Source organism: Micromonospora inyonensis, assembly GCF_900091415.1.
Lineage (GTDB): Bacteria > Actinomycetota > Actinomycetes > Mycobacteriales > Micromonosporaceae > Micromonospora > Micromonospora inyonensis.
This window is the reverse complement of sequence record NZ_FMHU01000001.1, coordinates 3,079,251-3,134,450: the sequence shown is the minus strand read 5'-3', so window position 1 is coordinate 3,134,450 and position 55,200 is coordinate 3,079,251. Positions and strand designations below refer to the sequence as shown.

The 55,200-nt window shown below is 72.0% G+C and carries 54 protein-coding genes and 2 pseudogenes (2 of these 56 running past the window's edge); 20 read left to right on the top strand and 36 right to left on the bottom strand.

Translation table 11 applies throughout. The annotated features are described in order from the left end of the window. A protein-coding gene (locus GA0074694_RS14225; RefSeq protein WP_091458161.1) for a metallophosphoesterase crosses the window boundary here: on the top strand, positions 1-1,530 show its 3' portion. 3 nt of this gene lie to the left of the window's left edge; the window shows 1,530 of its 1,533 coding nt (coding positions 4-1,533); the start codon falls outside the window, past its left edge; its stop codon occupies positions 1,528-1,530. A gap of 259 nt (positions 1,531-1,789) precedes the next feature. On the opposite strand, the gene gatB is transcribed toward GA0074694_RS14225, so the two are convergent. After that, positions 1,790-3,286, bottom strand: coding sequence for an Asp-tRNA(Asn)/Glu-tRNA(Gln) amidotransferase subunit GatB (gene gatB / locus GA0074694_RS14220; RefSeq protein ID WP_091458159.1), 1,497 nt, complete (start codon positions 3,284-3,286; stop codon positions 1,790-1,792). A gap of 155 nt (positions 3,287-3,441) precedes the next feature. On the opposite strand from gatB, the gene GA0074694_RS14215 reads away from it, so the two are divergent. Further along, positions 3,442-4,647: an RNA-guided endonuclease InsQ/TnpB family protein gene (locus GA0074694_RS14215; protein WP_091458157.1), complete on the top strand. Its 1,206-nt coding sequence runs from the start codon at positions 3,442-3,444 to the stop codon at positions 4,645-4,647. 32 nt (positions 4,648-4,679) lie between these two features. Here GA0074694_RS14215 and gatA read toward each other — a convergent pair whose 3' ends face one another. The 4 genes from gatA to ligA form a co-directional block, all read right to left on the bottom strand. Further along, a complete protein-coding gene (gene gatA, locus GA0074694_RS14210; RefSeq protein WP_091458155.1) occupies positions 4,680-6,155 on the bottom strand; it encodes an Asp-tRNA(Asn)/Glu-tRNA(Gln) amidotransferase subunit GatA in 1,476 nt (491 codons plus the stop codon). 76 nt (positions 6,156-6,231) lie between these two features. Further along, positions 6,232-6,537 carry an Asp-tRNA(Asn)/Glu-tRNA(Gln) amidotransferase subunit GatC gene (gene gatC, locus GA0074694_RS14205; RefSeq protein ID WP_088980289.1) on the bottom strand — a complete coding sequence of 102 codons (306 nt, stop codon included), beginning with the start codon at positions 6,535-6,537 and terminating at the stop codon, positions 6,232-6,234. A 159-nt stretch (positions 6,538-6,696) separates the two neighbouring features. Further along, positions 6,697-9,090 carry a putative bifunctional diguanylate cyclase/phosphodiesterase gene (locus GA0074694_RS14200; protein ID WP_091458153.1) on the bottom strand — a complete coding sequence of 798 codons (2,394 nt, stop codon included), beginning with the start codon at positions 9,088-9,090 and terminating at the stop codon, positions 6,697-6,699. A gap of 187 nt (positions 9,091-9,277) precedes the next feature. Then, entirely contained in the window at positions 9,278-11,413 is a 2,136-nt protein-coding gene (gene ligA, locus GA0074694_RS14195; protein ID WP_091458152.1) for an NAD-dependent DNA ligase LigA, read from the bottom strand. Positions 11,414-11,551: 138 nt separating this feature from the next. Here ligA and GA0074694_RS14190 point away from each other — a divergent pair, with 138 nt between their 5' ends. Further along, positions 11,552-12,040: a type II toxin-antitoxin system PemK/MazF family toxin gene (locus GA0074694_RS14190; RefSeq protein WP_091458150.1), complete on the top strand. Its 489-nt coding sequence runs from the start codon at positions 11,552-11,554 to the stop codon at positions 12,038-12,040. 236 nt (positions 12,041-12,276) lie between these two features. Here GA0074694_RS14190 and GA0074694_RS14185 read toward each other — a convergent pair whose 3' ends face one another. From GA0074694_RS14185 to GA0074694_RS14155, 7 genes are all read right to left on the bottom strand, one after another. Continuing rightward, a complete protein-coding gene (locus tag GA0074694_RS14185) occupies positions 12,277-13,278 on the bottom strand; it encodes an ADP-ribosylglycohydrolase family protein (RefSeq protein ID WP_091458149.1) in 1,002 nt (333 codons plus the stop codon). A gap of 154 nt (positions 13,279-13,432) precedes the next feature. Then, positions 13,433-13,798: a VOC family protein gene (locus GA0074694_RS14180; protein ID WP_091458146.1), complete on the bottom strand. Its 366-nt coding sequence runs from the start codon at positions 13,796-13,798 to the stop codon at positions 13,433-13,435. Between the two features lie 143 nt (positions 13,799-13,941). After that, a complete protein-coding gene (locus tag GA0074694_RS14175; RefSeq protein WP_091458144.1) occupies positions 13,942-14,946 on the bottom strand; it encodes a uroporphyrinogen decarboxylase/cobalamine-independent methonine synthase family protein in 1,005 nt (334 codons plus the stop codon). Between the two features lie 153 nt (positions 14,947-15,099). Beyond that, positions 15,100-16,173, bottom strand: coding sequence for a tRNA 2-thiouridine(34) synthase MnmA (gene mnmA, locus GA0074694_RS14170; RefSeq protein ID WP_218105686.1), 1,074 nt, complete (start codon positions 16,171-16,173; stop codon positions 15,100-15,102). A gap of 61 nt (positions 16,174-16,234) precedes the next feature. Further along, positions 16,235-17,407, bottom strand: a complete 1,173-nt coding sequence (locus tag GA0074694_RS14165; protein ID WP_091458140.1) for a cysteine desulfurase family protein — start codon at positions 17,405-17,407, stop codon at positions 16,235-16,237. Between the two features lie 347 nt (positions 17,408-17,754). Then, the gene (locus GA0074694_RS14160; RefSeq protein ID WP_091458138.1) at positions 17,755-18,714 is read right to left on the bottom strand and encodes an electron transfer flavoprotein subunit alpha/FixB family protein; all 960 of its coding nucleotides are present in this window, start codon (positions 18,712-18,714) and stop codon (positions 17,755-17,757) included. A 9-nt stretch (positions 18,715-18,723) separates the two neighbouring features. Further along, a complete protein-coding gene (locus tag GA0074694_RS14155; protein WP_091458136.1) occupies positions 18,724-19,503 on the bottom strand; it encodes an electron transfer flavoprotein subunit beta/FixA family protein in 780 nt (259 codons plus the stop codon). A 239-nt stretch (positions 19,504-19,742) separates the two neighbouring features. Between GA0074694_RS14155 and GA0074694_RS31635 the strand changes: the two genes are divergently transcribed. Next, positions 19,743-19,913 (top strand): hypothetical protein, encoded by a 171-nt coding sequence (locus GA0074694_RS31635; protein WP_176737902.1) that lies wholly within the window; start codon positions 19,743-19,745, stop codon positions 19,911-19,913. 37 nt (positions 19,914-19,950) lie between these two features. On the opposite strand, the gene GA0074694_RS14150 is transcribed toward GA0074694_RS31635, so the two are convergent. Then, on the bottom strand, positions 19,951-20,364 hold the full coding sequence (locus GA0074694_RS14150; RefSeq protein ID WP_091458132.1) for a hypothetical protein: 414 nt from the start codon (positions 20,362-20,364) through the stop codon (positions 19,951-19,953). Continuing rightward, positions 20,361-21,158, bottom strand: coding sequence for a GNAT family N-acetyltransferase (locus tag GA0074694_RS14145; protein WP_091458129.1), 798 nt, complete (start codon positions 21,156-21,158; stop codon positions 20,361-20,363). Before GA0074694_RS14145 ends, GA0074694_RS14150 begins: the two co-directional genes overlap by 4 nt. Before the next feature lie 79 nt (positions 21,159-21,237). Here GA0074694_RS14145 and GA0074694_RS14140 point away from each other — a divergent pair, with 79 nt between their 5' ends. The 3 genes and pseudogenes from GA0074694_RS14140 to GA0074694_RS14130 form a co-directional block, all read left to right on the top strand. After that, positions 21,238-21,591, top strand: coding sequence for a YidH family protein (locus GA0074694_RS14140; RefSeq protein ID WP_425413617.1), 354 nt, complete (start codon positions 21,238-21,240; stop codon positions 21,589-21,591). Continuing rightward, on the top strand, positions 21,588-21,887 hold the full coding sequence (locus GA0074694_RS14135) for a DUF202 domain-containing protein (protein WP_091458125.1): 300 nt from the start codon (positions 21,588-21,590) through the stop codon (positions 21,885-21,887). The genes GA0074694_RS14140 and GA0074694_RS14135 overlap by 4 nt, the downstream gene beginning before the upstream one ends. Before the next feature lie 28 nt (positions 21,888-21,915). Beyond that, positions 21,916-22,263 (top strand): annotated as a pseudogene (locus GA0074694_RS14130) (PLDc N-terminal domain-containing protein); the annotation flags it as partial. A 230-nt stretch (positions 22,264-22,493) separates the two neighbouring features. On the opposite strand, the gene GA0074694_RS14125 reads toward GA0074694_RS14130, so the two are convergent. The 4 genes from GA0074694_RS14125 to GA0074694_RS14110 form a co-directional block, all read right to left on the bottom strand. Continuing rightward, on the bottom strand, positions 22,494-23,294 hold the full coding sequence (locus GA0074694_RS14125) for an ABC transporter permease (RefSeq protein ID WP_091458121.1): 801 nt from the start codon (positions 23,292-23,294) through the stop codon (positions 22,494-22,496). Next, positions 23,291-24,265 carry an ATP-binding cassette domain-containing protein gene (locus GA0074694_RS14120; protein ID WP_091458119.1) on the bottom strand — a complete coding sequence of 325 codons (975 nt, stop codon included), beginning with the start codon at positions 24,263-24,265 and terminating at the stop codon, positions 23,291-23,293. The genes GA0074694_RS14125 and GA0074694_RS14120 overlap by 4 nt, the downstream gene beginning before the upstream one ends. 124 nt (positions 24,266-24,389) lie before the next feature. Then, complete coding sequence (locus GA0074694_RS14115) at positions 24,390-26,012, bottom strand: acetolactate synthase (RefSeq protein ID WP_091458117.1); 1,623 nt, start codon at positions 26,010-26,012, stop codon at positions 24,390-24,392. Between the two features lie 78 nt (positions 26,013-26,090). Beyond that, entirely contained in the window at positions 26,091-26,864 is a 774-nt protein-coding gene (locus GA0074694_RS14110; RefSeq protein WP_091458116.1) for an enoyl-CoA hydratase/isomerase family protein, read from the bottom strand. A 97-nt stretch (positions 26,865-26,961) separates the two neighbouring features. Here GA0074694_RS14110 and GA0074694_RS14105 point away from each other — a divergent pair, with 97 nt between their 5' ends. From GA0074694_RS14105 to GA0074694_RS14095, 3 genes are all read left to right on the top strand, one after another. After that, positions 26,962-27,432 carry a DUF6232 family protein gene (locus tag GA0074694_RS14105; protein ID WP_091458115.1) on the top strand — a complete coding sequence of 157 codons (471 nt, stop codon included), beginning with the start codon at positions 26,962-26,964 and terminating at the stop codon, positions 27,430-27,432. 70 nt (positions 27,433-27,502) lie between these two features. Continuing rightward, the gene (locus tag GA0074694_RS14100; protein ID WP_091458113.1) at positions 27,503-27,982 is read left to right on the top strand and encodes a DUF6232 family protein; all 480 of its coding nucleotides are present in this window, start codon (positions 27,503-27,505) and stop codon (positions 27,980-27,982) included. Between the two features lie 141 nt (positions 27,983-28,123). Then, on the top strand, positions 28,124-28,885 hold the full coding sequence (locus GA0074694_RS14095) for a hypothetical protein (protein WP_091458111.1): 762 nt from the start codon (positions 28,124-28,126) through the stop codon (positions 28,883-28,885). Positions 28,886-29,149: 264 nt separating this feature from the next. Here GA0074694_RS14095 and GA0074694_RS14090 read toward each other — a convergent pair whose 3' ends face one another. The 3 genes from GA0074694_RS14090 to GA0074694_RS14080 all read right to left on the bottom strand — a co-directional run bounded on the left by GA0074694_RS14090 (position 29,150) and on the right by GA0074694_RS14080 (position 32,211). Continuing rightward, a complete protein-coding gene (locus tag GA0074694_RS14090; RefSeq protein ID WP_091458109.1) occupies positions 29,150-30,043 on the bottom strand; it encodes a ribokinase in 894 nt (297 codons plus the stop codon). A 16-nt stretch (positions 30,044-30,059) separates the two neighbouring features. Next, complete coding sequence (locus GA0074694_RS14085) at positions 30,060-30,902, bottom strand: ABC transporter ATP-binding protein (RefSeq protein ID WP_091458107.1); 843 nt, start codon at positions 30,900-30,902, stop codon at positions 30,060-30,062. A gap of 130 nt (positions 30,903-31,032) precedes the next feature. Further along, positions 31,033-32,211: an ROK family transcriptional regulator gene (locus GA0074694_RS14080; RefSeq protein ID WP_091458105.1), complete on the bottom strand. Its 1,179-nt coding sequence runs from the start codon at positions 32,209-32,211 to the stop codon at positions 31,033-31,035. 159 nt (positions 32,212-32,370) lie between these two features. Between GA0074694_RS14080 and GA0074694_RS14075 the strand changes: the two genes are divergently transcribed. Next, complete coding sequence (locus GA0074694_RS14075; RefSeq protein ID WP_091458103.1) at positions 32,371-33,822, top strand: glycoside hydrolase family 3 protein; 1,452 nt, start codon at positions 32,371-32,373, stop codon at positions 33,820-33,822. Positions 33,823-33,858: 36 nt separating this feature from the next. On the opposite strand, the gene GA0074694_RS14070 is transcribed toward GA0074694_RS14075, so the two are convergent. Both GA0074694_RS14070 and GA0074694_RS14065 read right to left on the bottom strand, forming a co-directional pair. After that, complete coding sequence (locus GA0074694_RS14070) at positions 33,859-34,209, bottom strand: STAS domain-containing protein (RefSeq protein ID WP_091458100.1); 351 nt, start codon at positions 34,207-34,209, stop codon at positions 33,859-33,861. Between the two features lie 378 nt (positions 34,210-34,587). Further along, positions 34,588-35,253: a GNAT family N-acetyltransferase gene (locus GA0074694_RS14065; protein WP_091459161.1), complete on the bottom strand. Its 666-nt coding sequence runs from the start codon at positions 35,251-35,253 to the stop codon at positions 34,588-34,590. 236 nt (positions 35,254-35,489) lie between these two features. On the opposite strand from GA0074694_RS14065, the gene GA0074694_RS14060 reads away from it, so the two are divergent. From GA0074694_RS14060 to GA0074694_RS14035, 6 genes and pseudogenes are all read left to right on the top strand, one after another. Continuing rightward, the gene (locus GA0074694_RS14060; RefSeq protein ID WP_091458097.1) at positions 35,490-35,684 is read left to right on the top strand and encodes a hypothetical protein; all 195 of its coding nucleotides are present in this window, start codon (positions 35,490-35,492) and stop codon (positions 35,682-35,684) included. A gap of 161 nt (positions 35,685-35,845) precedes the next feature. Further along, entirely contained in the window at positions 35,846-36,364 is a 519-nt protein-coding gene (locus GA0074694_RS14055; RefSeq protein ID WP_091458095.1) for a hypothetical protein, read from the top strand. A gap of 43 nt (positions 36,365-36,407) precedes the next feature. Next, positions 36,408-36,917 (top strand): NUDIX domain-containing protein, encoded by a 510-nt coding sequence (locus tag GA0074694_RS14050; protein ID WP_091459160.1) that lies wholly within the window; start codon positions 36,408-36,410, stop codon positions 36,915-36,917. Positions 36,918-37,046: 129 nt separating this feature from the next. Further along, complete coding sequence (locus tag GA0074694_RS14045) at positions 37,047-38,027, top strand: dipeptide epimerase (RefSeq protein WP_091458092.1); 981 nt, start codon at positions 37,047-37,049, stop codon at positions 38,025-38,027. 64 nt (positions 38,028-38,091) lie between these two features. After that, positions 38,092-38,649 (top strand): annotated as a pseudogene (locus tag GA0074694_RS14040) (NADAR family protein); the annotation flags it as partial. A gap of 347 nt (positions 38,650-38,996) precedes the next feature. Next, positions 38,997-39,839 (top strand): DUF72 domain-containing protein, encoded by an 843-nt coding sequence (locus tag GA0074694_RS14035; protein WP_218105685.1) that lies wholly within the window; start codon positions 38,997-38,999, stop codon positions 39,837-39,839. A gap of 42 nt (positions 39,840-39,881) precedes the next feature. Here GA0074694_RS14035 and GA0074694_RS14030 read toward each other — a convergent pair whose 3' ends face one another. Continuing rightward, positions 39,882-40,538, bottom strand: a complete 657-nt coding sequence (locus GA0074694_RS14030; protein WP_091459157.1) for an SDR family NAD(P)-dependent oxidoreductase — start codon at positions 40,536-40,538, stop codon at positions 39,882-39,884. Here GA0074694_RS14030 and GA0074694_RS32900 point away from each other — a divergent pair. Beyond that, on the top strand, positions 40,461-41,015 hold the full coding sequence (locus tag GA0074694_RS32900; protein ID WP_342670923.1) for a DUF6879 family protein: 555 nt from the start codon (positions 40,461-40,463) through the stop codon (positions 41,013-41,015). The genes GA0074694_RS14030 and GA0074694_RS32900 overlap by 78 nt on opposite strands. Positions 41,016-41,103: 88 nt before the next feature. Here the strand turns inward: GA0074694_RS32900 and GA0074694_RS14020 are convergent, their stop codons facing one another. The 4 genes from GA0074694_RS14020 to GA0074694_RS14005 form a co-directional block, all read right to left on the bottom strand. Then, positions 41,104-42,588, bottom strand: coding sequence for a ferredoxin reductase domain-containing protein (locus GA0074694_RS14020; protein WP_218105684.1), 1,485 nt, complete (start codon positions 42,586-42,588; stop codon positions 41,104-41,106). A 449-nt stretch (positions 42,589-43,037) separates the two neighbouring features. Continuing rightward, positions 43,038-43,859: an endo alpha-1,4 polygalactosaminidase gene (locus GA0074694_RS14015; RefSeq protein ID WP_281190008.1), complete on the bottom strand. Its 822-nt coding sequence runs from the start codon at positions 43,857-43,859 to the stop codon at positions 43,038-43,040. A 184-nt stretch (positions 43,860-44,043) separates the two neighbouring features. Then, positions 44,044-44,760 (bottom strand): hypothetical protein, encoded by a 717-nt coding sequence (locus GA0074694_RS14010; protein WP_141714108.1) that lies wholly within the window; start codon positions 44,758-44,760, stop codon positions 44,044-44,046. Positions 44,761-45,052: 292 nt separating this feature from the next. Next, positions 45,053-45,835 carry a hypothetical protein gene (locus GA0074694_RS14005; RefSeq protein WP_141714106.1) on the bottom strand — a complete coding sequence of 261 codons (783 nt, stop codon included), beginning with the start codon at positions 45,833-45,835 and terminating at the stop codon, positions 45,053-45,055. An 80-nt stretch (positions 45,836-45,915) separates the two neighbouring features. Here GA0074694_RS14005 and GA0074694_RS14000 point away from each other — a divergent pair, with 80 nt between their 5' ends. Next, a complete protein-coding gene (locus tag GA0074694_RS14000; RefSeq protein ID WP_245714688.1) occupies positions 45,916-47,565 on the top strand; it encodes an HsdM family class I SAM-dependent methyltransferase in 1,650 nt (549 codons plus the stop codon). Positions 47,566-48,232: 667 nt separating this feature from the next. On the opposite strand, the gene GA0074694_RS13995 is transcribed toward GA0074694_RS14000, so the two are convergent. The 4 genes from GA0074694_RS13995 to GA0074694_RS13980 form a co-directional block, all read right to left on the bottom strand. Continuing rightward, positions 48,233-48,547 (bottom strand): helix-turn-helix domain-containing protein, encoded by a 315-nt coding sequence (locus tag GA0074694_RS13995; RefSeq protein ID WP_141714102.1) that lies wholly within the window; start codon positions 48,545-48,547, stop codon positions 48,233-48,235. Continuing rightward, positions 48,547-48,882 (bottom strand): type II toxin-antitoxin system RelE/ParE family toxin, encoded by a 336-nt coding sequence (locus GA0074694_RS34200; RefSeq protein WP_091458079.1) that lies wholly within the window; start codon positions 48,880-48,882, stop codon positions 48,547-48,549. Before GA0074694_RS34200 ends, GA0074694_RS13995 begins: the two co-directional genes overlap by 1 nt. A 98-nt stretch (positions 48,883-48,980) precedes the next feature. Beyond that, positions 48,981-49,166, bottom strand: coding sequence for a DUF397 domain-containing protein (locus GA0074694_RS13985; protein ID WP_091458076.1), 186 nt, complete (start codon positions 49,164-49,166; stop codon positions 48,981-48,983). After that, positions 49,156-50,004 (bottom strand): helix-turn-helix domain-containing protein, encoded by an 849-nt coding sequence (locus GA0074694_RS13980; protein ID WP_091458074.1) that lies wholly within the window; start codon positions 50,002-50,004, stop codon positions 49,156-49,158. Before GA0074694_RS13980 ends, GA0074694_RS13985 begins: the two co-directional genes overlap by 11 nt. Before the next feature lie 876 nt (positions 50,005-50,880). Here GA0074694_RS13980 and GA0074694_RS13975 point away from each other — a divergent pair. Further along, entirely contained in the window at positions 50,881-51,219 is a 339-nt protein-coding gene (locus tag GA0074694_RS13975) for a hypothetical protein (protein WP_091458071.1), read from the top strand. A 190-nt stretch (positions 51,220-51,409) separates the two neighbouring features. Here GA0074694_RS13975 and GA0074694_RS13970 read toward each other — a convergent pair whose 3' ends face one another. From GA0074694_RS13970 to GA0074694_RS13955, 4 genes are all read right to left on the bottom strand, one after another. Next, entirely contained in the window at positions 51,410-53,497 is a 2,088-nt protein-coding gene (locus tag GA0074694_RS13970) for a PQQ-dependent sugar dehydrogenase (protein ID WP_245714687.1), read from the bottom strand. Between the two features lie 37 nt (positions 53,498-53,534). Beyond that, positions 53,535-53,696 (bottom strand): hypothetical protein, encoded by a 162-nt coding sequence (locus GA0074694_RS31630; protein ID WP_176737900.1) that lies wholly within the window; start codon positions 53,694-53,696, stop codon positions 53,535-53,537. 104 nt (positions 53,697-53,800) lie between these two features. Continuing rightward, a complete protein-coding gene (locus GA0074694_RS13965; RefSeq protein WP_218105683.1) occupies positions 53,801-54,091 on the bottom strand; it encodes an ATP-binding cassette domain-containing protein in 291 nt (96 codons plus the stop codon). A gap of 497 nt (positions 54,092-54,588) precedes the next feature. Then, positions 54,589-55,200, bottom strand: partial view of a hypothetical protein gene (locus GA0074694_RS13955; protein ID WP_176737726.1) — the end only. 873 nt of this gene lie beyond the right edge of the window; 612 of the gene's 1,485 nt are visible here — the last part of the coding sequence; its start codon lies beyond the right edge, outside the window — the gene reads right to left on this strand; the stop codon is at positions 54,589-54,591.

The window sequence follows — 55,200 nt, the reverse complement described above, 5'->3', positions numbered from 1 at the left end:
GACGGGCAGGACGAGAACACGCGGCAGCGCCCCGGGGACGATCGTCCCCCGCGGCGAAGGTGGGTCGGCACGCTGCGTCGGCTCGGAGTGGGGCTGGCGGTCCTGGCGATCAGCCTGACCGGTGCGCTGCTCGGCGTCCTCGCCGGCGGCCAGGTCGACACCGACATCGGGCCGTTCCGGGCCCGGATGGCGCTCACCCCGAACCTCGACGGGGGCACCACGATCGACATCCCGCCGCTGGGCGCCCTCCTGCTGGACAGCCACGACGGACCAGCCCACCTCGACGTCGAGCTCGGGGCGCTCGACCAGGGGCGGGTCGAGGCGCTGATCGACGACCCGGCGAGCATCAACCGGGCCAGCCAGTCCGCCGTGGCCGACGTCCGGCACGGTGTGCTCCGCCTCGGCCTGCGTACCGTCGGTGCCGCCGTCGCCGTCACGCTGATCCTGGCCGGACTGGCCTTCCGGGACACCCGCCGCACGGCCTGGGCCGGTGGGCTGGCACTGGTGGTCACCGCGGGCAGCCTCGGCATCGCCGCGTCCACCCTCCGCCCGCAGTCGATCGAGGAGCCCCGGTACGAGGGGCTGCTCGTCAACGCCCCCGCCATCGTCGGTGACGCCCGACGGATCGCCGACGACTACACCAAGTACGCCGAGCAGCTCCAGCGGCTGGTCGGCAACGTCAGCCAGCTCTACACCACCGTCTCGGCGCTTCCGGTGTACGAGCCGGCCCCGAACACCACGCGGGTGCTGCACGTCTCCGACATGCACCTGAACCCGACCGGTTGGCAGCTCATCCGGACCGTGGTGGAGCAGTTCGACATCGACGTGGTGATCGACACCGGCGACATCACCGACTGGGGCAGCGAGCCGGAGGCGAACTACGTCGGCTCGATCGGGCTGCTCAAGAAGCCGTACGTCTACATCCGGGGCAACCACGACTCGGGCCGGACCGCCGCCGCCGTGGCCCGCCAGCCCAACGCGATCGTGCTGGACAACGCGACGACGACGGTCGCCGGGCTGACCATCGCCGGCATCGGCGACCCGCGCTTCACCCCGGACAAGAGCACCGCCCCCGCCGCTGGCGGCCTCGACCAGCCCACCGCCGACCAGGTGATCACCGTGGGCGAGAAGCTGGCCACGACCGTGCGGGAATCACCGACGCCGGTGAACATCGCCCTGGTGCACGACCCGGCCTCGGCCGGGCCGCTCTCCGGCACGTGCCCGCTGGTGCTCTCCGGGCACACCCACGACCGGCAGGTCTCCAAGCTCCCCCCGCAGGTGGGGAAGACGCCCACCCAGCTCATGGTGCAGGGCTCCACCGGCGGGGCCGGGCTGCGCGGGCTGGAGGGCGAGGAGCCGACGCCACTGTCGATGAGCGTGCTCTACTTCGACGAGAACAAGCTGCTCCAGGCGTACGACGACATCACCGTCGGCGGCACCGGCCAGGCGCAGGTCAATCTGGAACGGCGGGTGGTCCGGGACCCGAAGGTCGGCGCGGACGCGCCGGTCACCCCCACCCCGACCCGCTGACCCGGGCCTGACCCGTGTCGCTCAGCGCAGGGAGAGGGCGGCCAGGGCGGCGTTGACGATGCTGCCGGGCAGCAGGTCGTGCAGCTCGTGGACGGTGCCGGACTGGCCGAACTCGTCCACCCCGAGCGGGTGGACGTTCACCGTTGAACTCCTACCGAGGGGGTGGTGGTGGGGGTGCGTGTAAGCAGGGGCCCCCTGTTACCGCTTTTTGTCGAACAAGGGGCCCCTGCAGGCACGGAACGAGGGCGACCAGCGCCGGCTAGGAGACGCCGAGGCGGGCCAGGACCAGTTCGCGGACGGTCTTGGCGTCGGCCTGGCCGCGGGTGGTCTTCATGACCGCGCCGACCAGCGCGCCCGCCGCGGCGACCTTGCCGCTGCGGACCTTCTCCGCGATGTCCGGGTTGGCGGCGATGGCCTCGTCGACGGCCGTGGTGAGCGCGCCGGTGTCGGAGACGACCTCCAGGTTGCGGTTGGTCATGATCTCGGTCGGGGTGCCCTCGCCGGCCACCACGCCCTCCAGGACCACCCGGGCCAGCTTGTCGTTGAGCTTGCCCGCGTCCACCAGCCCCTGGAGTTCGGCGACCTGGGCCGGGGTGACCCCGACGTCGGCCAGTTCCCCACCGGACTCGTTGGCCCGCCGGGACAGCTCGCCCAGCCACCACTTCCGTGCGGCGGCCGGGCTGGCCCCGGCAGCCACCGTGGCCTCGATCAGCTCGACCGCGCCCGCGTTGAGCACCGACTGCATGTCGTGGTCGGAGATCCCCCACTCCTGCTGGAGCCGGCGGCGGTGCAGCCGGGGCAGCTCCGGCAGGGCGGCCTTCAACTCGGCGACCCAGGCCGGGTCCGGCGCGAGCGGCACCAGGTCCGGCTCGGGGAAGTAGCGGTAGTCGGTCGCGGTCTCCTTCGACCGGCCCGGGGTGGTGTCCCCGGTGTCCTCGTGGAAGTGCCGGGTCTCCTGGACGATCCGGCCACCCGAGTCGAGCACCATCGCCTGACGCAGCATCTCGGAGCGGACCGCCCGCTCCACCGCGCGCAGCGAGTTGACGTTCTTGGTCTCGGTGCGGGTGCCCCACTCGGTCGAGCCGGCCGGATGCAGCGAGGTGTTGACGTCGCAGCGCAGCGAGCCCTCCTCCATCCGGACGTCGGAGACGCCGAGGGAGCGGATCACGTCGCGCAGCTCGGTGACGTACGCACGGGCCACCTCCGGGGCGAGCGCCCCGGTGCCGTCGACCGGCTTGGTGACGATCTCGACCAGCGGGATGCCGGCCCGGTTGTAGTCGACCAGCGACTCGGTGGCGCCGTGGATCCGGCCGGAGCCGCCGACGTGCAGCGTCTTGCCGGTGTCCTCCTCGAGGTGCACCCGCTCGATGCCGATCCGGACCAGTTCGCCGTTCACCTCGACGTCCAGGTAACCGTCGACGCAGAGCGGCTCGTCGTACTGGCTGATCTGGAAGTTCTTCGGCATGTCCGGGTAGAAGTAGTTCTTCCGGGCGAACCGGCACCAGGAGGCGATGGAGCAGTTCAGCGCCAGGCCGATCCGGATGGTCGCTTCGATCGCGGCGGAGTTGGCCACCGGCAGCGAGCCGGGCAGGCCCAGGCAGACCGGGCAGACCCGGGTGTTCGGCTCACCGCCGAAGTCGGTCGGGCAGGCGCAGAACATCTTGGTGTTCGTGCCCAGCTCGACGTGGGTCTCCAGGCCGATCACCGGTTCGTAACGCGCGACGACGTCGTCGTACGCGGGCAGGGTCGTGGTCATCGCAAACCTCCGTGGAAACCCCCGGCTTTAGCCGTGGGGAGGAAACGGAACTCCGGCGGAGCCGGGCGGGGAAAGCCGGCCCGTCGCCAAGGCGGGTCGGTGTCCGTCCCCATGCCATCGGAATGCTTACCAGCTAGCTTGTTAGGCTGTGAGCCGTGACCAGGGCCGTGAAGCGGGCATTCAAATTCCGCTTCTACCCGACCGACGCGCAGGCCGCCGAGCTTGCCCGTACGTTCGGCTGTGTCCGGCTGGTCTACAACATGGCGTTGGCCGCCCGCACCGAGGCGTGGACGCTGCGCCAGGAACGGGTCAACTACAACGCCACCTCGGCGATGCTGACCACGTGGAAGAAGACCGACGACCTGGCGTTCCTCAACGAGGTGTCGTCGGTGCCGTTGCAGCAGACCCTGCGGCACCTGCAAGTCGCGTTCACCAACTTCTTCGCCAAGCGTGCCCGGTACCCCAGCTTCAAGAGCAAGAAGAAGTCGCGCCGGTCGGCGGAGTACACCACCAGCGGGTTCCGGTACCGAGACGGCCAGCTCACCCTGGCGAAGATGGCCGAACCGCTGGACATCGTGTGGTCCCGGCCGCTTCCCGAGGGCGCGAGGCCGTCCACGGTCACCGTGTCGCAGGACGCGGCCGGACGCTGGTTCGTGTCCCTGCTCTGCGACGACGTGATCGAGCAGGCTCCGGCTTCGGGCATGGTCGGCGTTGACGCCGGCCTCGACAGCCTGCTGACCCTCTCCACCGGAGAGAAGATCGTCAACCCGAGGTATGAGCGCCGCGACCGGGCCGCGCTCGCCAGGGCGCAGCGGGAACTGGCCCGCAAAGCCAAGGGGTCCCACAACCGGGCCAAGGCCCGGCTCAAGGTCGCCCGCGTGCACGCCCGGATCACCGACCGCAGGCGGGACCACCTGCACAAGCTGACCACTCGGCTCGTTCGTGAGAACCAAACGATCGTGATCGAGGATCTGACCGTGCGCAACATGGTCACGAGTCACAGCCTGGCCCGCGCCATCAGCGACGCGGCCTGGCGGCAGTTCCGCACCCTGCTGGAATACAAGGCCGACTGGCACGGCCGCGACCTGGTGGTCGTGGACCGCTGGTTCCCGTCGTCCAAGCTGTGCTCGGCGTGTGGTGCGCTCGCTGAGCGGATGCCACTGAACGTGCGGTCGTGGACATGCCGATGCGGGCAGACCCACGACCGTGACGTCAACGCGGCCCGCAACATCCTCGCGGAGGGGCTCTCCGTGATTGCCTGTGGAGGCGGTGTAAGACCCCAACGGACGGACGTCCGGACGGGGCGGTCGTCGACGAAGCAGGAAACCCAGCGGGCGACCGCTGGAATCCCCCGCCTTTAGGCGCGGGGAGAAAGTCAACTGACGCTCCTGACTCACAGTGCCGGTGGGGTGAACGTGCCGACGGTCGACTCCAGCGCGGCGGCGACCCGGTACATCCGGTCGTCGGCCATGGTCGGGGCCATCACCTGGAGCCCCACCGGCAGCCCCTCGGAGAGCCCGCAGGGCACCGAGATGCCCGGACCGCCGTAGAGGTTGGACGGGATGGTGAACAGGTCCGCCAGGTACATCTGGTACGGGTCCGAGGTGCGCGAGCCCATCGGGAACGCCACGAACGGCGTGGTCGGCGAGATCAGCGCGTCGACCTGCTCGAAGGCGGCGGTGAAGTCCCGGGTGATCAGCGTCCGGACCTTCTGCGCCTGCCCGTAGTAGGCGTCGTAGTAGCCGGACGAGAGAGCGTACGTGCCGAGCATGATCCGGCGCTTGACCTCGGGACCGAAGCCGGCGTCCCGGGTCAGCGACATGACCTCCTCCAGCGACCGGTTGCCGTCGTCGCCGACCCGCAGGCCGAACCGGACCCCGTCGAAGCGGGCCAGGTTGGACGAGCACTCACTCGGCGCGATCAGGTAGTACGCCGGCAGCGCGTACTGGAAGTGCGGGCAGGAGACCTCGACGATCTCCGCGCCGAGCTTGGTCAGCGCCTCGACCGAGTCGCGGAACGCGGCCACCACGCCCGGCTCGGCCCCGTCGCCGGAGAACTCGGTGACCACGCCCAGCTTCACGCCGGTCAGGTCGCCGGTCGCGCCGCGCTTCGCGGCGGCCACCACGTCCGGCACCGGCTGCGGGATGGAGGTGGAGTCGCGCGGGTCGTGCCCGCCGATCACCGCGTGCAGCAGGGCCGCGTCGAGCACCGTACGGGCACACGGGCCGGGGGTGTCCAGCGAGGAGGAGAAGGCGACCAGGCCGTACCGGGAGGTGCCGCCGTAGGTGGGCTTCGCGCCGACGGTGCCGGTGACCGCACCCGGCTGGCGGATCGAGCCGCCGGTGTCCGAGCCGATGGACAGCGGGGCCTCGTACGCGGCGAGCGCGGCGGCGCTGCCGCCACCGGAGCCGCCCGGGATCCGCTCCAGATCCCACGGGTTGCGGGTCGGACCGTACGCGGAGTATTCGGTGGAGGAGCCCATGGCGAACTCGTCCATGTTGGTCTTGCCGAGCATCACCGTCCCGGCGGCGCGGAGCCGCTCGACGATGGTCGAGTCGTACGGCGGACGCCAGCCCTCGAGGATCTTCGAGCCGACGGTGGTCGGCACACCCTTCGTGGTGAGCACGTCCTTGACCGCGACCGGCACGCCGGCCAGCGGGCCGAGTTCCTCGCCGGCGGCGCGACGCTCGTCGACGACGCGGGCGGCGGCCAGCGCGCCCTCGGTGTCGACGTGCAGGAAGGCGTGGACCCGGTCGTCGACGGCGGCGATCCGGTCCAGGTGCGCCCGGGTCACCTCGACGGCGGAGGTCTCCCCCGAGGCCACCAGCGCGGCCAGCTCGGCGGCGGTGAGCCTGGTCAAGTCACTCATGCCGCCGCCCCGCTCCGCTCGCCGGCGCCCTGAGCGCCCCGCACACCAGTGCTGCTGATTCGCTCGCTGTGCTCGCTCATGAAGCCACATCCTCGTCCAGGATCCGCGGAACGCGGAACCGCTGTTCCTCGGCGTCGGGCGCACCCGACAGCGCCTCGTCGGGGGTCAGGCCGGGCCGGACGACATCCTCGCGCAGGACGTTCGTCAGTGGCACCGAGTGGGAGGTCGGCGGGATGTCCGCGGCGGCGACCTCGCCGACCTGGGCGACGGCCTGGAGGATCACGTCGAGCTGGCCGGCGAAGGTGTCCAGCTCCTCCTCCGTGACGGCGAGCCGCGACAGGCGCGCGAGGTGCGCGACCTCCTCGCGGGAGATGGCGGCCATCGGTGCCCCCTTCGTGATGGTGCTGCTGATTCGGGCGGTACGCCGACCGCGGGGTCGACTGCCCGCGCGGTGACCGGAGCGAGTCTATTGGCTGGCACGTCAGCCGCGCCCCCGACTCCCCCGCGCGCCGGTCGGCGGCACCGACGGCGGTGGGGCCGGTCAGTCGGTCGGGCGGGAGCGAGCGCCGGCGACCCCGGCCGGTCGGACCGGTCGGTACCGGGCCAGCCACGCGGTCAACTCGTCGGCCGGCATCGGGCGGGCGAAGAACCAGCCCTGCGCCAGGTCGCAGCCGGCCGCGTGGAGCAACCGCCAGGTCCGCTCGTCCTCCACGCCCTCCGCGACCACCCGCAGGTTGAGCGCCCCGGCCAGTTCGATCATCGAGCGGACGATCGCGGCGTCGTCGGGGTCGTCGGCCATGCCGAGGACGAACGAGCGGTCCACCTTCACCTCGGACAGCGGCAGCCGCCGCAGGTGCTGGAGGGAGGAGTAGCCGGTGCCGAAGTCGTCCAGTGCGATGGCCACCCCGATCCGGTGCAGCCGGGAGACCGTGTCGAGCACCCGCCGGGGGTCGGCCATCAACGCGCCCTCGGTGATCTCCAGTTGCAGCCGGTCCGGGCGGATCGCGTGGCGGGCGAGCAGGTCACCGATCTGGTCGGCGATCTCTCCGGTGTGCAGGTCCCGGACACTGACGTTGAGCGCGGCCCGCAGGGTGCTGCCCGCCGCCGACCAGCGGGCCAACTGTCCCACCACGTCGTCGACGACCCGGCGGGTCAGCAGCCGCATCACCGCGCTCTGCTCGGCGACCCGGATCAGCTCCCCCGGGTCGACCATGCCCCGCACGGGGTGGCGCCAGCGCAGCAGCGCCTCCACGCCGACCACCTCGCCGGTGGCGATACGGACCTGGGGCTGGTAGTACATCGTGATCCCGGCCGGTTCGTCCACCTCGACCCGGGGCTCGGCGCCGGCCGCGCCCGCCCCGACCAGTTCGGCAGTGACCCCGGGCAGGCCCGCCGACGGCGCGCTCGTCGCGGCCGCGGTCCACCCGGCACGGCGCCGGACCGGGTCGGCGCCGGTGATGATCTGGTTGATCAGTTCGTCGGGGTGCGCGGTGGTCCGGTCGCGCCGCCGGCCACCCCACCGCCGGGAGCCCTGGCGGACGTGCGTGCCGTCGTCCCCGGTGGGCAGGGCGGCCCCGTCGCCGCCCCGGGCAGCGGCCTCCGGCGCGGTGGACGCCGCCGGATCGGTCGGCCCGGACTCCAGCACCCGGCGCAGGTCGGCCAGGAGTCCGAGCCGCTCGGCGGAGTTGTGGTCCGATTCGGCGGCGTACACGGCGACGGTGTCGTTGCGGTGCTTGGCGTCGTACATCGCCACGTCGGCGTGGCGCATCAGGGTGGCGAAGTCCTCGCCGTGTTCGGGGAAGAGCGCGATGCCGATCGAACCTCCGACGTCCAGCGGCAGCCCGTCCAGCGGAACCGGCTCGGCGAGGGCGCGGACCACCCGGTCGGCGACCCGGCGGGCGTCGTCCACCCCGGTCAGCCCGCCCGTGACGACGGCGAACTCGTCGCCGCCGAGCCGGGCCACCATGTCCCGGGAGCCGAGGGCCGAGGTGAGCCGGTCGCTCACCGCCACCAGCAGCCGGTCGCCGACCGCGTGGCCGAGCGCGTCGTTGACGCCCCGGAAGCGGTCCAGGTCGATCAGGAGCAGCGCGAGGTGCGCGTCGGGCATCCCCTGGGCACCCCGTTCGGCGTGCCGGCGGATCTGCTCGGCGACCTCGGTGAGCAGCGCCTTGCGGTTGGGCAGCCCGGTCAGCGGGTCGAGCGCGGCGAGATGTTCCTGGTCGGCGGAGAGGCGGGCCATCCGGTAGACGGCGAAGAGCGGCACCAGCACCAGCGGGATCAGTGCCGCGCTGGCCCGGGCCGCGGCCACCAGCACCGGGGCGAGCAGCAGCAACGAACCGGTGGCGAGCAGCTCGAAGCCGAGCCCACGGCGGACGGTCGGCCACCACGGGTCGCCGAAGCGCAGCCGTACCGCCGTGCTGACCAGGCCGTAGCTCACCACGAACCAGGCCACCGCCGCTCCGGCCAGCGCCACCGCCCCGGTCCAGTGCAGGCGGTCGTCGGCGAAGGCCGCGCCGGGGCCGAGCCGGATCACCTCGTCCGCGGCGGCCAGCGCGCAGGCGTACTGGGCGGCGTTGAACACGGTCCGCCAGGCGACGTGCCGCAACCGCCAGCCGGAGACGACCACGGCGGCGGTCTGCACCGCCACCGCCGCGCCCGGTCCCCAGGCGACCAGGATCGCGAAGGTGAAGCAGATCGACGGGAAGACCGCCGAGGTGTGCCGCTGGCCGGGCGGTACGAAGGGCCGGGCGTCGCAGAGGACGGCGAGCGCTGCCATGATCCAGAAGGCGCCGGGCAGCGTGGCGAGGTCGGCGGGAAGCGCGACCAGCGGCCCTGCGGTGAGCCCGAGGGCCAGCACGGCGGTCGCGCCGACGAACCCGAAGAACGGCCCCACCCGGGCAGGCGGTACGGCGTTCCGCAGGTCGGCGGCTTCCATCGCACCTCCCGAGGTGTGCGGTCCGGATCGCACGGCGTGACCTTGTGCCACACCGTGCTCCCCATCAAACGCCCCCGGCGGGAAATTTGACGGTAGGACAGCCGCGAATCGGTCGTAGTCGTAACTAAGTTGGTATACGCGGCCAGTTGCCCGTAAGCCACATCGCCCGATCCGCCCTCCGGACGGCTCACTCCTCGCGGCGCGCGACCTCCCGCGCGGCGTCCGGGCCGGACTCGAGCAGCACGCGGAAGCCCTCCTCGTCGAGGATCGGCAGCTTGAGTGCGGTGGCCTTCTCCGCCTTGGAGCCGGGGTTCTCCCCCACCACCACGAAGCCGGTCTTCTTGGAGACCGATCCGCTGACCTTGCCACCCCGGGACTGGATCGCCTCGGCGGCCTGGTCCCGGGAGAACCCGGCGAGGGTGCCGGTGACCACGACGGTGAGCCCCTCCAGCGGGCGCGGCCCCTCGTCGACGGCCTCCTCCGCCATGCGGACCCCGGCGGCGGCCCACTTGTCGACCACGGCGCGGTGCCAGTCGACGGTGAACCACTCGGTCAGGCTCGCCGCGATGGTCGGCCCCACCCCCTCCACCGAGGACAGTTCCTCCTCGGTGGCCGCTTGGATCTTCTCCACCGAGCCGAAGTGGCGGGCCAGGGCCTGGGCCGCGGTCGGGCCGACGTGCCGGATCGACAGCGCCACCAGCATCCGCCAGAGCGGACGCTGTCGCGCCTCGTCCAGGCTGGTCAGGAAGCGGGTCGCGTTGCTGCCCAGGCTGCCGTCCTTGTTGACGAAGAACGGCACCCCGGTCAGCCGGTCCGGGTCGAGGGAGAACAGGTCGCCCTCGTCGGTCAGCGCGCCCGAGTCGAGCAGCGCCGCCGCCGCCTTCTCGCCGAGCACCTCGATGTCGAGCGCGCCCCGGCCGGCGAGGTGGGTCAGCCGTTCCCGCAGCTGCGCGGGGCAGGTGCGGGAGTTGGGGCAGCGGATGTCGACGTCGCTCTCCTTGGCGGGAGCGAGCGGGGAGCCGCAGGCCGGGCAGTGGGTGGGCATCACGAAGGCGTGGGCGTCCGGCGGCCGGAGGTCGACCACCGGGCCGAGCACCTCGGGGATCACGTCCCCGGCCTTGCGCAGCACCACCGTGTCACCGATCAGCACCCCCTTGCGCTCCACCTCGCGGGCGTTGTGCAGGGTGGCCAGCGCCACCGTCGAGCCGGCCACCCGGACCGGTTCGAGCACCGCGAACGGGGTGACCCGGCCGGTCCGCCCGACGTTGACCTGGATGTCGAGGAGCTTGGTGTTGACCTCCTCCGGCGGGTACTTGAAGGCGATCGCCCAGCGGGGCGCCCGGCTGGTCGATCCCAGGCGGCCCTGGATCGACACCGGGTCGACCTTCACGACCACACCGTCGATCTCGTGCTCGACGTCGTGCCGGTGGGCGGCGTAGTGGGCGACGTACCCGGCGACACCGGCCAGGTCGGGCACCACCCGCCAGCGGTCGCTGGTCGGCAGCCCCCACGCCTTCAGCGCCGCGTACGCCTCGGACTGGGCGGTGGGCCGGAAGCCGCGCCGGGCGCCGATGCCGTGCACCACCAGCCGCAACGGCCGGGACGCGGTGATCCGCGGATCCTTCTGCCGCAGGCTGCCGGCGGCGGCGTTGCGCGGGTTGGCGAAGGGCGGCTTGCCCTGCTCGACCAGGCCGGCGTTCAGGTCGGCGAAGGCGGCGACCGGGAAGTAGACCTCGCCCCGCACCTCCAGCAGCTCCGGCGCCGGGCCGAACTCCGCGGAGCTGGTCAACTCGGCCGGCACGCCCCGGATGCTGCGGACGTTGGCGGTGACGTCCTCACCGGTGCGGCCGTCGCCCCGGGTGGCGGCCCGGACCAGCCGGCCGCGCTCGTAGGTGAGGTTGATCGCCAGCCCGTCGACCTTCAGCTCGCAGAGGTACGGCACCTCGCCGCCCGCGTCGCGGACCACCCGTTCGGCCCAGGCGGCGAGTTCCTCGTCGGCGAAGGCGTTGTCCAGCGAGAGCATCCGCTCGGCGTGGGTCACCGGGGCGAAGTCGGTGGAGAACGTGCCGCCGACCCGCTGGGTGGGCGAGTCCGGGGTGCGCAGCGCCGGGTACTCCGCCTCCAGCGCCTCCAGCTCGCGCAGCAGGGTGTCGAACTCGGCGTCGCTGATGACCGGGGCGTCCAGCACGTAGTAGCGGTACTGGTGGTCGGTCAGCTCCTGACTCAGGGTGGCGTGCCGGTCCTTGACCCCGGCCGGCGGCTCCGCCCCGGCTGCCGCTGCCTGTGCCGGGCTGACCTGCTGGGGGATGGCTTCCTCGGACACGTGCGACCCTCCACGCCCTGAGGCCCCGGACACCCCGCGACCTCGCTGATCACGCTACCTGAGGCACCGTATCGGGCGGGTGGGACAATCGGCTGTTCGCCCGGCACGGGTCCGGGCCGACAGAGAAGCGGGGTACGCATGCCGGAGTGGCTGCCCTGGACGGTGGCGGTCCTGCTGGCGGTCGCCGCCGGCTGGGCGTGGAGCAGTTGGCGGCACCGGCCCGCCCCACCGTCGCGCCCGGCGGGCCGGACCCGGCCGCCGCGCCGTACCGGCCGGTCGACCGCGCCGCCGCGTCCGCGCGACCGGCGGACCACCACGCGTACGCCCCGACCCGGCGAGATCTGGTGGGCGGACGTGCCGTACGCCGACGGCACCGGCTCGAAGGTACGGCCCTGCCTGGTGCTGCGCGCCGACCGCCGGGGCGCGGACGTGCTCAAGATCACCAGCCAGGACAAGAGCGACCGCGACGACCACGTACGCATCCCCACCCGCAGCTGGGACGCCGACGCCGACCACGACAGCTTCCTCGACCTCGGTACGACGCTCCGGGTCGACGCCGGCGCCTTCCGCGACCGCGCCGGCACCTGCGACCCCGCGCTCTGGCGCCGCCTCCAACCCCACCTCTGAGGCGTCCCGGCCAGTCCCCCGCTTCCCTGGGCCACCCGGGACACTCTCCCCGGTTCCACCACCCGGACGGCCGCCGCGCCAAGATCAAGCGTAGGGACTTCCCCCGCAGCGCGTGATCCCACCCCGCCCTCCCGTGTGGGCGTCCTGCGCGCCGGCGCTGAGGCGGACCTCTCGTTCAACGCGCTGGGCGGACCGTGGGATGAGGGCTGGGCGGACCGTGGGATGAGGTGGCAGGGTCAGTCGAGCGGGGCGGAGAGGGTGCGGAGCTGGTCGGCGTACTCGATGCGGGCGGCCCAGTCGGCGGGCCAGGCGGCCATGCCGTGGGCGGCACCGACGAACGCGCCGGCCAGCGCGGCGATCGAGTCCGAGTCACCGGCGGTGGTCGCGCCCCGGGCCAACGCGCCGACCGGGTCGTCGGCGTGCCGGACGGCGCAGAGCAGGGCGGTGGCCAGCGCCTCCTCGGCCACCCAACCCTCCCCGGTCGCCCGGCACGGGTCGCCGCCGTCGTCGGGCCGGGCGAGCGCCGCGGTCAGCCGCGCGAGCACGGCCAGGCACTCGTCCCAGCCCCGGGCGATGAAGTCGACCGGGTCGCCGACGCCGGGCTGCTGCCAGAGGTCGCCCAGCCACCCGTGCCGGTAGACCCGGCGTTGCCGCCGGGCGTGCCCGACGAGCATGCCGGGTAGTTCGGGCAGGGTCACCCCGTCGCGCAGCACCCGGACGGCGTACGCGGTCAGCTCGCTGGAGGCCAGGCCGGTCGGGTGGCCGTGGGTCAGGCCGGCCTGGAGCTGGGCCAGTCCGGCGAGGGTGTCCAGGTCGACGTCGAGCAGACCGACCGGGGTGACCCGCATGTTCGCCCCGCACCCCTTCGAGCCGGCCTGGGTCGCCTCCTGCCAGCGCACCCCCCGCGCCAGCTCCCCACAGGCGCGCAGGCAGGTCATGCCGGGAGCGCGGTTGTTCTCCGGGCTCACCGACCAGGCGACGAAGCGCTGCCGCAGCAGCGGCTCGACCGCCTCCGGCGTCAGCGCCGGGGCCTCCCGCAGCGCCCAGGCGACCGCCAGGGCCATCTGGGTGTCGTCGGTGACCAGGGCGGGGTCACCGACGAGTTCCCGGGGACCGCCTGGGCCGTACCGGCGGACGATCTCGTCGACGGTCAGGAACTCGGTCGGTGCGCCCAGGGCGTCCCCGTACGCGAGGCCGAAGAACGAACCGGAGGAACGCCGTACCGAAGACTGGATCATGGCTCCCATCCTGCCCGCCTCCCGCAACCACGCCCAGCCGCCCGACCCGACACCCGCCCGACACCCGCCCGCCGTCTGGGTGGTCGCGCCTTGGTGTTTGCAGGGGTCCCCTGCTACTCAAAAAGCGGTAACAGGGGACCCCTGCTACCACGCATCACTCGAAGACGAGACAGAACGGGTGGCCGGCCGGATCGGCGTAGACCCGGAAACCGTCGCCCTCCCCGGGCAGCCGTCGCGCCCCGAGTGCGAGCACCCGCTGCTCGGCCGCGTCCACGTCGTCCACCTGCACGTCCAGATGGAACTGCTGGGGGCGCTCCGGGTCGGGCCAGGCCGGCGGACGCAGGTCGGGGGCCATCTGGAAGGCGATCCGAGGATGCTGCCCGGGTGGGCCGCCGAGCACCACCCAGTCGTCGTCGGTCTCCTCCTCGGCGATCGACAGGCCCAGTAGTTCGCCGTAGAAGGCCGCCAGGGCACGCGGGTCGGGGCAGTCGATCACCACGGAACGTAGCTGTCCAATCATGGCGTCATGCTGCCCACCGGGTACGACGGGAAACCTGTCATCCGGCGATCCGCCGCCCGGAACCGCGCCCCGGAGACCGGCACCTGCTCCGTCCACGAGCCGGCACCGGTCACCTGCCCGTCCGCGACTCCGGCGACCGGCGCTCACTCCTCGGCGAGTCGCCGGCCGGCGTCGCGGCAGGCGGTGAGCACCTCCCGCACGTACCGGGGAGTTGCCCCGGCCAGGCCGCAGGCCGGGGTGACCACCACCTGCTCGGGCAGCCGGGCACGGGGGAAGCCGAGCCGGTCCCAGAGCTGGCGTACCTGGTCGGCAACCTGGGCGGAGGTCGGCGCGCGACCGGCCGGCGGCGGCAGCGCCGGGGCGGCCCCGGCCAGCAGCCCCAACCCGGCGTCGATCGCCTCGCCCAGCGGGTCGAGGTCGGTGACCTGGGCGAGATCCAACGCCACGGCCACCGCGCCGGCGTCGCGGAGCAGTTCCAGCGGCACGTCCGGTGCGCAGCAGTGCACGATGGTGGGCACCCCGGCCGCTTCGACCACGGTACGCAGCGCGGTCCGCGCGACCTCGGTCTCCATGGCGCGGTACGCGCCGAGCCCGCTCTCGGTGGGGACCCGACCGGCCAGTACGGCTGGCAGCGACGGCTCGTCGACCTGGAGCAGCACCGTCGCCCGGGGCACCCGGCGGGCGACCGCCTCGACGTGCCCGCGCAGCCCTTCGGCGAGCGAGCCGGTGAGATCCCGGACCGCGCCCGGGTCACGCAGCATGCGACCGCCGATCGGCAGTTCCAGCCCGGCGGCCAGGGTGAGCGGGCCGGCCACCTGCACCTTGACCGGGCCGGTGTACTCCTCGGCCTGCTCGGCAAGCTGGTCGAGATCGCGTTCCATCAGGTCGCGGGCGCGACGCACGTCCCGACCGGGGCGTGGGGCGATCCGCCAGCGGGCCGCGTACAGCTCGACCGGCAGTTCGACCAGGAGTCCGGCGCTACGGCCGATCAGGTCGGCGCCGGGGCCACGGGCGGGCAGCTCGGGCAGGTGGGGCAGGGCCGGCAGCTCGCCGAGCACGATGCGCTGTGCCTCGGCCACGTCCGTTCCCGGTAGGGAACCGACACCGGTCGCCGCGCCACGGGGCCAGGGCCACACCTGATCAGTCACGGTCGACAGGTTAACCGGCCGGCACGCCGGCTGCCCCGCTGACGGGTGGGAAGCGGCGCGGCAGTGGTTGCAGGGGGCCCTTGCTCGACAAAAAGCGGTAACAGGGGACCCCTGCTACCACCTCACCCAGAGGCGGCAACAGCGCTACCGGGCTCAGCTGGTGATGGTCGCGGAGCCGAGCACCACGTCGCCGGCCGGGTCGGGCCGGTACGCCACGATCGCCTGACCGGCGGCTACCCCGCGTACCGGGCGGCGCAGCGCGGCACGCAGGCCGTGGGCGTCGACCGTGACGGTGGCCGGCACCACGTCACCGTGGGCGCGCAGCTGCACCTCGCACTCGACCGGGTGCCCGGGGCGGGGTCCACCGGTCCAGACCGGACGATCGGCGCGGACGTCGGTGACCTCCAGTGCCTCGCCCGGCCCGACGGTGACGGTGTTGGTCTTCGGGGTGATGGAGAGCACGTACCGGGGGCGGCCGTCCGGGGCGGGGCGGTCCAGGTGCAGCCCCCGCCGCTGCCCCACCGTGTACGCGTAGGCGCCGGTGTGGCTGCCGACGACCGCGCCGGTGAGCGCGTCGACCACGTCGCCGGGGGTCTCGCCCAGCCGCTCGGCCAGGAACCCCCGGGTGTCACCGTCGGCGATGAAGCAGATGTCGTGCGAGTCCGGCTTGTCGGCCACGGCCAGCCCGCGTCGGGCGGCCTCCGCCCGCACCTGCGCCTTGGTCGAGTCGCCGAGCGGGAACATCGACCGGTCGAGCTGCTCGCGGGTGAGCACGGCCAGCACGTACGACTGGTCCTTGGCGACGTCGACGCTGCGGCGCAGCAGGCCGTCCGGGCCGAGCCGGGCGTGGTGGCCGGTGACCACGGCCTCGAAGCCGAGGGCGACGGCCCGGTCCAGCACCGCGGCGAACTTGATTTTCTCGTTGCAGCGCAGGCACGGATTCGGGGTACGCCCCGCCGCGTACTCGGCGACGAAGTCGTCGACGACGTCGGCGTGGAACCGGTCGGCCATGTCCCAGACGTAGAACGGGATGCCGAGCACGTCGGCGGCACGCCGGGCGTCACGGGAGTCCTCCAGGGTGCAGCAGCCACGCGCCCCGGTCCGATAGGTCTGCGGGTTGCGGGCCAGCGCCAGGTGCACGCCGGTGACGTCGTGTCCCGCCTCCACCGCCCGCGCGGCGGCGACCGCCGAGTCGACCCCGCCGGACATCGCTGCCAAGACCCTCACCGGCACACTCCCTTCATCCCGTCGAGGGTAGCCCCCGCCCGGGGTCGACCCGCACCGCGATTCAGGAGCGGGCGGAGCGGATCGCCCCAGCCCGGCGGGCCCGTTCCACGGCGGCGGGGAGCGCGGCGATCAGGGCGTCCACGTCGGCACCGGTGGAGGTGTGGCCGAGCGAGAAACGCAACGAGGAGCGGGCCCGGTCGTTGTCGGCGCCCATGGCCAGCAGCACGTGCGAGGGCTGGGCCACCCCCGCCGAGCACGCCGACCCGGTCGAGCAGGCGATGCCCTGGGCGTCCAGGAGCAGCAGCAGCGCGTCCCCCTCGCAGCCGGGGAAGGAGAAGTGCGCGTTGCCCGGGAGACGGTCGGTCGGGTCGCCGTTGTAGACCACCTCGGGCACCGCGTGGCGGACCCGCTCGACCAGGTCGTCGCGGAGCGTGGCGACCCGCACGGCGTACGCCTGCTGGTTCTTCACCGCGCTCTCGACCGCGACGGCGAAGGCGGCGATCCCGGCGGTGTCCAGGGTGCCGGAGCGCACGTCGCGCTCCTGGCCGCCGCCGTGCAGCAGCGGGGTGGCCACGACGTCCCGGCCGAGCAGCAGCGCGCCCACCCCGGTCGGGCCGCCGAGCTTGTGCCCGGTGACGGTCAGCGCGGCGACGCCGCTGGCGGCGAAGTCGACCGGGACCTGCCCGACGGCCTGGACGGCGTCGGTGTGGAACGGCACCCCGTGCTCGGCGGCGACCGCGGCCAGTTCGGCGATCGGCTGGACGGTGCCCACCTCGTTGTTGGCCCACATCGCCGTCACCAGGGCCACCCGGTCGCCGTACGCGGCCAGTTCGGCGCGGAGGCCGTCCGGGCTGAGGCGACCGGCCTCGTCCACCGCCAGCCAGCCGACCCCGGCGCCCTCGTGTGCGCAGAGCCAGTCCACCGCGTCGAGCACGGCGTGGTGCTCGACCGCGCTGGAGACGACCCGGTCCCGCCCGGCGCCGCGCCGGGACCAGAAGATCCCCTTGACCGCGAGGTTGTCGCTCTCGGTGCCCCCACCGGTGAAGATCACTTCGGACGGACGGGCGCCCAGGGCGGCGGCCACCCGCTCCCGGGACTCCTCCACCCGGCGGCGGGCACGTCGCCCGGCCGCGTGCAGTGACGACGCGTTGCCGACGTCGCGAGCGGTCGCGACGTACGCCTCCAGTGCCTCGTCGAGCATGGGGGTCGTCGCCGCGTGATCCAGGTATGTCATCGCGGTTCAGCCTATCCGCCGCCCCGCCCCCACCCCGGCGCGGAGGGATGTCACCGGCTCCGGCCGGTGATCCAGGAATCCTGGGGCCCTCCCGGTCGGCGTGCTCGGCGAGGGCACGGACGCACTGCTACCGTTGCCCCGGGCCCCGACCTCGGCCGCTTCCGTGGTCGACGTCTCCGCCGAGCGGTACGACGACAACACCGCCCACTCCGGCGACAGCCTGTCGAGGGGCGCCTTGACGAGCTGATCGGCGGGCCGGCTCAGCTCCCCGGCCCGCCGATCAGCTCCCGTACGACACCGGCCGCGGAACCTGACAGGTTCCGCGGCCGGGGTGCGCGACGGTCGGGTCACCTGCGTTTGCGGATCTCCTCGGCGGCCTGCGGGACGATCGTGAACAGGTCGCCCACCACGCCGAAGTCGGCCAGCTCGAAGATCGGCGCCTCGGCGTCCTTGTTCACCGCGACGATGGTCTTCGAGGTCTGCATGCCGGCCCGGTGCTGGATCGCGCCGGAGATGCCGAGCGCGACGTAGAGCTGCGGGGAGACGGTCTTGCCGGTCTGCCCGACCTGGAACTGGTGCGGGTAGTAGCCGGAGTCGACCGCTGCCCGGGACGCGCCCACCGCCCCGCCCAGCAGGTCGGCCAGCTCCTCGACCAGCATGAAGTTGTCGGCGTTGCCGACCCCGCGGCCACCGGAGACGACGACCGACGCCTCGGTCAGCTCGGGACGGGAGCCCTTCTGCTCGGCGACCCGGTCGACCACCCTCGCCAGCCGGTCCGTGTCGGCCACCGTGACGGTGAGCTGCTCGACCGTCGGGGTCGCCGGGGCCGGGACGGGGTTGACCGAGTTCGGCCGGAGCGTGACCAGCGGCAGGCCCCGGGTGACCTTCGACGTGACGATGGTGGAACCGGCGAAGGCGACCTGGGTGGCAGTGCCGTCGGCGGCGAGGCCCACCACGTCGGTCAGGATGCCGTTGTCCAGCTTGACCGCGAGGCGGGCAGCGATCTCCTTGCCCTCCTGAGCCGAGGCGAGCAGCACCGCCGCGGGCTGGACCCGCCGCACCAGGTCGGCCAGGACGGTGGCCTTCGGAGCCACCAGGTAGCCGTCGATCTCCTCGCTCTCGGCGGCGTAGATCTTCTCCGCGCCGTACTCACCCAGCTTGGCGGCGAGCGCCCCGGCCGCGCCGGGACCACCGAGCACCACCGCGGCGGGGGTACCCAACTCGCGGGCGAGGGTGAGCATCTCGAGGGTTACCTTCTTGACGCCGAACTCACGGGTGGCTTCGACGACGACGAGAACCTCAGACATCCTGACCCCTCACACGAACTTCTCGGTGGCGAGGAACTCGACCAGCCGCACGCCGCCGGAGCCCTCGTCGATGACCTTCTCACCGCCGGAACGCGGCGGACGCTTGCGGTGCTCCAGCACGGCGCTGGTCGCGCCGTCGAAACCGACCTCGCCGGGCGTGACACCCAGGTCGGCCAGGGAGAGCGTCCGCACGGGCTTCTTCTTCGCCGCCATGATGCCCTTGAACGACGGGTAACGCGGCTCGTTGATGGTGTCCCACACGGAGACCACCGCCGGGGTCGAGGCGGTGACCACCTCGTAGCCCTCCTCCGTCTGCCGCTCGACGGTCAGCGTCTGGCCGTCGACGGTCAGCTTCCGCGCGCCGGTCAGCGCGGCGACACCGAGCCGCTCGGCGAGCATGTGCGGCAGCACCTGGACCCGCCCGTCGGTCGACTCCGCCCCGCACAGCACCACATCGGCGTCGAGCGTGCCGAGGGCGGCGGCGAGGACCTTAGAGGTGGCCACCGCGCAGGAACCGTGCAACGCGTCGTCCACCACGTGAACGGCCCTGTCCGGGCCCATCGAGAGCGCCTTACGGATCGACTCGGAAGCCCGGTCCGGACCCATGGTCAGGATGGTCACCTCACCACCGTGCGCCTCCTTGATCTTCAGCGCCTCCTCGATGGCGTACTCGTCCATCTCATTGATCACATTGTTCGCCGAACCACGGTCGACGGTGTTGTCGTCACTACGCAGGTTGCGGTCCGCGCCCGAATCGGGCACCTGCTTGACGAGTACGACGATGTTCATCGCGCTTCGACGACCCTCCTGTGTGATGGCTTTGCTCGCCCTGTCCCGGGCGCAGCCTCGCGCTTTTCGTTGGCGCCGGTCAACCGCGGGCTGCTGTGCAGTTACCCACGCCGGCAATGTTACCTGTCAGTAGCATCACGCTATGGCGGACTCAGCGTGACACAGCTCACCGAAAGCCGACCAACCCGCTAGAGTCGTGAATCGGGAGGTATCACGACATGTCAGGGCAGGAGGATACGGTGTCTCCGCAGGTCAGCCTGGTCGATCCGGGCACGCCACCCGACCTGCCGTGCCGCCGGGTTCCGCCGACGTCCTACCGGTGCGCCTGCGGTCGCCTGCGGGAACGCTGCGTACGGCTCGCCGTCCGGGCGCTCTGGGCGCCGATCCGGATCGCTCCCACCCGCGCCTGACCGGTCCCGACCGGTCCCGACCGGTCCCGTCAACCGTTCAGCCCGCCTCGTCCAGCACCGCCCTGATCCGACCGATCGCCACCTGCTCGGCCGGGTCGACCCCCCGGTGTGCCCGGGCGGCCCGGTCCGCGGCGGTCAGCACCACCGAGCGGTACGCGGCCACCTCGCCCGGCACCTTCTCCCGCAGGATCGTCATCGCCCGCCCCAGGGCTGCCAGCGCGGCCTGCTCCACCTGCCCGGGTGACCCCTCGGGCAGCCTCGGCAGCGGGCCGGAGGTGAGGGCGTCCCGCACCGTCCCGCTGGCACCGGCGATCACCCCGGACGCGGCGAAGCTCTCCCGGACCAGGGCGAGCAACCCCGGGTCGGCGTTCGACACCAGGAGGACGGCGCCGAACGCGCCGGTCTTCAGCGTCAGTTTCTCCTCGGCCGTCAGCGACTGGTCCATGATCACGGAGTGTAGACGTACGGGGTCGTCGTGGTGACCGGGACGAAGCCGAGCCGCTCCAGGATCGGCCGGCTCTCCGGCGAGGCGTCCACCTGGAGCAGCGTGCGGTCGCGCTGGGCCGCCAGCCGGGCCCGATGGGTCACCAGCGCCCGGTAGACGCCGCGCCGACGCCACGCCGGCAGGGTCGAGCCGCCCCAGAGGGTGGCGAACCCGGTGCCCGCGACGTAGCGGACCCAGCCGGCACTGACCACCGTCCCCTCCGCCTCGGCCACCACCACGGTGATCGACTGCGGGTCGGTGGCGATCTCCCGGGCCAGCCCGTCGACCAGGTGGCCACGGTCGTCACCCCAGACCTGTTCCTCCATCGCGGCGATCCGCTCCAGGTCGGCCCGGTCGGTGACCTCGCGCAGGCGGACGTCCCCGGGAAGCACCGGGACCGCCGCCGCGAGCGGCGCGACCGGGCCGACCACCACGGTCTCCGGCTCCTCCGGGACGAACCCGGCCGCGCGCAGCCGGTCGGCCAGGTCCGCCGGCTCGTCGTGGCCGTACAGCTTCCACTCGACCGCCTCACCCCGCTGGCGGAACAGCTCCCGCTGCCGGACGATCAGCGCGTCCAGGTCCGCCCCGGTCAGCCCGCCCAGGTCCCGGTACGTCAGGAAGCCCCGGTGATCCAGGCCGAGGATCCGCACGAGCGGACCGTCCCGCTCCACGGTCACCCCGTCCGGCACCGGGTCCGGGACGTCCGGCCGCAACTGCCGGTCGTACGCCGTCCGCAGGATCGTCGCGTCAAGATCGCTCATCGGTCCAGGCTACGTGCGGGGTCGAACCGATAATGGCGATGTGTGGCAGGCGATCAGGCGGTGGTTCGACCCGCAGGAGATGCGGACGGTCGGCACCCGCCCGGACTACCGCTTCTCCCTGGCCAACGAACGCACCTTCCTGGCCTGGCTGCGGACCGGGCTGGCGCTGATCGCCGGTGGTCTCGCCGCCGCCCAGTTCCTGCCCCCGCTGCCCCTCGCCCACCTGCGCGAGGTGATCGCGATCGCGCTGCTGCTGCTCGGCGGCGCGGTGGCCGTCCGGGCGGTCGACCACTGGGCGCGTACCGAACGGGCGATCCGACTCGGCGAGGACCTGCCCGCCTCCCGGTTCCCGGCCGTGCTCGCCCTGGTGGTCGGGCTCGGCGCGGCCCTGCTGGTGGTGGCCGTCCTGGCTCGGGCGGTCGGCAACGGATGACGGTCGACCCGGGGCTGCAACCCGAGCGGACCCGTCTCGCCTGGCGGCGGACCGCGCTGGCGGTCACCGTGGTCACCGTGCTCGCCGTCCGGCTGGCCGTGGACGGCGGCGTGGCCGGCACGCTGGCCGCCGCGCTCGCACTGCTCACCTGGGGCGCCGCGCTGGTGCTGTGCTGGCGGCGGGGCTCCGGGACCGGCCCGGCACCCACCGGCGGGCCCCCCGTCCCGCTGGCCGCGCTGGCCGCCACCGGGTACGCGCTGCTCGGCGCCCTGCTCGTGCTGCGGACGCTGTGGTGACCTGCGGAGAGTGCGTCATGATTGGTGAATGGTCCGGGTCTTCCTCCTCCTCGTCGCGGCTCAGGTGGTCCTCGCCGCGCTCGCCCTGATCGACTGCCTCTCCGCCGAGAAGCACCAGGTCCGCGCGATGCCCCGCGTCGTCTGGGTGCCGGTGCTCCTGCTCGTGCCCCTGCTCGGCCCGGTCGCCTGGTTCCTCGCCGGCCGGCCCGCGCCCACCCGCGCCGGGCCACGTCCCGCGCCCCGGCGGGCCCCGGCGGCTCCGGACGACGACCCCGACTTCCTCAGGTCGATCGCGGACCCGACGCGGCGACAGGACGAGGAGCTGTTCCGCCGCTGGGAGGACGACCTCCAGCGACGCGAGCGGGACCTGCGCCGCGAGCGCGACCCCGGGCCCGCCGCGGACCAGCCCAATCCGCGCACATCCGGACCCGCCGCGGACCAGCCCAATCCGCGCACATCCGGACCCGCCGCGAACCAGCCCGACCCCCGCACGCCGGATCCTGCCGGCGACCCGCGCGGGCCCGACCGGGCGGACACCCCGGACCGGCACACCGATCCGGACCAGACCATCTGACCGCTCCCCCCGGTCGGGTGCGGGCGGTGGCCTCAGACGCGGCGGCGTAGCGCCCGGACGGCGAGCGGAGCGAAGACCGCCGCGATGGCGACCCCCCAGACCACCGACTGCACCACCGGCGCGAGTACCGGTCCGGACACCAGCAGCCCACGCAGGGCGTCGGCGAGCACGGTGACCGGGTTGACCTCCACCCAGGTCTGCAACCAACCGGGCATGGTCTCCGTCGGCACGAACGCGTTGCTGGTGAAGGTCAACGGGAAGATCACCATGAAGCCGAAGACCTGTACCTTGTCCGGTTCGCTGACCAGCACTCCGACCAGCACCGACACCCACGCGGCGGCCAGGGAGAAGGACAGCAGCAGGGCGAGCGCCCCGATCAGGCCGAGTACGCCGTTCTGGAGCCGGAAGCCGAGGATCGCGCCGACTGCGATCAGCAGCGAGACCGACCAGGCCTGCTTGACCGTGTCGGCGAGGATCCGTCCGGCCAACGGTGCCCAGCGGGCGATCGGCAGCGACCGGAGCCGGTCGAAGACGCCCTTGGTGAGATCGTGGTTGAGCCCGAAACCGGTGGTCATGGTGGCGAAGAAGGCGTTCTGCACGATGATCCCGGGAAGCGCGAAGGTGAGGTACTCCCCCGGGGAGCCGGAGATCGCCCCGCCGAAGACGTAGGTGAAGAGCAGCACGAACATCACCGGCTGGATGCTGAGGTCGGCCAGCTCCAGCGGGTTGTGCTTGATCTGCACCAGGCTCCGCCAGGCCAGGGTGAACGTGTGCGACAGTCCGGCGAGCGGGCTCAGCCGGCGGATCGGGGCGGGTACGGTGACGGCGGTCATACCAGCGCGCCCTTCAGCTCGGCTTCTCCGGTCCCCCCCGGTTCGGCCCGCTGACCGGTCAGGGTGAGGAAGACCTCGTCGAGGGTGGAACCGCGCAGCGCCAGCTCGGCGACGGCGATCCCGGCCTCGTCGAGGCGGCGCACCACGGCCGGCAGGACCGAGTCGTCGTTCACCGCAACGGTGACCGTGCTCTGGGCCACCTCGGGGGTGAGCCCCGTGACCTGGCCGGCCACCGCGAGCACGGTCGGCAGGTCGGCCGTCCGCTCCGGACGGACGGCCAGGGTCTGCCCGCCGGTCCTGGTCTTCAGTTCCTCCGGCGTGCCCTGGGCGATCACCCGGCCGTGGTCGACCACGGCGATCTCGCTGGCCAACTGGTCGGCCTCTTCGAGGTACTGCGTGGTGAGCAGCACGGTCACCCCGTCGGCGACCAGGCCGCGGACGATGTCCCACAGCTCGTTGCGGCTGCGCGGGTCGAGCCCGGTGGTCGGCTCGTCGAGGAAGAGCACCTGCGGCCGGCCGACCAGGCTGGCGGCCAGGTCGAGGCGACGACGCATACCGCCGGAGTAGGTCTTGGCGGGCCGGTCGGCCGCGTCGGTCAGGTGGAAGTCGGCGAGCAGTTCCCGGGCGCGGGCCCGCGCGTCGGGACGGCGCAGCCCGAGCAGCCGGCCGATCAACACCAGGTTCTCCACCCCGGTCAGGGTCTCGTCGACCGAGGCGTACTGCCCGGTGAGGCCGATGAGCTGCCGGACCCGGTGGGCGTCGCGGACGACGTCGTACCCGCCGACGGTGGCGTGCCCCTCGTCGGCCCGGAGCAGGGTGGCGAGCACCCGGACCGTGGTGGTCTTACCGGCCCCGTTCGGCCCGAGCAGGCCGAAAACCGTCCCGCTCGGGACCTCGAGGTCGACTCCGGCCAGGGCCGTGGTGGCGCCGAAGCGCCGCACCAGCCCCTCCGCCCGGATCGCGTGGGTCATGGAAGAAACTCCCCGTGTCGTACGTCGTGGTCCGAACAGCCTGGACGACAGGTGTGACAGTTCCGGACAGCCCGTGGTGGCGACCCTACGACGACGGACGGGGAAACTCCCGTGGTTTTCCTGGTCAGGCGAGGGTGGACGAGCGGGGGTACGAGTCGGTCGGATCGGTGATCACGTTGACCAGGTACGGCACGCCGGCGTCGAAGGCCCGCTCCAGTGCGGCCCCCAGGTCGGCGGCCTTGGTGACCGTCTCGCCGGCTCCGCCCATCGCCGCGACCACCTGGTCGTAGCGCAGTTCGGGCTGGAGGTCGGCGGCGATGTCGTAGCCGTACATGGCGCGCATCGGGTGCTTCTCCAGGCCCCAGATGCCGTTGTTGCCGACCACCATCACCACCGGGAGCTTCTGCCGGACCAGGGACTCGACGTCCATCAGCGAGAAGCCGGCCGCGCCGTCGCCCATCAGCACGCAGACCTGCCGGTCCGGGTGGGTGATCCGGGCCCCCATCGCGTAGCCCATGCCGGTGCCGAGGCAGCCGTACGGGCCGGGGTCGAGCCAGGTGCCGGGCTGCGCCGGCTCCAGGTAACGGCCGGCGTACGAGACGAAGTCGCCGCCGTCGCCGATGGTGATGGCGTCCCGGGCGAGCACCCGGCGCAGTTCGCCGTAGATCCGGGCCGGGCGGATCGGGTCGGTCTCGGCGGCCATCTCCTCGGCGTCGCGCGCCTTCGCCGCGTCCTCCTTGACGCGCAGCTGCGCGATCCAGTCGGTGTGGTCGACCCGGTCGCCGACGTGGTCGGCCAGCGCGGTGAGGACCAGCCGCAGGTCACCGGCGGGCGAAGCGGCCGTCTCGACATGCCCGGCGCGCTGGCTCGGCGCGTCGACGACGTGCACCACCTGCGCGTCGCCGAAGTCGCCGAAGCTGAGCCGGAAGTCCAGCGGGGTGCCGACCACGACGACCACGTCGGCCCCGGTGAGCGCGGCCCTGCGGGCCTTGGCGAACGCGAGGGGGTGCTCCGGCGGGAGCGCGCCGCGTCCCATGCCGTTGGTGAAGACCGGCACGCCGAGCGCCTCGGCCGCCGCCCCCAGCGCGTCGACCGCGCCGCCGGACCAGACGTCCGACCCGGCGACGATCACCGGCCGCTCGGCCTGCGCGATCAGCTCGGCGGCGCGGGCCACCTCGTCCGGATCGGCCTCCAGCGGGGCGGGCGCCGCTCCCGTCGGCTGGTCGGCCTCCCCGACCGAGAAGACCACCTCCAGCGGGAGGTCGAGGAAGACCGGCCCCCGGTGCGGGGTGAGCGCGGTGTCCAGCGCGGCAGCGACCATCCGGGGGATGTCGTCCGTGTTGAAGATCGTCTCGGCGTGCTTGGTGACCGGCCGGACCAGCGGGAGGTGGTCCATCTCCTGGAGGCTGCCGGAGCCCCAGCGGAAGGCCGGGGCCCGGCCGCCGAGCACCAGCACCGGCGAGGCGTTGAAGAACGCGCTGGTCAGGCCGGAGATGCCGTTGGTGACGCCGGGGCCGGCGGTGAGCACCGCGAGGCCGGGGCGGCGCTGGAGCTTGGTCACCGCCTCGGCCGCGAAGACCGCCGTCTGCTCGTGCCGCACGTCGTAGACCGGGAAGTCGGTCTTGTGCGCGGCGTCGTAGAGCGGGAACACGTGCCCGCCGGAGAGGGTGAACATCTCGCGTACGCCGTACGCGCGCAGCGCCGCAAGCGCCAACTCCCCGCCGTGACCCTCGATCCGCTCCGTCATCGCCGCTCCCCTCGTCGCGTGGCCGGTCCGAGGTTACCGGTCGGTCACCTGAACGTGAAGAAGCTTCGGCGCGGCGTGTCAGCGCCCGGTGAACCTCGGCTTGCGTTTCTCCACGAACGCGGTCATGCCCTCGCGGCGGTCGTCGGTGGCGAACAGCCCGGCGAAGAGCTGGCTCTCCCAGGCGAGACCGGAGTTGAGGTCCATGTCGAGGCCGGCGTCGACGGCGAGCTTCGCCGCCCGCAGCGCCTGCACCGGACCGGTGAGGTACGGCTGGACCAGCTCGACGGCGGCGAGGTGGACGTCGGCGGCCGGGACGACCCGGTCGGCCAGCCCGATCCGCAGCGCCTCCTGGGCGTCCACCATCCGGCCGGACATGATCAGATCCTTGGCGCGGGCCGGGCCGACCAGCCGGGCCAGCCGCTGGGTGCCACCGGCGCCGGGGATGATGCCCAGCTTGATCTCCGGCTGGCCGAGCTTGGCGTCCTCGGCGACGACCCGCCAGTCGCAGGCCAGCGCCAGCTCGCAGCCACCGCCGAGGGCGTAACCGGTGATCGCGGCGACCACCGGCTTGGGGATGCGGGTGAAGGCGGTGAGTGCGCTGGAGAGGTGGGCGGAGCGCTCGCTCATGTCCACGTACGACATGTCGGCCATCTCCTTGATGTCCGCCCCGGCGGCGAAGACCTTCTCCCCGCCGTACACGATGACAGCGCGGACCTCGGGGTCGTCGGCGGCGGCCGTCGCGGCCTCGCGCAGCTCCTCCTGGACCTGGACGTTGAGCGCGTTCATCGGCGGCCGGTCCAACCGGATGGTGCCGATGCCGTCCCTGGTCTCCAGCCGAACGAACTCGCCCATTGCTGCCCTCACTTCCTCGTCGAAGTCGCGTGCCAACCTTACGGCGCGGGTCGTTGGGGTAGATAGTCTGGTGTCAGCTCCGTCACCGGGAGTCGCGATGGTCATGTTCTACGACGACAGGTCGGTGCAGGTCACGTCGACCGCCGTCCGGGTCGACGGGCAGCGCTTCCCGCTCGCCGAGATCAGCGAGGTCTGGCACCAGCGCGGCAGCCGGTCCTGGCGGGTGCTCGCCGGCCGGGGTGTGATCGGCGCGGCGATGGCCGGGCCGCTGGTGGCCGCCGTCCTCGGCATCGCCCTGGCCATCTGGCTGCACCGGTCCTGGACCGTCACCATCGCGATCGTCGGCGCGTCGGTGCTGGTCGGGCTCGCCGTCGGCCCGGTCGCCGACGTCCTGTTCGAACGACTCGACCGCTCGTACGCCCGGGGCAGCCGCCAGTGGGAGATCTGGATCCGCTGGCAGGGCCGTCCGGTCCGGCTGGTCCGCACCGCCGACGCACTCCGCTTCGGGCAGATCTACCGGGCCCTGCAACGGGCGATGGAACGCGGCCAGCCGGTCCGCCCACGCTGATCCGGTCCACGGCGGACGTCCGACCGTGGGAGGGGCTGCCGAACTGGCCGCCGCCGGGTTCACTGTAGTGATGACGCTCTATTACCAGGACGACACGGTACAGGTGACCTCCGAGTCGATCCGGGTGGACGGGCACACCCTGCGGCTCCCCGACGTCACGTACGTCTGGCACGCCCGGGGACGGACCACCCTGACGCAGCACTCCCGGAAACTGGGCCGGGGCGTCCTGGTCCTGCTGCTCTCCCTGCCCCCGCTGGTGGCGCTGCTCTGCGTCATCTCGCTGGCCTGGTCGGCGCAGGACCGGGGAAACTGGACGCTGGCACTGATCGTCGTGGCCGCCTTCGTCGTCGGCGCGCTGGTGCTCGCCCCCTTCCTGGAGCTGCCGCTGAGTTGGCTGGACCGCTCGTACGAACGCGGCGACCGGATGCACGAGCTCTGGGTGCAGCACCGGGGGCACGACATCCTGCTGCTGAGCAGTCCCGACGCGCTCCGGTTCGGGCAGATCTACCGGGCCGTGCAGCGCGCCGTCGAACAGCAGGGAGACTTCTGACGCCGCCTGACAGTCCACCCGGTGCGGGCCGGGGTGGTGGCAGGGTGCCCCTGCTCATCAGGAAGCGCGTGCAGGGTGTCCCTGCAAACACCCACCGACGCCGGGCGGCGGTACTGGCGGTCGCGCCGCACACTTGGACGCATGGTGATTCCCCTCCCCCGCCCGTCCGCCGTCCTCGGGCTGACCGGTGACGCCGCCTCCCGGGCCGCCGGGCTGACCCGGGCCGCGGTCGACCAGGCGCTCGGCTCGGCGGTGTCGCTCGCGGCCGTGCCGGCGCGTGCCTTCGCGGTGCTCGACGCCGTCGAAACGTTGGTGACCAGGATCAACGGGGTGGTGGACCGGATCGAGCAGACCCTGGACCGGACGGACCAGGTGCTCACCGACGCCGAGGCGGCCGTCCGGCAGGTGGCAGTGATCAGTGCCGCCGCGACCACCGTGATCGACAACGCCACCGAGGTCACCGCGAAGGCAGCCGAGGTGGTCGCCGGGGCCGAGCAGGTGGCGGGGGCGGCGGCCACGGTGGTGGCCGAGGCGGAGGTGGTCGCCGGGCGGGCAGCCGGCACGGTGGAGACGGCGGGGGTGGCCGCCGCCACCGCCGGGGAACTCCTGGCCGCGTACGAGCCGGTGCTGCGGCGGGCCGCGCCGATGGCCGCGCGGTTCGTGGAACAGCTCAGCCACGAGGAGGTGACCGCCGCGATCCGTCTCGTCGACGAGCTGCCCAAGCTCAAGGAGCACCTGACCGCCGACATCCTGCCGATCCTGGCCACCCTGGACCGGGTCGGACCGGACCTGCACGACCTGCTCGACGTGACCCGCGACCTGAAACTCGCCGTGGCCGGCATCCCGGGCCTGGGCATGCTCCGCCGCCGGGGCGAACGTCGTACCGACGACCAGGTCGACTAGGTCTCGCGCACCCTGCGCATCGACCACCCAGGGCGCCGGCGCTGGCGATCGGCAGCGCGTTCCCATGCCCGGCCCTGCGGACCAACCGGCGCGCCGACCGCTCGTCCCGCCGGGTTGGTCCGGGTGTCAGGCGTCGGTGGTCAGGTCCCGGACGTGTCGCAGTGCGGGACGACCGTCGACCCTGATCTCGCCGACCGGGGTGAACCCGGTGCGCCGGAGAACGCCCCGAGGCCGGGCGGTCGCGGGGCCGCCGACGACCGGGGCTCAGCGCGCGTGCAGCTCGTCGATCTCGGCGCGGTGCGGCAGCGCCACCGACGCGCCCAGCCGGCGGGTGCACACCGCGCCGGCCGCCGCCGCCCAGCGGACCGCGTCGAGCAGGTCGCGCCCCTCGCCCCAGGCCACGGCGAGGGCGGCGGTGAAGGCGTCGCCTGCCGCGGTGGAGTCGACCACCTCGACCTCGAACGCCGGGACGTGTGCGACGGTGCCGTCGCGGTCGACGTACCAGGCGCCGTCGGCACCGAGGGTGAGCACCGCCCGGGGCACCAGGTCCAGCAGCGTCTCCGGCGCCTCGCGCCCCCGCCCGGTGAGCGCTGCGGCCTCCACCTCGTTGACCACCAGCATGTCGACCAGGTCCAGCAGCTCCGCCGGGACCCGCCGGGCCGGTGCCGCGTTGAGGACGACCCGGGTGCCGGCCGACCGCGCGGCGACGGCCGCCTCGGTCACCGTCTCCACCGGGATCTCCAACTGCGCCACCATGACGTCGGCGCCCCGCACCGCAGCCAGTTCGGCGTCGGTGAGCCCGGTGAGGGAGGCGTTCGCGCCGGGCGTGACCAGGATCAGGTTCTCGCCCTCGGCGTCCACCATGACCAGCGCCACGCCGGACGGGCCGTAGGTCACCCGGAGCTGGCCGGTGTCCACCCCGGCGGCGGTGATCCGGGCCCGCAGGGTGACCCCGAACGAGTCCGATCCGATCGCACCGAGGAAGACGACCGACGCGCCGGCGCGGGCGGCGGCGACCGCCTGGTTGGCGCCCTTGCCGCCGGGCACCATCACGAAGTCGGTGCCGAGCACGGTCTCCCGGGCCCGGGGCAGCACGGGGGCCGTCCCGACCAGGTCCATGTTCGCGCTGCCCACCACGACGACCCGGGTCTGTGGCACGGGAGGTCTCCGCGGGTCAGGCGGCGCGGGCGGTGAAGCGTTCGCCGGAACGCTCGACCACCAACGGCAGCCCGAAGGTCTTGGAGAGGTTGTCGCTGGTCAGCGTGGCACCGAGGAGTCCCTGGGCGACGACGCCCCCGTCGCGGAGCAGCAGCGCGTGGGTGAAGCCGGGCGGGATCTCCTCGACGTGGTGGGTGACCAGCACCAGCGCGGGCGCGTCCGGGTCGTACGCCAGCTCGGCCAGCCGGGCGACCAGGTCCTCCCGGCCCCCGAGGTCGAGCCCGGCGGCCGGCTCGTCGAGGAGCAGCAGCTCCGGGTCGGTCATCAGGGCCCGGGCGATCTGGACCCGCTTGCGCTCCCCCTCAGAGAGGGTGCCGTAGCCGCGGTCGGCGAGGTGCGCGACGCCGAGCTGACCGAGCAGGGCCCGGGCGCGGGCCTCGTCGGTGCGGTCGTAGCTCTCCCGCCACCGGCCGACCACCGACCAGGCGGCGGTGACCACCACATCGGTGACCTTCTCCTCGGTCGGGATCCGTTCGGCCAGGGCCGCGGTGGAGAGCCCGATCCGGGTACGCAGCTCGGTCAGGTCGGTCCGCCCGATCCGCTCGCCGAGCACGTGGGCGGTGCCGGTGGTCGGGTGCAGCCGTCCGGCCGCCAGGTGGAGCAGGGTGGTCTTGCCGGCGCCGTTGGGGCCGAGCACCACCCAGCGCTCGTCCAACTCGACCCGCCAGTCGACGTCGTGCAGCAGCGCGGTGCCGGACCGGCGCACGCCCACCCCGTCGAGATCGACCACCAGATCCTCGGCCACGGCTGACGATGCGGGTGCGGCGCCGTCCGCGCCAGGGATCAGCTCAGCAGTCACCCATCCATCCAACCACGCGCCCGTTCCCGTGCACCCCGACGGGCGACGCGCGTCACTGGCAAGACCTTGCAGGGCAGATGTATGTGGTGAAGAATTCCTTCACATGGGGAGTGGGGTCCGGCCCGACGGGTCAGCCGACCGTGGAACCGAAGACCTCGTCTCGGACGGCGTCCAGGGCGGTCCGCAGCGCGCCCCGCAGGATCGGCTCCTCGCGCAGCCCGGTGGGCACCACCCTCGGCCGGACCAGCGTGATCGCGGCCACCTCGTGCTGCACCCGCTCGGCGAGCGCCGCGCCACCGGCCCGGCCGATCTCACCGGCCAGCACCACCAGCGGCGGGTCCAGCACCACGCAGGTGCTCGCCACCCCGAGCGCCAGGCGCCGGGCCAGCTCGTCGAGCATCGGGCCGCCGGCCGTACCGGCCGCGATCGCCGCATGGACGGCATCAGCGGCGGTGACGTCGGCCGGGAAGCCGTACTCCTGGGCCACCGCGCGGACCGCCTCCGCCCCGGCCAACTGCTGGAACGCCGGCTTCGCCCGGCGGGAGACGTCCCGGGGGATCGGCGCCCCCGGCACCGGCAGGTACCCGATCTCACCGGCCGCGCCGCTGCTGCCGTGGTGCAGCCGCCCGTTCAGCATGATCGCCAGCCCCACCCCGGCGTCCACCCAGACCAGCACGAAGTCGGTCGTCCCCTGGGCCGCGCCGGACTGCGCCTCGGCGACCGCGGCCAGGTTGACGTCGTTCTCGAAGACCACCGTGGTGGCCAGGTCGTCGCGGAGCGCGGCGAGCAGGCCGCGGTGCCACCGGGGCAGGTTGAACGCGAAGGTGATGTCCCCGGTGGCCGGGTCGACCAGACCGGGGGTCCCGAGCACGACCCGGCGTACGCTCGCCATCGGCGCGTCCGCGTTCCCCGCGGCCTGCACCACCGCGTTGTGCACCACACCCACCGGATCGTCGGTGTCCCGGGTGGACTGCTCCGCCCGACCGATCACCGCGCCGGTGATGTCGGCGCAGGCCGCCACCACCCGGTCCGCGCCGACGTCGACCCCGATCACGTGCGCGCTGCCCGGCCGGACGGCGTAGAGCTGGGCGTTCGGCCCACGCCCGCCGGCCTGCTCACCGACCCGGGTGACCAGACCGCGTTCCTCGAGCCGCTCGACGAGCTGCGAGGCGGTGACCTTGGACAGGCCGGTCAGCTCGCCGAGCCGGGCCCGGGTGAGCGGCCCCCGTTCGAGGAGCAGTTCCAGTGCCGCGCGGTCGTTGAGCGCCCGCAACAGGCGCGGGGTGCCGGGCAGCCGCGTCGAACTCATGCCACGTCCTCTGGTTTTGGTAAACCTTGTTGATCGAATCGATCCGGGGGTGACCGTAGCGTAACGGCCGGCCCCGACACGGGTCAGCGGCCGGACGACCGGCCCGGGGCCGTCGATCAGCAGGCCGGAGGACCCGGCCGACTGCGCAAAGGAGATCACGTGGGGCTGGATCCAGGACTTCGCCGCCTTGCCCTCGGCACGCTGCTCGCGGCGTACCCCGGGCCGACCCCGCCGGACTGGGCACTGGATCTCGTCGGCGCGGGGCTGGCCGGCTTCACGCTGTTCGGGACCAACGTCGAGACCCCGGCCCAGGTCGCCGCGGCGACCGCCGCGCTGCGCGACGCCCGCGCCGACGTGCTGGTCGCCATCGACGAGGAGGGCGGCGACGTCACCCGGCTGGCGCACGCCACCGGTAGCCCGTACCCGGGCAACGCCGCGCTCGGGGCGGTCGGGGACGTGGCGCTCACCCGCCGGGTCTACGCCGCGATCGGGGCGGAGCTGGCCGCGTTGGGCGTCACCGTCGACCTCGCTCCGACGGTGGACGTCAACAGCGCCGACGAGAACCCGGTGATCGGCACCCGGTCCTTCGGCGACGATCCGCTCCGGGTGGCCGCGCACTCGGCCGCCGCGGTGGACGGGTTGCAGGGTGCCGGGGTCGCGGCCTGCGCCAAGCACTTCCCCGGGCACGGCGCGACCGTCGCCGACTCGCACCTGGAACTGCCGACGGTGGACGTGCCGCTGTCCGTGCTGCGCGAGCGCGACCTGCCGCCCTTCGCGGCGACCGTGGCCGCCGGCACCCGGGCGGTCATGACCGCGCACATCCGGGTCCCGGTGCTGACCGGAGACCTGCCGGCCACCTTCAGCCGGGCCGTCCTGGTCGACCTGCTCCGCCGGGAGCTGGGCTTCACCGGCACCGTCATCACCGACGCGCTGGAGATGAAGGGCGCCACGGTGGCCGCCGGCGGGGTCGGTCCCGCCGCCGTGGCCGCCCTCGCGGCCGGTGCGGACCTGCTCTGCGTCGGGGCGAAGGTCGACGCCGCGCTGGTCGGACACGTGGTGACCGAGATCGTCGCCGCGCTCGGCGCCGGACGGCTGGCCCGTGACCGGGTCGAGGAGGCCGCCGCCCGCACCGCCGAGCTGGCCGCCTGGACCCGGCCCGTCGGCGCGCCCGGCCCCGACCCCGGCGACCTCGGTTACGCCGCCGCGCGCCGGGCGGTACGCGTCGAGGGGATCGTCGCCGGGCTGGACCGGCCACTGGTGGTACAGCTGCACGCCACCGCCACCATGGCCGAGGGCCGGGTGCCGTGGGGGCTCGGTCCGCACCTGGCGGGAACCGAGGAGGTCCGGGTGGTGGCGGGCGAGACCGGCCCGGCCGCCCTGCGGGCGCTCGCCGGGGACCGGCCGGTCGTGCTGGTCGGCCGGCACCTGCACCGGTTGCCGGGCGGGGCGGAGCTGGTCGAGGGGCTGGCCGCCGTCCATCCGGTGACCGTGGTGGAGATGGGCTGGCCGGGACGGTGGCGGCCGGCCGGAGTGCGCGCGTTCGTCGCCACCTACGGGGCCAGCCACGCCAACGGTCGCGCGGCGGCGGAGGTGCTCGGCCTGGCCGGCTGACCGGCGGTACCGCCCACCGGAGGGTGCCGAGGCGGCTCAGCCCAGCCAACGGGCGTCGGGCGGCAGTGGGGTGGCCACGTCCGGCAGCCCCAGCAGCGGGCCGACCGAGGTGATCCGCAGGACCCGCTCGACCACCGGCTGCGGATTGGCGACCCGCAGCGACCGGCCCCGCTCCTGCGCCAGGCTGAACCCCTCGATCAGCACCCGCAGGCCGGTCGAGTCGAGGAAGGTGACCTCGGCCAGGTCGACCAGGCACTCCCGCAGGTCGGGCCGGTTCAGCGCGGCGGTCAGCGCGGTCTCCAGCGTGCCGACGGTGGACATGTCGATCTCACCCGCCGGGCTCAGCACGACGTCGCCCCGGCCGGTGTCCCGCACCCGCACCTCCATGACCGCTCACCGCCTCCGTACCACGGCCGCGTCCGGCCCGCTCGCCGCGACCCTATCCACCGGCCCGCCGTCGGGCCATGGAACACCGGCGATTCGTACCGTGCGTCACCGGCGACCCGCACCCCGAAGAACCAGATAATCCCAGGTCAAGTCCATTTTTGGACAGCTCTACGCGCCTTTTGGGGGCTTGTCGGGGACCACTTCGACACATAGCGTTACCTCACCGGGATGTCCGGTCGCCCGACGCCTCCTCGGACCTGGGGGGAAGAGGCCGCGGACCGTGGATCCGGCCCGGGATCCACGGTCCGCGCCAGCGCGCGGCGGCCCACCCGGGCCGGCCGCCCGGCTGAGTCCGGCCGGGGACGACGGTCCCGGCGGTCAGTCGGGATGGACGATGTGGGAGCGCCAGCCCCGGTCGGGGAAGCCCGCCGCCGCGGCGACCCGGGCCGAGGCGGTGTTGTCGGGGTCGTGCAGGTACGTCGGCACCGCCCCCTCGTCGAGCACCCGACGGGCCGCCTGGGCGACCAGCCGGCGGGCCAGTCCCCGGCCCCGCGCGCCCGGCATGGTCCCGACGGCCAGTTCGTGGCCGTACCGGTCGTGCCGCTTGACGCCGACCCCCGCCAGGTAGTGCCCGTCGGCGTCCCGCACCACCAGGACCTCCCGGTCGAACAGGTGCAGCCAGGAGGGGAACCCGGGATCGGTGGGGTCGACCCACTCCCCCACGTCGGGAAGCGGGTGGGGAGCGGTGCACCAGCGGAACACCCCCTCGCGAAGGGGCAGGCCGGGGTGACCGACCGCGCCCGGCAGCGCCGACCACAGCCGTGGGGTCGGCCCGTCCGCCGCCAGCGCCCGGACCGCCGCGACGTGCTCCGGCGACACGGAGAGCACCGCGCTGCCGGGGGCGGCCACCGCGACCGCCGGCCGGAGCCGGCGGTCCCAGGCCGGGTGCGCGCGGCGCCAGGAACCGACCACGTGGAGTCCCGGCCCGGCCGGCCACTGGCCGAGCCAGGTCGCCAGATGCAGGTGGAGTCGCCTGTCGAGCATCGGATCACGGTACGCGTCACGGCCGCCGCCGGCCGGGCGATCGCCCACCCGTACGTCGCCCCGGCGCCCACCGCGCGGGACGGGATCTGACCGTCGTGGTTGAAGCGCCCGACCCCGGGTACAGCAGACAGAGAACATCACCGATGATTGCCGACCGCGATCCGGGAACCGGACGCACCGGCCGCGCGTCACACCAATTTCCATAGATAGACAACTTTCTCTGGGATGGTACGGCCATGCCGAAACAGCTGATCGATCAGGACAAACGCGACACGGGACGGCTCTGGCCGACCCTCCGGGACGACGTGCCCCCGCCGACACAGTCGCGGTACGACGGCTGCCGGGGCCCGCGTGCCGGCGACCGGTCGTGGGCGGAGCTGAACCGGCTCCCGGCCAACGTCTCCACCCGCCGCCACCTCGGCACCCGCTGAACGGCGGTCGCTCCGGAAGCCCGGCACGGGCAACCGGGGACCGCCGACACGGAACCCGGGGGCGCGACACACCCGGACCCCCGCGCGACGGAGGTCTTAGCACACCTGTCGGGTAGGTTCGTTGCGTTCCGGCACGGCCACCGACAGGAGAAGCTCCGTCCATGGGCAAGAAGACCATCCACGTCTCCGACTTCAGCGGCACGGTCCTGGAGACCGACGACCAGGTGTTCCGCGTCGTCGTCCTGGAGCACCCCGACCTGGTGACCGGGCCCGTTCAGTTGGAGATCAGCCCGTCCGAGGTGGAGGGCATCGACGACGCCGCGCTCGACGTCGCCGTGGTGGAGATCCACGACCCGCAGGGTGACGGGGAGCCCCGCCGGGTGGTGCTGACCGCCAGCGAGTTCGACGCGATGTCGACCGAGACGCCGATGGCGCAGCTCCTGCGCACCGCCGAGCGGGTCCGCCCGCCGAAGGCCCGCAAGGCGGCCGAGAAGATCGACTACGGCACCGTCGAGCACGCCGGCAAGCCGCACCGGGGCCGCGTCACCGACGAGGAGGCCACCCTGGTGCGCGAGCGGCTCGACGAGGTCAACAAGCGGCTCGCGGACGCCGGGCTCCGCCAGATCGACCCCGCCGACCCCGAGCACGCCGCCCGGTACGGCTTCCCCACGCCGGCCTGAGACCGGCGCGACGGGCTGGCGGCGACCGCGTAGGGTGCTGCGGGTGAGCGGCATACCCCACTCCCACTGCTCCGGCTGCGGCACCGCCTACCCCGACGGGGCGGGCTGGCCCCGGATCTGTCCGGCCTGCGGCCACACCACCTGGCGTAACCCCCTTCCGGTGGCGGTGGCCGTCCAGCCGGTGCTCACCCCCACCGGGCTCGGCGTGGTGGTCCAGCGCCGCGACATCGAGCCCGCCCGGGGGCTGCTCGCGCTACCGGGCGGCTTCATCGAGTACGGCGAGGAGTGGCGGGACGCGCTCGTCCGCGAGCTGTGGGAGGAGACCGGCCTGACCGGCGAGGCGGCCGGCGTACGGCTCGTCGCCGTGCACAGCGCGCCGAGCGGCGGGACGATAATGATCTTCGGGGCGCTGCCGACCCGGCGGTTGGAGGACCTGCCCCCGTCCGCTCCCACGGCGGAGTCGACCGAGTGGCTCGTCCTCACCGAGCCGACCGAGCTCGCCTTCTCCACCCACAGTCAGGTGCTCGCCGAGTTCCTGGCCGCCCACCGCTGATCCGCCACGGTCGGCGGGCACGGCGGCGGTGGGGCCGCGAGGAAACAACTTGGTCGGCCGAGAGCGACCCGTCGTCACATACATCACATACCATCGATTTCTCGTGCCGTCGGACGGATTGAGGACTCGATGGAGCTGAGCCACGCCTTTCTCGACATCCCCTTCTCGTTGCCGTACCACTTCGCGAGAGCGAGCCTGCTCGCCACCCGCCTGGTCCGGGTGGAGCTGCGCGACGGCGACGTCCGGGGCCGGGGTGAGGCGACCCTGTTCGAGAGCCCGTTCCCCGACCCGAAGGCCGCCACCGCCGAGCAGGTGGAGCAGGCGCGGGTCGCGATCGGCCAGGGGGCCGGCCGGGAGGACCTGCTCACCCTGCTGCCGGCCGGCGCGGCGCGCAACGCCGTCGACGCCGCCCTCTGGGACCTGGAGGCCAAGCGCAGCGGACGCCGGGTGTGGCAGACGATCGGCCTGCCCGAGCCCACCCCGGTCGAGGACATGCTCACCGTCTCCCTCGCCGGGGAGACCCAGTTCGTCCAGGAACTGAAGGACAGCCAGGGCCGACGCGCGCTGAAGCTGAAGCTCGGCTCGGAGGAGGACGTCGAACGACTGGAGCTGACCCGAGCCCACCGGCCCGACGCCGAGCTGGTGGTGGACGTCAACTGCGGCTGGACGCCGGAGCGGCTGGTGGCGATGCTGCCGGTGCTCGCCCGGCACGACGTCCGGATGGTGGAGCAACCGGTCCGGCCCGAGCACGAGGAGGCGCTGCGGGGGCTACCCCGGCCGGTGCCCCTGATCGCGGACGAGTCGTTCTACGCCGAGGAGGACCTGCCCCGGATCGCCGAACTCTACGACGGGGTGAACATCAAACTCGACAAGTGCGGCGGCCTCACCGCCGCGCTGCGGATCGTCGCCCAGGCCCGGCAGCGCGACCTGCGCATCATGGTCGGCTGCTTCGCGGCCACCTCGCTCGCCTCCGCCGCGGCCTTCCAGGTCGCCCATCACGCAGAGTTCCGGGACATCGCCGGGCACCTGATCCTCACCGAGGACGTGCAGCCGTCGATGCCCTGCGTGGACGGCTGGCTCAGCCCGCCCACCCCGGAGCTGTGGGGCTGACCGGTCACCCGCCCGCCCGGTAATCCGGAGGCGGCAGCGTACGTCGTGGGCCACGCTTGCCGGCATGTCCGCGCAGGTGTGGAGCGTCGCCGAACTGACCGCCGAGGTACGTGCCGGGCGTACCCCGAAGTTCCTGTTCTTCTGGGGGCACCGGGCCCGGCCCGACGGCACCGCCGGGCCCGGTTGCCTGAGCCAGTGGTGGCCGGCGCCGTTCACCGTGGACGGGACCCGCTTCGCCACCGCCGAGCACTACATGATGTGGGCCAAGGCGATGCTCTTCGGCGACCGGGTGACCGCCGGCAGGGTGCTCACGGTGGCGCACCCGAACCAGGCCAAGACCCTCGGCCGTCAGGTCGCCGGCTTCGACGAGCAGACCTGGCGGGAACGCCGGTTCGAGATCGTGGTGGCCGCCAACCTCGCCAAGTTCGGCCAGCACCCCGGCCTGCGGGCGTTCCTGCTCGGCACCGGGAGCCGGGTGCTGGTCGAGGCGAGTCCGCTGGACCGGATCTGGGGCATCGGCCTGGCCGCCGACCACCCGGCCGCCGCCGACCCGGCCCGGTGGCGCGGGCTGAACCTGCTCGGTTTCGCGCTGATGCGGGTCCGGGCGACGCTTCGGGACGGCACGCCGGGCGCGGCGGCGGACCGACCGGCCGGGGGGGACCTCACCGCACCCTGGCCGACCGTCCGGAGCCGCTCACCGTGCCGGTTGGGGTTGCCCGCCCCGGCTGATCCGGAGGGTCAGCACGTCGGTGCGGACCGTGAAGTGTCCGTGGAAGAGGGCGACGCCGCCCACCCCGTAGCCGGGTCGGCGTCGAACCTCCGGGTCAGCCAACGAGTCGGACACCGTGCCCGCCGACGCCGGCGCCAGCCGCGTCCGGCCGTCCGGGGTCAGCGGGAGGGGCGTATACCGTGTCCGGACACGTCGACGGGAAGGAATCCGGAAGCATGCGGCTGCACGTGGGGTGCGCGATGTGGACGCTCAAGGCGTGGCAGGGGCGGATCCTGCCGCACCCGCTCCCGGCCCACGAGCGGCTGCGGCACTACGCCGGCTGGTGCGACGCGGTCGAGGGGAACACCACCTTCTACGCCACCCCGGCCCGGGAGACCGTCGCCACCTGGGCCGACCAGACTGACCCCGGCTTCCGGTTCGTGCTGAAACTGCCCCGGACCGTCACGCACGACCACCGGCTCGACGGCGCCGACGAACCACTCCGCGCCTTCCTGCACGCGATCGAACCGCTCGGCCCACGGGCGCACGCCCTCTGGATCCAGCTCCCCGGCTCGTTCGCCCCCGCCGACGTGCCCACCCTCGCCCGCTTCCTGCGCCGGCTTCCTACCACCCACCGGTACGCGGTCGAGGTCCGCCACCCCGCGTTCTTCGACGACCCCCGGGCGGTACGACTCCTCGAAGGGGTGCTCACCGACGCCGACGCCGAGTGGATCCCCTTCGACACCACCGCCTTCTTCCAGAGCCCGCCGACCAGCGACGCGGAACGGGACGCCTGGACGAAGAAACCACGTATGCCGCTGCGCACGCACGCGCTCACCGAGCGGCCGATCGTCCGGTACCTCGGCCGCGACGACACCGCCCGGACGGTCGAGGGCTGGCAGCACTGGATCGACGTGGTGGCCGGGTGGCTGCGGGAGGGCCGCTCCCCCACCGTGTTCGTCCACACCCCGGACAACGCCGACGCGCCCGTGCTCGCCCGCCGTTTCCACGACGAGGTACGCGCACGCGTACCCGGCCTGACGCCCCTGCCCGAGCCGATCCCGGTCGAGCCAAGCCCGGTCGAGCCGCTGACCCTGTTCTGACCGGCCCCGCACCCGAGGTCGGGCCACTGCGGTACGGCGGGTCTACCGGGAGACGAAGTCCGCGCCGGCCTGCCCGGCGGCGGCGAGCCAGCCGCCCATGCTGATCGCGGTCTGGCCGCCGTCGACGGGAAGCACCACACCGGTGATCCACTCGGCGTCGTCGCTGGCCAGGAAGAGCACCGCCTTGGCGATGTCCTCCGGTTGACCGACCCGCCCGATCGGCTGCTTGTCGGCCAGTTCGGTGGCGAGGAACGCCTTGAACTCCTCGTCCCGCTCACGGGGCACGCCGAACGCCGGACCCATGATGCCGGTCATCGTGATGCCCGGCGCGACCGCGTTGGACCGGATGCCCAGCGGCGCGAGCTGGGCGGTCGCCTCCCGGACGATGCCGACGACGGCGTGCTTGGCCGCCGTGTACCCCAGCGTCGACTGCCCGCCCTGCAACCCGGCGACCGAGCTGGTGGAGATGATCGAACCGCCGGTGCCCTGCCGGACGAACTGGCGCGCGGCGTACCGGTGGCCGAGGATCACCGACGTGGCCAGGAGCCGGAGCGTCCGGTCCGCCCCCTCCTGGGTGATCTCCTGGATGCCGGCCGGGTCGCCACCGGCCCCCGACAGTGGATGCTCGGTTGTGAGACGCTTCAGCGGTACGACGTGTCGTACGAGCAGGAGGAGTTCGCCCGATTCCTGGCGGGTCAAACCCGCGGAGAGTTTCCCGGCATCGCAGCCTGGTGCGACACCGTGCGGGCGGCGGTGTCGGCCGGCAAGCGCATGCACCGGGTTCATGTCGTCGTCGAGCCGCTGTCGGACTACGTCCGGTTCGAGTGTGGCTGGGCCTACGAGCACACCGTCGAGGCGGGCGAGGACGTCCGCCTCATCGGTGTCGCCGGTGACGACTGGCCGGCCGGGTTGCCGCACTACGACTACTGGTTGTTCGACTCCTCGCAGCTCGTCGCAATGTACTACGACCAGGCGGGACGGTTCGTCTCCGGCGAGTTGATCACCGAGCCTGAGCAGAGTGGCCGCCCTGCCCGACGGCGACGACGCCCGCACGTACGTGGTCGAGCCGCTGCGGGCCACCGGGTAACTGCACGAGGTGGACGGGGCCAGCCGGCTGCACGCCGCCCCGGGGCGGGGCCCGGACCCGCCGTGCCGTGCTGGCCACCGCACACCTGAACCGGCCCTGGACCGTACTCGGTCGACTCCCGCCCGCCCCGGGTCGCGGTGCAACGGCGCCCGGCCGGGCAACGTCGGTTCCCGCCGGCTACGCGTCCCAGATCGGCCCGTAGGCCGGGACCCCGACCAGCTCCAGGCCGTGCACCACCTGCCAGGTGACTTTCTTGTTCGCGACGCAGATGACCGCTTCCGCGCCGAAGGTGGCGTACGCCCCGTACGCCAGCCGGAGCATATCGGGTTTGCCGTACGCGTCGGTGTCCCAGATGACCGCGTCGGGCTGCGCCGCCAGCACCTCGTCGACCAGTGCGCCGTACGTCCTACGCGGATTGCGGGTCACCCAGACCAGATGGGACGACACCTCACCGGTCAGGAGGTGGGCGAGCACGGGGCCGATTCCGCTGCCGGTGGCGACAAAGAGCACCTTCCGGAAGAGCGGCGCGACATTGGCCATGCCCGCGGTCGGCATCCCCCGTACCCACAGGTGCGTTGGCGGATTGTCGATGAAGTCCGAGGTCCAGTCGCCGGCTCTGGAGACGACCATGCGGTGGCCACCGGAAGACTCTTCAGGCGCAGAGATATTCGCGAACGAATGCCATTCCAGCAGTGGTCGCCGACTGACCATCTGGGTCGATCCGATGAGCGGCTGGCTCGGGCTGTCGAGGTTGACCACCGCCACGTGGGCGGAGGGCCGCTCGGTATCGACGCGGACCTTGCGCAGGAGCAGCCAGGGCAACGCGACGGACACGGTGGCCATCGTGAGTAGCCATACGGTCGGCGTGGTCAGCAGCGCGTACGCGCCGCCGTGCTGGGTGGTGACGGACAGCACGGTGTTGATCCAGGCGAGCGCCAGCGCAGCCCAACCACAGAACCGGTGCGTTACCTCGAAAGTGTCGTGCGCCCTGACTCGCAACGGTGGCACGGCCAGGATGCTCATGACCACGAAGAGCGTCACCAGCGCGCCGGAGACGACGAGGTTGGGGACCGGCACGTGTCCCCGCTGGCGCAGGTGGTCGTACATCAGCGATACGACGAAGACCAGATACCACGTCGTTCCTGACACGGCCGCGCCGACGTGCAGTCCGCCGAAGTGATAGATCTTCGCCAGCGCCCAGCGGACCGGCAACGGCCAGGTCGTGGGTGCGCGGGTGGCCAGCCAGAACAGCGCGTTGACGAGCCACTGCTGGCGGACGACGACGGCCAGCGTCACGTTCGCCAGGGCGACGGTTTCTATCGATGTCAGGGCCGTAGCCTGACCGGCCCACCAGCCGCCCGATGCCACGGCGTACCAGCCCACCGCCACGTTAGCCGCCACGACCAGCACGATCAGGCGGTGGTAGGGCATGACGCGGGGGTTCTTGAGGATCCGCCGGATCCTCGGTACGGGCGGCGGTAGCTCCACCTCCAATAATCGGGTCAGGGAGCGGGGCGGCCCGGTAAAGGGCCGCCCGAAACCCTTGATGCGGCCGGAGAATTTGCGCATGGCTTCGGCGACCCGGAAAATGACGGCCTCCCTGGGGCAGGTATTCGGCGAACCTGGGGATTTTGGAGGTTGGACGCGCTGGATCGACTGCAACTGAGCTGATCTCAGCGGCGCAGATGTGTGATTGGTGCGACACGGATGAAGGCACTCACACCGACAGCATCGGACGTGGAGGTTGGCCCTCGTCAGATGGTTCTCACCACAGGTTCACCCAGGTGGTGGGGCCCACGTGATCACACATCGTGCCATGGTCGACGTCCCGAGGGAACCTCTGCGGTACCTCGTTCGGCTACTTGCCGGGGCACGTCGAGCCAAGGGGACACCGCGCGGCACCCATGAGTTGACCTGCGTCTGCCCGGACGCTGCTGGTGCTGGGCTGGTTCCGTGAGGCCGAGGACGTGACCCTGCTCGGCGCGGGGTTCGGCATCACCGGGCGACCACGTACCGTTACCGTGGCGGGCGATCGCGGCTGGACCGGGTAACGGCGGGACGACAGAGCGTCCGGATTTCGATGGACCCGCTTGGCACCTCGATGACGCGGTTCAGCGGCACGGGCGATAGACGGAGTCGTCCAGATCGAGGGAGAAGAGCACGCCGTTGATGTTGGCCGCGTTGTCAGCCCGGCAGAAGGCGGTCGAGGAGCCGTATTCCGCGTGGAGGACCGGCTTGCCCGCAGCGATGAACGGCTGGTATTCGCCGCACTCGTCGTACCGGCTGCATTCCTCGTTGAGCGCCATGTCGTAGTAGTCGACGAGATCGTCAATCTGGTCGAGGTCGTTCTTCAGCACCGTGCTGAGGCCACGGGCGTGGGCCGTGTTGGCGAGGAACCGGTTGTACGCGAGTTGATCGGCGGCGGTGAGCGGGAACCCCGTCCGGTTGACGTAGCCGTCCATGTTGTCGAACTCGACAGCGTCGAACCCCTTCGCCCGGCACATGTCGATCCGCGCCGTCATGATGCGGGCCAGCGGGCTCGTGGGACTGATGTCGCGGACGTCGAGCCACCGTTCGCCGGCCCAACCGTCGAGGTTCTGGCCGAGGAGGCTCGCCGGGAACTGGCCCGCGTCGGGGCGCCAGTCCTCGTAGGAGCCCACGCTGATGTAGCAGACCACCCGAATTCCGGCCTTGTGGAGGGCGGCGACGTCCGCCGAGGACGCCTCAAAACCGTCGATGTCGTAGATGTCGACGTCCCGGAAGGGAGGCTTGGGCACGCCCTCGATGACCCAGTTCCAGCTGACCTGCAGCGGGGGACGCCAGCAGTCGGGGCACCGTACCGAGCCCGTCGCGCCCACGGGTCGGGGAGGCGGTGACGGTGGTGCGGTCGTTGGCGTCGTAGCGGGGGGTTCGGTCCCGGTAGGCGAGGACATGGGTACGGACGGCGGGGTCGACGGGGTCGACGCGGACGGGAAGCTGGCCCGGCCCGTCGGTGCCGGCTGCCCGGGAGTCGAGGTCAGCGAGATGGCTGCGACCGGGCCGAGGACGGCGGCCAGTACCACGACGCCGATCCCGGTGAGGTAGAGGCGTCGTGTCCTGGCCGTGGCTGCCTGTGTTCTATTCAAAGCGAATTTCCTCGATGTGCACTGTGCTGCTGGCGTCGTACCAGAAGTCAAGTTGGAGCTCACCTGGGGTGGCGCGGTCGAAGCGGTTTGCCGCCAGCGGAATGCGCAGGTCCTGGTAGCCGGTGGTGATGGTCCGATTGTCGCCGGCGAGGACGAGACCGGTCAATCGGGACCCAACGCCGCCGAGGGTGAGGCGGATGTCGGACTCCTCGCCGCCGCGCTCTCCCCGGATCCGCAACACCAGGTACGTGTAGTCGGTCAGGCTGCGGTCGACGTAGCTGCCGAACCACCCGTTGTCCTCGTACCTGAGCACGAGCGCCCCACCGGTGACCGCGCAACGGGCGAACCCCGCACACTCGGTGGTCTTCCCCAGATCGTTGCGGCCGTGGCCGTCGCTCCATCCCGAACTTCCGTCGAAGTCGTCGAGCAGTATCGGCGGTGCGGTCGGTCGGGGCGTCGGCGGTACGGCACCTGCGGCAGTCGGCGTCGGGATGGGGCCGACGGGGGTGGTACCGCCGTCGGCCTCCGGCGTCTCCGAAGGCGCGGCGTCGGTGGGGGCGGGAAGTAATGCCGGGTCCGCCGGGTCGACGCCCGACCAGGAGGAAGGGTCGGTGTCTTCGGTCCATAGATGCTCTTGCCGCTCGGCGCGCCCGAGGCCGCCCTCGCCGCTGTCGCTGGCGTTGAGCAAGCACCCGCCGATTGCCGCCAAGGGCGCCAGGAAGCCGACGACGAGGAAGACCCCACCCCGTCGCGCCGCCTTGGTTCGTTGCGTCGCTGGTAGGCGGGTCTGCATCCGGAGGGGGGAGGACCGGTGCCGGGCACCGTCGCCGCCGTCACGGGTCTCCCGCTGGGATTTGTCATACCAAATCATCACGAGTCACCTGGCCTACGTGGATGGGGGTCTTGCCCAGAGCACGGCTGCCGGTGGGCATTCCGTTCACCGGACCCGGTTGCCGGCACGGCGCTGCGCGATGGGCGTGGAAGCCGATCGGCTTCGTCAGCTACGACCCCAGGCCCCGAGCCCATCCCGGTGCGCACGGCGCGTCGAGTTCGACGTTGCTGTCCTGGCGCAGGGTGTTCCAGGTGGCGGTGGCCTCGGCCGCGATCGGCTGGAGCCGCTCGGCGCGGATCGTCGCACCGATGGTCTTCAGCGCCTCGATCGCCTTCTTCAGGTCAGGCAGCACGGTGGCGGCCTGCCGGCTGGCGCGTTCCGTCTCGATCCAGGCGCGGATCCGGTCGGCGATCGGCTGCCAGTCCTGCCGGCGGCGTTCGAGGGCTTCCCGGGCGGCGGCCCGCGCCGGGGCCAGCGCGGCGGCGAGGTCGGCGTAGGTGGTGGGCGCCAACTCGACGAGCGTCGCGGCGTCGGCGGTGGCGGTCAGGTCGTCCCAGTGCTGCCAGGCCTTCCGCAGTTCGGTGAGGTCGATCCCGTCCGGCGCGTGGTCGGCGGCGAGCACCGGCGGCCGGCTGGGTACCGCCTGGCACAGGGCGTGCCGGGCGTCGCGTTCGGCGCGATGGGCGGCGTCGAGCTGCTCCGCACGCAGGGTCAGGTCCCGTACCTGCGTGTGCGCCTGCTCGGCCCACGCCTCGTCCAGGGTGCGACCCCCGCACACCGGACAGGGCTGGTCGGGGTGGCTGGTGTGGTGGGCCAGCGCGGCGCGGAGCAGTCCGGCCAGCGCCCGTGCCTGCTCGGCCGGGGTACCGGCCAGGTCGCCGATCCGGCGCAGTGCGGCGCGGAGCCGGTCGACCCGGGCGGCGAGGTCGTCCCGGCCGGGCAGGTCGAGCACGTCGAGCTGGCGCAGCGGTACGACGGTCCGCCAAGCACCTGCTCGCCTACATCGGCGCGTTCTCCGACAACGCGCAGGAGGTGCTGCACCGGTACGAGTTCCCACAGCAGATCCGCCGCCTGGACGCGGCGAACCTGCTCTACCGGGTGGTGGCCCGCTTCGCCGACCTGGACCTGGACCCGGTCACCGTCTCCAACCACCAGATGGGGTACGTCTTCGAGGAGCTGATCCGGCGGTTCGCCGAGCAGTCCAACGAGACGGCCGGTGAGCACTTCACCCCGCGTGAGGTCATCGAGCTGATGGTGAACCTGCTGGTCGCCCCGGACCACGACGCGTTGAGCGGCCCCGGCACGGCCCGCACGGTCATGGACCCGGCCTGCGGCACGGGCGGCATGCTCAGCGCCGCCGAGGAGCACATCACCGCGCTGAACCCGCACGCCACCGTGAAGGTCTTCGGCCAGGAGCTGAACCCGGAGTCCTGGGCGATCTGCCGGTCCGACATGATGATCAAGGGCCAGGACCCGGAGAACATCAAGTTCGGCAACTCGTTCAGCGACGACGGCCACCGGGGCGCGCACTTCGACTACCTGCTCGCGAACCCGCCGTTCGGGGTCGAGTGGAAGAAGGTCAAGGACGAGGTCGAGGCCGAGCACGAGAAGCTCGGCGACAGCGGCCGGTTCGGTGCCGGCCTGCCCCGGATCAACGACGGCTCGCTGCTCTTCCTCCAGCACATGATCTCGAAGATGAAGCAGCCCACCGGCTACGGCAAGGGCGGCAGCCGGGTCGCCATCGTCTTCAACGGTTCGCCGCTGTTCACCGGGGCCGCCGAGTCCGGCGAGTCCCGCATCCGCCAGTGGATCCTGGAGAACGACTGGTTGGAGGGCATCGTCGCGCTGCCCGACCAGCTCTTCTACAACACCGGCATCTCCACGTACTTCTGGATCCTCACCAACCGCAAGCTGCCCGACCACCGGGGCAAGGTCATCCTGCTGGACGCCCGGGAGCACTTCGCCAAGATGCGCAAGTCCCTCGGCGACAAGCGCAAGTACCTCACCGAGGACCAGATCAAGGAGATCACCGGGCTCTACGGGGAGGCGCTGCACGTCGCCGCCGACCCGGAGCACCCGCTGCACGCCAAGGTGAAGATCTTCGCCAACGAGGACTTCGGCTACCGCCGGATCACCGTCGAACGCCCGCTCAGGCTCCGCTTCGAGGTCACCGAGGAAACCCTGACCGCCGTACGCGAGTCGAAGCCGATCGGCAAGGCGTTGGACGTCACCGCCTTCGAGACGGCGTTGAAGCCGCTGGTGGGCCGGTCGTGGGACACCAAGCGCGCCGCCTGGGACGCCGTCCGCACGGCGATGGCCGAGGCCGGCATGCTCTGGCCCAACGGCGCACCCTTCCAGAAGGCGCTCCGCGACGTCCTCGGCGTCCGCGACCCCGACGGCGAGGTGCAGAAGGTCAAGGGCGACCCCGAGCCGGACACCGACCTACGCGACTACGAGAACGTGCCGCTGCACGAGGACGTCGAGGAATACCTGCGCCGCGAGGTGCTTCCGCACGTCCCCGACGCCTGGATCGACCACACCAAAACCAAGATCGGGTACGAGATCCCCTTCACCCGCCACTTCTACGTCTACAAGCCCCCGAGGCCCCTGGCCGAAATCGACGCCGAACTAAAAGCCCTCGAAGCCGAGATCCAGGCCCTACTGGGCGAGGTGACGAAGTGACTTTCCCTACGATTCGACTGAAACGTGTCTGCCGGTTACAGAGCGGACTGACCGTTGACTCCTCGCGAGAAATTACCGGCGATGCAGTGACGAGACCCTATCTGCGCGTGGCCAATGTTCCGGCAGGGTGGCTGGATCTTGATTCCGTTACGGAAGTCAGCGTGCCTCGTCGCCTAGCAGAAAAAAGCACTCTGCAGCCCGGCGATGTTCTCATGACGGAGGGGGGTGACCTGGACAAGCTAGGGCGAGGCACAGTATGGCGAGGGGAGATTCCTAGCCGCCTCCATCAGAACCATGTCTTCGCTCTTCGCCCCCAGGAAGGAGTCCTTGAGCCGAGGTTCCTGGCCTACGTGACCCAGTCATTTCACAGTCGACACTATTTCGAGAGGACAGGCACCAAGACTACAAATCTAGCCTCTACTAGTGAAGGACTGCCCGATCCCTAACGCCCCGTTACAAAGACAGGAACATCTAATCCGGAAGGCCGCAGAGCATCGGGACAGCATCGAAAAGACTCGATCAGCTCTACAGAAGGCGAACCAACTACTCTCGGAGCGACGGCAGGCGCTGATAACAGCAGCAGTGACAGGGCAAATCGACGCATCAACGGCGATCGGGCAGGCAGGCTAGAGCCAGCCCTCTTCCCCAGGGAAGAAGTACTCCTGCCCTACGCAGCGACGAACTCGACCGAGCCGTGGGTGAACTTGATTTCGAAGTCCATGCCGGTGCCCTTGGACAGCTTTGCGAGCGTTTGAATTGAGGGAGGCTGGTCGCCCGACTCAAGCCGAGCGATGACGGACTGGGTCATGCCGACCCTGCGCGCAAAAGCCGACTGGGTAAGGTTATTCTCGCTGCGGTAACGCACGATGCGTAGAGCGACGTCACGAGCGAATGCTGTACGATCCCACTCGGCGCGAAACTCCGGATCTTGCTTATGTTCCTCTAGGACTTGCCGGGCGGACTTGAGGTCGGAGAGCTTCATCACTGGTCACCCCTTACGTCATCGATCCTTCGCTCAGCGTCACTGACTGCTCGGTCGAACTTTCGCTGGTTGACATTGGTTTCTGGACCGATCGAGCCGACGACGAAGGCGGGCCCGACCTGGCGATAGAACGCCCTCCATCGGCTCCGTCCGCCACGGGGCCGCAACTCCCTGAGGTTCCGGGCACCCCGGACAGCGCTGGAGTGCGGGTAGCCAAGGTTGGGGCCTCGGCTTTCCAGCTTCTCGACAGCATGCCCAACGGCTACTCGTTCGTTGGCAGGCAGTTCGTCGAGTTCAGTTTTGGCGTCAGGATGATAGAAGACCGGCCACAGCACCTACCGAGTATAGCAAAGTTGCGATACTGGAGCGCTGAGGCGCGCAGGTCAGGCGACGCAGAGTGCTGAGACCACGGTCCGGTACACCGTGACGAGGACTACTCAACGGCGCCCGCCTTGAGGGTGCCAGTGAAGGCGGTCCACGCCTCGGGGGTGAAGCGCAGCGTGCCGGCGGTCGGGGCCTTGGAGTCGCGTACGTCGATTTCAACGCCCCGGTCGCGGACCTCGACGCACTGGCCATTGCTGCCGGAACGGCTCGACGTGCGCCAGACGTTACGCTCCATGCTCGCTCAGCTCCTTGATGAACTTGATCGACTCGGCCGGAGACCTGGCCAACGTCCTCAGATTGTCGTACGCCGCCGTCAGCCGCGCCAGGTCAGCGCTCGACTCAAGGAACAGCTCACCGGCCAGCGTCTCGATGTAGCCCAGCGGCGGATCGTCGTGCTCGAAGGTGAGCAGGGCGAAGCCGCTGCTGTCGGCCAGGTGCGCGCCGGCTTCGAAGCGGAGAACTTGGATCGTGACGTTGGGCAGTTGGCTCACCTTGACCAGGTGGTGAAGCTGTTCGCGCAGCACGTCCGGGCCGCCCACCTCCGTTCGCAGGGACGCCTCGGACAGGATCGCGTGCAGCCGCAGCGGCTTCGGCTGCCGGTGTAGCACCTCCTGGCGGGTCATCCGGGCGGTAACCCGCTGGTCGATGGTGGCCGAGTCGGTCTCGCGGCCGATGATGTTGACCTCGCGGGCGTACCGCTCGGTCTGGAGTAGGCCAGGCACGAGCATCGGCTCGAAGTTCTTGAGCTCCGCAGCCTCGATCTCGTACGCGATGTAGGTGGCGTACTTGCCGCCAAGGCGCTGCCACCAGCCCTCCTCGCGCAGGTCGCGGGCCAGCTCCAACAGGGACGTGCCCGGCTCTTCGTCGATCCTGACGCCGTACGTCACCAGCAACTCCATGACGTCGCCGGGTCGCGGCTTGATCTCGCCGGACTCGATCCGGGTGATGCGGGACGTCGAACAGCGCAGGAGCTTCGCGGTCTCCCCGCCGGTAAGTCCTTTGGCGTCGCGGAGCTTCCGCAGCTCGCGACCGAGTCGACGGGATCGGGGCGTGGCAGGCGTGAATCGAGGCATGTCTTGATTCTGCAACAAAACCGGTGTCCTCGTCTGCTACCCCTCACATGCATTCTGCGCAAAATCGGACTGACCCCCTTGTGCCGCATCACATGATGGGAAAGTCTGATTACTGCGTGCTACGGGCTGGCAACACGGTGCCTACTGCTACGGACGCGCTGATCTCGGTATGTCCCAGATGGACCGATGGAGAGACGGCGAACCGGTTACGGGCAGCAACGCCCGGCCTCCGGTCTCGCCGGAAGTGAGGTGGTCGTGGTACTTGGCATCTCGATGATCGTGTTCGGTGGCCTGGTGTTGAGCTTCCTGATCGGGCTGAACGTCCAGGTCAGGGCCCAGCGGTGCCCACGCTGCGCGCGCCCCCGTTCGGACGTGAGAGCAGTCAACGCCGGCCGGCACCGTTTCTCCGGTCTCGGCGGGAGGTGAGGGTGCTCGTGGAGTCCGAGGTGTTGGTGAGTGTGCTCAGTGGCCTGACGGTGGGGTTCCTGGCCGGTCTGTTCACGTTCAGGGTCAAGTCGCGGTGGTGTCCGCGCTGCGGCGAGTACACCGAGCCCGTCCGGCCGACGGAGCGGCGATGAGCACACCGCGCCAGCCCGACCGCCGGGACCTGCCGATCGGCCGGCGCGTCGCGCAGCTACGCGTCCGCGCCCGCGCCGGCACCACCGCCGGGCAGCGGGAGTACCGGATCCTGGTGGTCGCGGAGAAGTACCAGACCGGAGTTCGTGGCGGCGTACGGAACACCCGCGCGTCCTCGCGCTCCGGCAGCGCCGGGCGGCGATCCTCGTCGTCGGCGGTGACTTCCGCACCGCGCTGCCGGAGTTCGACGCGCTCGCCTCGGCGTTCGCGCGGAGCCAGGGGCCGACCGGCGACGCCGCGATGGCCTGCCTCCGACAGGCCGCCCACTGCCGGGCCGGACTGGGTCAGGTCACCACGGCGCTGCGTCAGTTCCGCCAGGTCCTCACCCACGTACGGGCAGCCGAGGGTGACGTCTCCACGACCTCTCTGGAACTGCGCCGCGACATCGGCCTGCTCCTGCTCGCCGAAGGAGACGTCGAGGCGGCGAAAGCCGAGTTCGTGTCGCTGCACGAGGACCTCGGTGTGGTGTACGGGCCGGACCACGAGGAGACCCGGGATGTCGCCGACCTCCTGACCCGACTGCGGTTCTCCGGGGAGCGACAGCCGCCCGCCAGGTTCGACGACGGGTCAGCCCGCTGATCCCGTTGAGCGGCGACGAGATCCGGCGTCTGTTCGGCAAACTCGTCCTCGCCGGACGCGCCGCCGCCGATCACAAGTAACGAACCGCCGTAGCAGTAGCAGGGATCATCTCCGGCACCCGGTCAGCCCCGGGTACCGTAACTGCCGGTCCCGGTGAGGCAGCGGACCTGCCGTGTTCCGCCGGGCCGGTTCAGGCCGGGGTTCCGGTCACCGTCAGGTGACGTAGCCGGCCGATGTCGTCGAACGAGCCGAAGCCGACCCGTCCGGAGCTGAACGTGGTGTCCTTCGCGGTCATCAGCGGGTCTTTCTTCCCGTCCACGTAGACCGCGATCTCGCCGGTGGCCGGCAGGTGCACGACGCGCACCTTGTGCCAGTCCGCGTCGACGATCGCCGGGTTCGCGCCGCGCGACCGGCCGTTCCACTGGTAGTCGATGCGTTGCCGGTCGGCGTTGTGCACCTTGAAGATGCCGTTGTGCGGCAGGATCGTGTTGTCGGTCGACAGGTGGGCGTAGTAGAACTCGGTGTCCGAGCGCCAGCCGAAGACGATGAGCACGTCCCGGTTGGTCACCTCGACCGGGGTGTCGAGCCGGACGTCGGCCTTGATCTCCACGGAGGACCACTCCGGCCCGCCGGCCACCACCGCGTACTCTGACGGACGGATCGGGCCGGGCCGGCTCACGCCCGCCTCGGCGAGGATCACCTCGTCCCGGTCGTACTGCCACTTCGACGGGGTGACCGGCGTCCACCCGTCCGGGCCCGAGGGCCGGTGCAGCTTGGTGCCGCCGACGTCGCCGTCCGCGAACTCCCGGGTGCCGGTCACCTTCCAGATCTTCCCGTTGGCCTTGGCGAGCAGGTAGAGCCCGCCGGCGGCGTCGGTGCCGAAACGCAGGTCGACCCGCTCCGGGTTGCCCGGGGCGCCGGGGCCGGAGAGGTCCTGCATGCGCACCGGCGCTCCGGCGGCGTTGAAGAGCGCGAGGCGGTGGATCGTGGCCGGGTCGTGGCCGCGCCGCATCTCGTGCGCCTCGGTGTAGAGGACCTGCCCGTCGACCAGATCGCCGAAGACGTACTTGCCCTTCATTGCGGGCAGCTCGCTGCCGCGGTAGACGAACCCGCCGGCCACCGCGACACCGACGTCGGAGGTGCAGTTCCAGTCGGGCGGCGGCTTGTGGTCGTACGCCGCGACCGGGTACGTGTAGCCGTACCGGGCGTCGTCCGCCGGCAGCGGCAGGAGCTTGTCGCAGGCGGCCCCCGTCTTGTCGAAGACGAACGCGCCCTCCCGCTCGCTCCAGCCGAAGTTGTCACCGGCGCGCACCTCGTAGATCGCCTCGATGGCGTGCTCGCCGATGTGGCCGACGAACATCCGGCCGGTGGCCGAGTCCCAGCTGAACCGGTGCGGGTCGCGGAACCCGAGCGCGTAGACCTCGCCCAGGGCGCCGGCCCGGCCGACGAACGGGTTGTCCGCCGGGATGCCGTACTGCCCGTTGGCCGAGTCGGTGCCCTGCGGGTCGATGCGCAGCAGCTTGCCGTGCACCATGCCCAGGTTCTGCGGCTCGGTGGTGCGTACGCCGGTGCCGCCGTCACCGACGGCCAGGTACAGCAGTCCGTAGTCGCGTTGGCCGGGACGCGCCGTGGGGTTGAAGTTGATCTCCTGGATGCCGTGGATCTGGCCGCCGAAGCCGATCCGCAGCATCTCGCGTCGGCTGCCGGAGAACGTGTCGGCGGCCGGGTCGGTCGCCGTCCATTCGGTGATCACGCCGTGGTAGATGCTGTTGGCCTGGGCGTAGTCCGGCGCCTTCGTGGCCAGCGACGCCTGCTCGGTGTGCATGGTGTAGAAGCGTCCGTTGGTGCCGAACTCGGGATGGAACGCGACGTAACCGAAGCCCTGGCCGAGCCCGCGGCCGGAGAAGAACCGCGGTGCGAACGTGTCGGCGACGTCCAGGTAGACGTACGGCACGCCATCCCGGAGCAGGTAGAGGTGCCCGTTGAGGTCCGGCACGGCACGCCGTCCGGAGCCGTCGGGCAGTTCCATGATGGTGTTGATGCGGGCGGTACGCATGAGCCGCTGGTCGGTCGGCGCCGGAATTGGGGACGACTGCGGGAACCTGGCGTACTCGGTCAGGACCAGACCGAGCCGGGACTGGACGGGCATCTCGACGACCGGATCGTAAACGGGGTCGGCGGACCGGGCGGGACCGACGCCGGAGGCGGACAGAACGAGGGTGGCGGCGGTCAGACCGGCCGCCAGCGCGGATTTGCCGATCATGCGGATACTGCGCACTCGGGTCTCCTTCCCGGTGAGGCGGTGCGGTGGGTGGTCAGCGGGCCATGTAGCGGTACTGCTTCTCGACGTCGGACGCCGAGACGACGGTGTCGAGGAACATCAGGGCGTCCATGCGGCAGTCGCAGCCGTCCGAGTCGCCGGTCAGCACACCGGCCAGCCCGATCGCGCGGACGGCGAACCGACTCGTTCTGGTCATCGCGATACACCTCGTTTCAGCTCTGTTGGAAGCACGCAACCGCTTCCGGAATAGCTCACGGGCTCACGCTCCAACTCTGTGTGCCGCTGTCACGTCGGACTCCGTCACGGCTTCGGCGGTGCCGTCGGCTCGGCGGGCCCTCCGCCGAGGTACAGCTCGCCGAGCTGCGGGTCGGCCAACAGTTGCGAAGCCGGCCCGGAGATGTGCACGCGCCCGAGGTCGAGCACGCAGCCGAGATCGGCCGTCTTCAACGCCCACCGGGCGTTCTGCTCCACGAGCAGCACCGCCGTACCGGCCTCGCGCATGCGCACGACCTGTTCGCACACGGTGGTCGTCGCCCTCGGGTCCAGACCCATGGACGACTCGTCGAGGAGCACGATCTTGGGATCGGCCATGAGCGACCGGGCGACCTCCACCTGCCTCTGCTGCCCGCCCGCCGGAAAGCAGTCCGGCCGGCCATTTTCCCACGCTGCGCGACGGCCGGGAAGACCTCCTTACGAAGGCCGTCCCTTCGGCGGTCAACGTTTCGTCCTTCACCGTGTAGCCGCCCGGCTCGAACGCGTGGGTCTGCTGCACCCGCATCCAGCTCGACAACCTCGGCTTCGGTGCCGGCGACCCCCAGCTGGTCAGCAAGCTACCGGGCTTGCGCCATGTGCGCGTTCGCACCGTTGAAGGCGGCGAGACGCCGGAGTGCTACGGCATCACCGATGACGAGACAGGCCGTCTGGAGCGGGCCGTACCGTTTTGCCAGCTGCTCGGCACGCCAGCCAGGCATCTTCAATTCGACATGAGCGCGCGGGCGGAGCTCCCTCATCTGCTTGGTCGGGGCGTTCGTCTGCTCGGCTCCGGGGGCGGTGGTGACGTGTTTGGCATCGCCTGTCGAGTCGGAGGTTCAGCGTAGGGCGGCGTGGGCGTCGGTCAGGAAGCGGTCGCGGTCGTCGGCGTGGGCGATGGCCGCGTTGTAGACGGCGTCGATCGCGGCGACCAGCGGGGCGTCGTTCGTCAGCGCGGTCAGGGCGGGGAACGCGGCGGCCTGCTGGAGTATCTCGGTGACGCCGTGTGTGCCGAACGCCGTCAGGTCCAGCCGGAGCGGGACGGTGGTGTGTGGCACCTCGGGATCGGACAGGAGCCGGTCGAACGCGGCCCGGCCGTTGTGCTCGGTGAAGGATGGGGGCAGTGGGCGGTTGGCCTCGGCGTCGGCGAGCGCGTCGGCGATCCATCCGATCTGTTCCAGCCCGGTCACGCGCATCGCGCGGCGGGCCGCCCAGCAGGCTGCCTGGCGTTGGCGTTCGGCGGGTAGCGCGTCGATGCGGTCGAGCAGCGGGCGGTCGATCCGGGCGAGGGACCGCGCCTGGCTGACCAGCCTGCGGACCCGGTCCGACGGTGGCGCGCCTCCCCACTGCTCGGCGAGGCGCTGCGCCTGCAGGCGGCGAGAACTTTCGGCCAGCGCGGTCGCCGTGGCGGCCTGCTCGCGCAACGTCTCGGTCCACGGGTGCGACCCGGG

What these genes read in the sequence shown, in the direction of transcription:
- gatB (WP_091458159.1), bottom strand. Translation starts at nt 3,286, where the DNA reads ATGACCACGACCCTGCCCGCGTACGACGACGTCGTCGCGCGTTACGAA.
- gatA (WP_091458155.1), bottom strand. Translation starts at nt 6,155, where the DNA reads ATGAGTGACTTGACCAGGCTCACCGCCGCCGAGCTGGCCGCGCTGGTG.
- gatC (WP_088980289.1), bottom strand. Translation starts at nt 6,537, where the DNA reads ATGGCCGCCATCTCCCGCGAGGAGGTCGCGCACCTCGCGCGCCTGTCG.
- GA0074694_RS14200 (WP_091458153.1), bottom strand. Translation starts at nt 9,090, where the DNA reads ATGGAAGCCGCCGACCTGCGGAACGCCGTACCGCCTGCCCGGGTGGGG.
- GA0074694_RS14190 (WP_091458150.1), top strand. Translation starts at nt 11,552, where the DNA reads ATGCCGGAGTGGCTGCCCTGGACGGTGGCGGTCCTGCTGGCGGTCGCC.
- GA0074694_RS14185 (WP_091458149.1), bottom strand. Translation starts at nt 13,278, where the DNA reads ATGATCCAGTCTTCGGTACGGCGTTCCTCCGGTTCGTTCTTCGGCCTC.
- GA0074694_RS14180 (WP_091458146.1), bottom strand. Translation starts at nt 13,798, where the DNA reads ATGATTGGACAGCTACGTTCCGTGGTGATCGACTGCCCCGACCCGCGT.
- GA0074694_RS14165 (WP_091458140.1), bottom strand. Translation starts at nt 17,407, where the DNA reads ATGACATACCTGGATCACGCGGCGACGACCCCCATGCTCGACGAGGCA.
- GA0074694_RS14160 (WP_091458138.1), bottom strand. Translation starts at nt 18,714, where the DNA reads ATGTCTGAGGTTCTCGTCGTCGTCGAAGCCACCCGTGAGTTCGGCGTC.
- GA0074694_RS14155 (WP_091458136.1), bottom strand. Translation starts at nt 19,503, where the DNA reads ATGAACATCGTCGTACTCGTCAAGCAGGTGCCCGATTCGGGCGCGGAC.
- GA0074694_RS14145 (WP_091458129.1), bottom strand. Translation starts at nt 21,158, where the DNA reads ATGAGCGATCTTGACGCGACGATCCTGCGGACGGCGTACGACCGGCAG.
- GA0074694_RS14140 (WP_425413617.1), top strand. Translation starts at nt 21,238, where the DNA reads ATGCGGACGGTCGGCACCCGCCCGGACTACCGCTTCTCCCTGGCCAAC.
- GA0074694_RS14135 (WP_091458125.1), top strand. Translation starts at nt 21,588, where the DNA reads ATGACGGTCGACCCGGGGCTGCAACCCGAGCGGACCCGTCTCGCCTGG.
- GA0074694_RS14125 (WP_091458121.1), bottom strand. Translation starts at nt 23,294, where the DNA reads ATGACCGCCGTCACCGTACCCGCCCCGATCCGCCGGCTGAGCCCGCTC.
- GA0074694_RS14120 (WP_091458119.1), bottom strand. Translation starts at nt 24,265, where the DNA reads ATGACCCACGCGATCCGGGCGGAGGGGCTGGTGCGGCGCTTCGGCGCC.
- GA0074694_RS14115 (WP_091458117.1), bottom strand. Translation starts at nt 26,012, where the DNA reads ATGACGGAGCGGATCGAGGGTCACGGCGGGGAGTTGGCGCTTGCGGCG.
- GA0074694_RS14110 (WP_091458116.1), bottom strand. Translation starts at nt 26,864, where the DNA reads ATGGGCGAGTTCGTTCGGCTGGAGACCAGGGACGGCATCGGCACCATC.
- GA0074694_RS14105 (WP_091458115.1), top strand. Translation starts at nt 26,962, where the DNA reads ATGGTCATGTTCTACGACGACAGGTCGGTGCAGGTCACGTCGACCGCC.
- GA0074694_RS14100 (WP_091458113.1), top strand. Translation starts at nt 27,503, where the DNA reads ATGACGCTCTATTACCAGGACGACACGGTACAGGTGACCTCCGAGTCG.
- GA0074694_RS14095 (WP_091458111.1), top strand. Translation starts at nt 28,124, where the DNA reads ATGGTGATTCCCCTCCCCCGCCCGTCCGCCGTCCTCGGGCTGACCGGT.
- GA0074694_RS14080 (WP_091458105.1), bottom strand. Translation starts at nt 32,211, where the DNA reads ATGAGTTCGACGCGGCTGCCCGGCACCCCGCGCCTGTTGCGGGCGCTC.
- GA0074694_RS14070 (WP_091458100.1), bottom strand. Translation starts at nt 34,209, where the DNA reads ATGGAGGTGCGGGTGCGGGACACCGGCCGGGGCGACGTCGTGCTGAGC.
- GA0074694_RS14065 (WP_091459161.1), bottom strand. Translation starts at nt 35,253, where the DNA reads ATGCTCGACAGGCGACTCCACCTGCATCTGGCGACCTGGCTCGGCCAG.
- GA0074694_RS14060 (WP_091458097.1), top strand. Translation starts at nt 35,490, where the DNA reads ATGCCGAAACAGCTGATCGATCAGGACAAACGCGACACGGGACGGCTC.
- GA0074694_RS14055 (WP_091458095.1), top strand. Translation starts at nt 35,846, where the DNA reads ATGGGCAAGAAGACCATCCACGTCTCCGACTTCAGCGGCACGGTCCTG.
- GA0074694_RS14045 (WP_091458092.1), top strand. Translation starts at nt 37,047, where the DNA reads ATGGAGCTGAGCCACGCCTTTCTCGACATCCCCTTCTCGTTGCCGTAC.
- GA0074694_RS14035 (WP_218105685.1), top strand. Translation starts at nt 38,997, where the DNA reads ATGTGGACGCTCAAGGCGTGGCAGGGGCGGATCCTGCCGCACCCGCTC.
- GA0074694_RS32900 (WP_342670923.1), top strand. Translation starts at nt 40,461, where the DNA reads ATGCTCGGTTGTGAGACGCTTCAGCGGTACGACGTGTCGTACGAGCAG.
- GA0074694_RS14015 (WP_281190008.1), bottom strand. Translation starts at nt 43,859, where the DNA reads ATGTCCTCGCCTACCGGGACCGAACCCCCCGCTACGACGCCAACGACC.
- GA0074694_RS13995 (WP_141714102.1), bottom strand. Translation starts at nt 48,547, where the DNA reads ATGAAGCTCTCCGACCTCAAGTCCGCCCGGCAAGTCCTAGAGGAACAT.
- GA0074694_RS13985 (WP_091458076.1), bottom strand. Translation starts at nt 49,166, where the DNA reads ATGGAGCGTAACGTCTGGCGCACGTCGAGCCGTTCCGGCAGCAATGGC.
- GA0074694_RS13980 (WP_091458074.1), bottom strand. Translation starts at nt 50,004, where the DNA reads ATGCCTCGATTCACGCCTGCCACGCCCCGATCCCGTCGACTCGGTCGC.
- GA0074694_RS13975 (WP_091458071.1), top strand. Translation starts at nt 50,881, where the DNA reads ATGGCCTGCCTCCGACAGGCCGCCCACTGCCGGGCCGGACTGGGTCAG.
- GA0074694_RS31630 (WP_176737900.1), bottom strand. Translation starts at nt 53,696, where the DNA reads ATGACCAGAACGAGTCGGTTCGCCGTCCGCGCGATCGGGCTGGCCGGT.
- GA0074694_RS13965 (WP_218105683.1), bottom strand. Translation starts at nt 54,091, where the DNA reads ATGGCCGATCCCAAGATCGTGCTCCTCGACGAGTCGTCCATGGGTCTG.